This is a genomic window from Oscillatoria sp. CS-180 (assembly GCF_028330965.1).
Lineage (GTDB): Bacteria > Cyanobacteriota > Cyanobacteriia > Phormidesmidales > Phormidesmidaceae > Halomicronema.
Map to the genome: position 1 here is coordinate 1 of NZ_JAQMUB010000058.1, position 57671 is coordinate 57671.

Annotated in this window: 44 protein-coding genes and 1 pseudogene (1 of these 45 running past the window's edge); 22 read left to right on the top strand and 23 right to left on the bottom strand. The window is 50.2% G+C overall.

Translation table 11 applies throughout. From position 1 onward, the window contains the following. From PN498_RS28600 to PN498_RS13770, 6 genes are all read right to left on the bottom strand, one after another. Nucleotides 1–99: IS1/IS1595 family N-terminal zinc-binding domain-containing protein (locus PN498_RS28600; protein WP_442951422.1), on the bottom strand; the 99-nt coding region annotated here is incomplete at its 3' end. 218 nt (nucleotides 100–317) lie between these two features. Then, the gene (locus PN498_RS13750; protein ID WP_272063383.1) at nucleotides 318–1529 is read right to left on the bottom strand and encodes a DUF4336 domain-containing protein; all 1212 of its coding nucleotides are present in this window, start codon (nucleotides 1527–1529) and stop codon (nucleotides 318–320) included. Between the two features lie 256 nt (nucleotides 1530–1785). Beyond that, nucleotides 1786–2334 carry a universal stress protein gene (locus PN498_RS13755; RefSeq protein WP_272063384.1) on the bottom strand — a complete coding sequence of 183 codons (549 nt, stop codon included), beginning with the start codon at nucleotides 2332–2334 and terminating at the stop codon, nucleotides 1786–1788. 549 nt (nucleotides 2335–2883) lie between these two features. Continuing rightward, a complete protein-coding gene (gene tatC, locus PN498_RS13760) occupies nucleotides 2884–3660 on the bottom strand; it encodes a twin-arginine translocase subunit TatC (RefSeq protein WP_272063385.1) in 777 nt (258 codons plus the stop codon). Nucleotides 3661–3731: 71 nt separating this feature from the next. Next, complete coding sequence (locus PN498_RS13765; protein ID WP_272063386.1) at nucleotides 3732–4664, bottom strand: helix-turn-helix domain-containing protein; 933 nt, start codon at nucleotides 4662–4664, stop codon at nucleotides 3732–3734. Between the two features lie 83 nt (nucleotides 4665–4747). Then, entirely contained in the window at nucleotides 4748–6955 is a 2208-nt protein-coding gene (locus PN498_RS13770) for a transglycosylase SLT domain-containing protein (RefSeq protein ID WP_272063387.1), read from the bottom strand. A gap of 420 nt (nucleotides 6956–7375) precedes the next feature. On the opposite strand from PN498_RS13770, the gene PN498_RS13775 reads away from it, so the two are divergent. The 5 genes from PN498_RS13775 to PN498_RS13795 all read left to right on the top strand — a co-directional run bounded on the left by PN498_RS13775 (nucleotide 7376) and on the right by PN498_RS13795 (nucleotide 15854). Further along, nucleotides 7376–8851, top strand: coding sequence for a leucyl aminopeptidase (locus PN498_RS13775; RefSeq protein ID WP_272063388.1), 1476 nt, complete (start codon nucleotides 7376–7378; stop codon nucleotides 8849–8851). 249 nt (nucleotides 8852–9100) lie between these two features. Then, nucleotides 9101–13075: an NACHT and WD repeat domain-containing protein gene (locus tag PN498_RS13780; RefSeq protein ID WP_272063389.1), complete on the top strand. Its 3975-nt coding sequence runs from the start codon at nucleotides 9101–9103 to the stop codon at nucleotides 13073–13075. A gap of 154 nt (nucleotides 13076–13229) precedes the next feature. Beyond that, the gene (locus PN498_RS13785; protein WP_272063390.1) at nucleotides 13230–14099 is read left to right on the top strand and encodes a C39 family peptidase; all 870 of its coding nucleotides are present in this window, start codon (nucleotides 13230–13232) and stop codon (nucleotides 14097–14099) included. Nucleotides 14100–14162: 63 nt separating this feature from the next. Beyond that, complete coding sequence (locus tag PN498_RS13790; protein WP_272063391.1) at nucleotides 14163–15155, top strand: toll/interleukin-1 receptor domain-containing protein; 993 nt, start codon at nucleotides 14163–14165, stop codon at nucleotides 15153–15155. A 210-nt stretch (nucleotides 15156–15365) separates the two neighbouring features. Beyond that, on the top strand, nucleotides 15366–15854 hold the full coding sequence (locus PN498_RS13795) for an outer membrane protein (protein WP_272063392.1): 489 nt from the start codon (nucleotides 15366–15368) through the stop codon (nucleotides 15852–15854). A 166-nt stretch (nucleotides 15855–16020) separates the two neighbouring features. On the opposite strand, the gene PN498_RS13800 is transcribed toward PN498_RS13795, so the two are convergent. The 6 genes from PN498_RS13800 to rpsL form a co-directional block, all read right to left on the bottom strand. Continuing rightward, nucleotides 16021–16659, bottom strand: a complete 639-nt coding sequence (locus tag PN498_RS13800; RefSeq protein WP_272063393.1) for an LON peptidase substrate-binding domain-containing protein — start codon at nucleotides 16657–16659, stop codon at nucleotides 16021–16023. 174 nt (nucleotides 16660–16833) lie between these two features. Next, on the bottom strand, nucleotides 16834–17151 hold the full coding sequence (gene rpsJ, locus PN498_RS13805; protein ID WP_039724891.1) for a 30S ribosomal protein S10: 318 nt from the start codon (nucleotides 17149–17151) through the stop codon (nucleotides 16834–16836). Nucleotides 17152–17294: 143 nt separating this feature from the next. Next, on the bottom strand, nucleotides 17295–18524 hold the full coding sequence (gene tuf / locus PN498_RS13810) for an elongation factor Tu (RefSeq protein WP_272063394.1): 1230 nt from the start codon (nucleotides 18522–18524) through the stop codon (nucleotides 17295–17297). Between the two features lie 26 nt (nucleotides 18525–18550). Further along, on the bottom strand, nucleotides 18551–20626 hold the full coding sequence (fusA, locus tag PN498_RS13815) for an elongation factor G (protein ID WP_272063395.1): 2076 nt from the start codon (nucleotides 20624–20626) through the stop codon (nucleotides 18551–18553). A 95-nt stretch (nucleotides 20627–20721) separates the two neighbouring features. Beyond that, nucleotides 20722–21192, bottom strand: coding sequence for a 30S ribosomal protein S7 (rpsG, locus tag PN498_RS13820; protein ID WP_272063396.1), 471 nt, complete (start codon nucleotides 21190–21192; stop codon nucleotides 20722–20724). A 143-nt stretch (nucleotides 21193–21335) separates the two neighbouring features. Then, nucleotides 21336–21710, bottom strand: a complete 375-nt coding sequence (gene rpsL, locus PN498_RS13825; protein WP_272063397.1) for a 30S ribosomal protein S12 — start codon at nucleotides 21708–21710, stop codon at nucleotides 21336–21338. Between the two features lie 1060 nt (nucleotides 21711–22770). Between rpsL and PN498_RS13830 the strand changes: the two genes are divergently transcribed. Then, entirely contained in the window at nucleotides 22771–23058 is a 288-nt protein-coding gene (locus tag PN498_RS13830) for a hypothetical protein (protein ID WP_272063398.1), read from the top strand. 436 nt (nucleotides 23059–23494) lie between these two features. Then, the gene (locus PN498_RS13835) at nucleotides 23495–24682 is read left to right on the top strand and encodes a geranylgeranyl reductase family protein (RefSeq protein WP_334312254.1); all 1188 of its coding nucleotides are present in this window, start codon (nucleotides 23495–23497) and stop codon (nucleotides 24680–24682) included. Nucleotides 24683–24684: 2 nt separating this feature from the next. Here PN498_RS13835 and PN498_RS28605 read toward each other — a convergent pair. From PN498_RS28605 to PN498_RS13855, 5 genes and pseudogenes are all read right to left on the bottom strand, one after another. Then, nucleotides 24685–24879 (bottom strand): annotated as a pseudogene (locus PN498_RS28605) (DUF4351 domain-containing protein); the annotation flags it as partial. A 129-nt stretch (nucleotides 24880–25008) separates the two neighbouring features. Further along, nucleotides 25009–26352, bottom strand: coding sequence for a bifunctional folylpolyglutamate synthase/dihydrofolate synthase (locus tag PN498_RS13840; protein ID WP_272063399.1), 1344 nt, complete (start codon nucleotides 26350–26352; stop codon nucleotides 25009–25011). A 10-nt stretch (nucleotides 26353–26362) separates the two neighbouring features. Beyond that, nucleotides 26363–26701 carry a P-II family nitrogen regulator gene (locus PN498_RS13845; RefSeq protein WP_272063400.1) on the bottom strand — a complete coding sequence of 113 codons (339 nt, stop codon included), beginning with the start codon at nucleotides 26699–26701 and terminating at the stop codon, nucleotides 26363–26365. 126 nt (nucleotides 26702–26827) lie between these two features. Further along, nucleotides 26828–27553 carry a hypothetical protein gene (locus PN498_RS13850; protein ID WP_272063401.1) on the bottom strand — a complete coding sequence of 242 codons (726 nt, stop codon included), beginning with the start codon at nucleotides 27551–27553 and terminating at the stop codon, nucleotides 26828–26830. Nucleotides 27554–27750: 197 nt separating this feature from the next. Next, nucleotides 27751–30267, bottom strand: a complete 2517-nt coding sequence (locus PN498_RS13855) for a CapA family protein (RefSeq protein WP_272063402.1) — start codon at nucleotides 30265–30267, stop codon at nucleotides 27751–27753. 1512 nt (nucleotides 30268–31779) lie between these two features. Here PN498_RS13855 and PN498_RS13860 point away from each other — a divergent pair. The 3 genes from PN498_RS13860 (at nucleotide 31780) to PN498_RS13870 (ending at nucleotide 37760) form a co-directional block, all read left to right on the top strand. Then, nucleotides 31780–35040, top strand: coding sequence for a CAP domain-containing protein (locus PN498_RS13860; RefSeq protein ID WP_272063403.1), 3261 nt, complete (start codon nucleotides 31780–31782; stop codon nucleotides 35038–35040). A gap of 361 nt (nucleotides 35041–35401) precedes the next feature. Then, on the top strand, nucleotides 35402–36643 hold the full coding sequence (locus PN498_RS13865) for a hypothetical protein (RefSeq protein WP_272063404.1): 1242 nt from the start codon (nucleotides 35402–35404) through the stop codon (nucleotides 36641–36643). Nucleotides 36644–36797: 154 nt separating this feature from the next. Further along, nucleotides 36798–37760, top strand: coding sequence for a cobalamin-binding protein (locus PN498_RS13870; RefSeq protein ID WP_272063405.1), 963 nt, complete (start codon nucleotides 36798–36800; stop codon nucleotides 37758–37760). 61 nt (nucleotides 37761–37821) lie between these two features. On the opposite strand, the gene thiL is transcribed toward PN498_RS13870, so the two are convergent. Beyond that, nucleotides 37822–38820, bottom strand: coding sequence for a thiamine-phosphate kinase (thiL, locus tag PN498_RS13875; RefSeq protein WP_272063406.1), 999 nt, complete (start codon nucleotides 38818–38820; stop codon nucleotides 37822–37824). 76 nt (nucleotides 38821–38896) lie between these two features. After that, a complete protein-coding gene (locus PN498_RS13880) occupies nucleotides 38897–40036 on the bottom strand; it encodes a peptidylprolyl isomerase (protein WP_272063407.1) in 1140 nt (379 codons plus the stop codon). Between the two features lie 143 nt (nucleotides 40037–40179). Between PN498_RS13880 and efp the strand changes: the two genes are divergently transcribed. The 3 genes from efp (at nucleotide 40180) to PN498_RS13895 (ending at nucleotide 42109) form a co-directional block, all read left to right on the top strand. Next, nucleotides 40180–40737, top strand: a complete 558-nt coding sequence (efp, locus tag PN498_RS13885; RefSeq protein ID WP_272063408.1) for an elongation factor P — start codon at nucleotides 40180–40182, stop codon at nucleotides 40735–40737. A gap of 73 nt (nucleotides 40738–40810) precedes the next feature. Continuing rightward, entirely contained in the window at nucleotides 40811–41308 is a 498-nt protein-coding gene (accB, locus tag PN498_RS13890; RefSeq protein WP_272063409.1) for an acetyl-CoA carboxylase biotin carboxyl carrier protein, read from the top strand. Between the two features lie 75 nt (nucleotides 41309–41383). After that, on the top strand, nucleotides 41384–42109 hold the full coding sequence (locus PN498_RS13895; protein ID WP_272063410.1) for a CPBP family intramembrane glutamic endopeptidase: 726 nt from the start codon (nucleotides 41384–41386) through the stop codon (nucleotides 42107–42109). On the opposite strand, the gene PN498_RS13900 is transcribed toward PN498_RS13895, so the two are convergent. Beyond that, nucleotides 42074–43066, bottom strand: a complete 993-nt coding sequence (locus tag PN498_RS13900) for a ligase-associated DNA damage response exonuclease (protein WP_272063411.1) — start codon at nucleotides 43064–43066, stop codon at nucleotides 42074–42076. The genes PN498_RS13895 and PN498_RS13900 overlap by 36 nt on opposite strands. A gap of 18 nt (nucleotides 43067–43084) precedes the next feature. Next, a complete protein-coding gene (locus PN498_RS13905) occupies nucleotides 43085–43657 on the bottom strand; it encodes a DUF2854 domain-containing protein (RefSeq protein WP_272063412.1) in 573 nt (190 codons plus the stop codon). Nucleotides 43658–43996: 339 nt separating this feature from the next. Here PN498_RS13905 and PN498_RS13910 point away from each other — a divergent pair, with 339 nt between their 5' ends. After that, nucleotides 43997–44686: an HAD family hydrolase gene (locus PN498_RS13910; RefSeq protein WP_272063413.1), complete on the top strand. Its 690-nt coding sequence runs from the start codon at nucleotides 43997–43999 to the stop codon at nucleotides 44684–44686. A gap of 117 nt (nucleotides 44687–44803) precedes the next feature. Here PN498_RS13910 and pheS read toward each other — a convergent pair whose 3' ends face one another. Continuing rightward, the gene (gene pheS / locus PN498_RS13915; protein WP_272063414.1) at nucleotides 44804–45805 is read right to left on the bottom strand and encodes a phenylalanine--tRNA ligase subunit alpha; all 1002 of its coding nucleotides are present in this window, start codon (nucleotides 45803–45805) and stop codon (nucleotides 44804–44806) included. A 365-nt stretch (nucleotides 45806–46170) separates the two neighbouring features. Here pheS and surE point away from each other — a divergent pair, with 365 nt between their 5' ends. The 4 genes from surE (at nucleotide 46171) to PN498_RS13935 (ending at nucleotide 50306) form a co-directional block, all read left to right on the top strand. Beyond that, nucleotides 46171–47055 (top strand): 5'/3'-nucleotidase SurE, encoded by an 885-nt coding sequence (gene surE, locus PN498_RS13920; protein WP_272063415.1) that lies wholly within the window; start codon nucleotides 46171–46173, stop codon nucleotides 47053–47055. A gap of 227 nt (nucleotides 47056–47282) precedes the next feature. Further along, nucleotides 47283–48158, top strand: coding sequence for an MBL fold metallo-hydrolase (locus PN498_RS13925; RefSeq protein ID WP_272063416.1), 876 nt, complete (start codon nucleotides 47283–47285; stop codon nucleotides 48156–48158). 115 nt (nucleotides 48159–48273) lie between these two features. Next, on the top strand, nucleotides 48274–49335 hold the full coding sequence (locus PN498_RS13930; protein WP_272063417.1) for a bifunctional riboflavin kinase/FAD synthetase: 1062 nt from the start codon (nucleotides 48274–48276) through the stop codon (nucleotides 49333–49335). A 59-nt stretch (nucleotides 49336–49394) separates the two neighbouring features. Beyond that, a complete protein-coding gene (locus PN498_RS13935; protein WP_272063418.1) occupies nucleotides 49395–50306 on the top strand; it encodes an AAA family ATPase in 912 nt (303 codons plus the stop codon). A 59-nt stretch (nucleotides 50307–50365) separates the two neighbouring features. Here PN498_RS13935 and bchH read toward each other — a convergent pair whose 3' ends face one another. Continuing rightward, the gene (gene bchH / locus PN498_RS13940; RefSeq protein WP_272063419.1) at nucleotides 50366–54172 is read right to left on the bottom strand and encodes a magnesium chelatase subunit H; all 3807 of its coding nucleotides are present in this window, start codon (nucleotides 54170–54172) and stop codon (nucleotides 50366–50368) included. A 59-nt stretch (nucleotides 54173–54231) separates the two neighbouring features. Here bchH and PN498_RS13945 point away from each other — a divergent pair, with 59 nt between their 5' ends. The 4 genes from PN498_RS13945 to PN498_RS13960 form a co-directional block, all read left to right on the top strand. After that, entirely contained in the window at nucleotides 54232–54483 is a 252-nt protein-coding gene (locus PN498_RS13945) for a hypothetical protein (RefSeq protein WP_272063420.1), read from the top strand. Nucleotides 54484–54560: 77 nt separating this feature from the next. Then, nucleotides 54561–55241: a MotA/TolQ/ExbB proton channel family protein gene (locus PN498_RS13950; RefSeq protein WP_334312255.1), complete on the top strand. Its 681-nt coding sequence runs from the start codon at nucleotides 54561–54563 to the stop codon at nucleotides 55239–55241. 114 nt (nucleotides 55242–55355) lie between these two features. Beyond that, nucleotides 55356–56756 (top strand): magnesium transporter, encoded by a 1401-nt coding sequence (gene mgtE / locus PN498_RS13955; RefSeq protein WP_272063421.1) that lies wholly within the window; start codon nucleotides 55356–55358, stop codon nucleotides 56754–56756. Nucleotides 56757–57093: 337 nt separating this feature from the next. Next, nucleotides 57094–57671 carry the 5' portion of a DUF502 domain-containing protein gene (locus PN498_RS13960; RefSeq protein ID WP_272063422.1) on the top strand. The gene runs 151 nt beyond the window's last position, so the window shows 578 of its 729 coding nt (coding positions 1–578); its start codon is at nucleotides 57094–57096; the stop codon falls past the right edge of the window.

Consider the following 57671-nt stretch of genomic DNA (forward strand, 5'->3'; position numbering starts at 1 on the left):
GTTACGACAGCGATAGCGCTGTTTCCCTTCAGCACTTTTACCATTTTTGACCACATCCGTCGTGTGACAGTGCGGACAACAGACCGGTTCTAATACCATTGTGAGCGGACCTGATAGACACCATGATCATCTTGACTCATTGCACAGGTCTAGAACACTACCCCATTTCATCGCAGTTCACCCAAAAACTGAAAATTTTGAAGCCTAGCTCAAATTCAACATACTGTACGTTTCTCGAATCCGATATTGCCCGAGAGATAGATAGTCTCTGGAAGAAAATCTCTTGCCTCTTGCAGTGCTCTGGCCTTCGCCTTTGTCTAAAACGAAGCAGGAGGGGTAATGCCTCGCCGAACGAGGTCTGATTCTAGGGATTGCAAAAACTCAAATTCCTTTCCAGGAAGGGCATGATCGTGCCCTTCCTGCTCGGGCTGTATGAACCCAAACGCGGCTTGGAATTCAGCTGGACCCATTGAGATGGGCGCACTGAGATGGCAGGGAATTGCCCGTTCGAACTGCCACTGAGCTACCTGGTTGACCCATCTTTGGACTTCAGGGACATCTCGGTTAAAGATAAGCGTCTGTAACACCGGGGCAACAAACGGTCGTCCTTCGCCATGGAGTGCCTGAAACGATGCTTGCCAGTCCGTTTTCCACTGAAAAGGATAAAGCCCAAAATAAGCTTTGCGAGAATTGTCCGGCGCTTTTCTGGCGTCTTTGATAGCTTGACCTAGCGTAGGAACATGCAGCGAACTGGGACGAAAGAAGAAGGAAAACAGAGCAATGCGGTGCCAACCTCGACGACGTGCTTCAGGAGTATCCACTATTGGGTCCTCAACGCGATCGCGGGAATGGAATAGAAGCGGATAGGGATCTAGATTTAATACTGGTGGTGGATCGAAGGGGACCGAGACGATGGCATCTGTCAGCAGCAAGGTCCGACTATCGCGATGAAAGAGAGCCACTTCGACAAACGGCCCTAACCCTAATCTAATCGGACCCAAAATCGCACAATCAAATTGATCTGCGAAGGGGATAGAGCTACTTTGGGTCAAAATATGGGTTCGTTTTGGGGGCAGACCTAGCCAACTCAGAGGCAGGTTGATAGGGTAGCTCCACTGATTGGGGGCAACGTAGACCTCTGCCTGAGGGAATTTTCGAGCAAAGGGACCGACAAACACTTTGTGCTCGATACCCGTTGTCGTGGTCATCAGGATGTATCGCACAGGACCGTGTTGTACTTCCAGCGATCGCACTTGGCGAATACATTCAGGCGTCGGTGCGACGGGAGAGTAAACAAGCAGTCCAGTCGGTCGTAACTTAACAACCGTCATGCGAATCGGAACTACAACGTAAAAGATGCCTTGGTACTGATCAAACGTCCAGAGGGTATCTTTGACCACTTCCCTAACTAACGTCGGGCGCTGACCATAGGGATAAAGCGGCACGGCAGGCCAAAAGGGCCAGGCATAGGCGCGATCGCGTTTGTGAAAGCCATTGGTGCTGGAAGACGTAGATCCTTGACTGCCCATGTTGTCTAGTTGTAGTTTGCCCCTCTGAATTGTAAAGACTCCTGACAGTTGTTCGATCAGTCAGCCAGCAGAAAATACGAATACCAATTTTCAAAATCAGGACTTACGCAGTTGCATCCAGCAATGACAAATTCCCACACCGTGTGATGTGGGAACCGATGCAGGAGCATGACGTGTCTGTGGCTGCCGAGCTTTAGGTGATCAAAGACAAGTCCGTTTCATAGACTGCTTCACCCTATTGCTCTACATCTTGGAGCTAGTTAACAGCGTCGGCTGCTGTTTGGACCTCGCTTTGGGTGTCTTGAGCGGATGCTGGTGCCTCATCTATAAGGCCGTGGGCCACCAGGACCGAACACGTGGCGTGGTGCATGACATAGTTGCTGACGCTACCAAGGAAAAACTCACTTAAACCGGAGCGTCCTCGGCTACCCACAATCACCAAATCAGCATTCCAGGTCTGGGCAATGTCACAAATCACGCGGCCTGGATCACCAGCGACTTGCGTGAATTCGGTTTTGACCCCTTGGGTCATCGCGTCAGCCGCAAACTGACGCAGCTCAACAATCCCTTCCTGTTCATACGTTTCCCATCGCTTTTGATAAGTATCCCAAGCAGCGCTGTCAGAAATTGGATAGTAAGAGTGATAGGCCCTGACTGGTAACCCTGGACTGCCATCTTCATAGGCAGAGAGGACGCGAACAAGCATTAGGTCGGCTGACATGGCTTTGGCGACCGACATCGCTTTATCCATTAGTGGAGTTCGCAGAGAAGAGTGATCCAGCGCAACCAAAATTCTTTTATACATAACAGTCTCCTAGAATCGGGGCAGCTTGAAGTCGTGGTGACGCCTTGAATTGGAGGACACACTCTGAGCGTTCTGAAATGAAGGACTACGAGAAGATCCTAAGCAACTCCTACCTATGGGAAGGCATCCCTTACTCAAACCGGAAAGAATGGCCTATTGACTAGCCAGCTATCTTTCCTTACTTCGATCTTAGTGTGGCGATCGCGGGAATCTAAACTTCGCTTAATATGCGATCGCACACTGAGCAACAGCTGTAAACTTTCGCAATCTTGTTGGGTCAGGCGATAGGTAAATGATCTTCTCAGATCTTGCAATTGTCCCGATATTGCCTGGTCTGGCCCCCCTGCCCCCAAATTTGGGGGGTTCTGACATCGAAGTTCCCCAGAATTGGGGGACTTAGGGGGCAAATGTAGGATGCTGAAGTACTAGTGCAAGATCTTTGATCTTCCCATTCAGGACTGCATCAACCATAGAGTGCACTTGCTGTAGGATGCACAACACCCAATGGGAGACTTCAGCCATATGTAGCTCTGCGCCTTGGAAAATACATCAGCGCCCAGACAAGCGGACCAAACCAATGCCGCCAAAGTAGAGAGACAGCACCGCCCCTGCCAGCAAACTTTGAGTTACCGGATCCGTGGAAGGCGTGAGAACAGCCCCCAGAACCGCAGCACCTAATAAGATATAGCGCCACCCCTTCAGCATCGTATCGGAACTAACAATCCCCAATAGCGCTAGCAAGAACTGAATGACAGGAATTTGAAATGCCAGTCCTGTACTGAACAACAGCAGCAGCACAAATTCAAAGTACCGATCGATCGACCACAGTTGTTCAACCACATCCTCGCCGTAGCTAATGAAGAAGTTTAGCGCAGCGGGAATCAAAGCAATGTAGGCAAAAAACAGTCCCACAAAGAACAACACACTCGATCCCAAGACGATTGGCCCCATTAGACGCCGCTCTCGACGGGTCAGTCCTGGCAGCACAAACATGATGAGCTGATAAAGAATGAACGGGCTAGCAATTAGAATGCCACTGTAGCCCGCCACCTTGAGAGAAACAAAGAAGTATTCTCCGGGTGAGAGCTGAAGAAACTTAGCTCCTTGAGCAGGGACCTCAAGCAGCTGCACGATGCGATCGACAAACGCAAAGCAGCCAATGACCCCAACAACAACAGCAATGAGCGAATAAAAGATGCGTATCCGCAACTCTTCGAGATGGTCAAAAATAGACATCTCAACATCGTTAGGAAGCTCATCGAGAAAGTCTTCTCGATCCAGCTCCGACTTCGGCGGTAGCGTATTGGTGTTAGGAGAAGAGGCCATAGCTTCGTAAGAGCGACTCAAAAAGACAAACTGTCCTCACTATTGTAAAGGCATCGCCATTCATAGGATTTCTACTGGGTTTGCAACGCTTGTGGGTCAGTTTCTGGCGTCAGAGTCAGGCTGCTGACGGAACCCGGAGATCCCATAGGGACCTCTTCACTACCATTGAATGAGTACATCACGCTGCCAGAATTTCCAGCCGTCACGGAGAGTTCACTATCAGCAGTCCAAGATTCTTTGGCGCCAGCCGTCAGAATACCCTCGTAGACTTCCTCTCCATCAGCGGTGACCCGCATCCAGGCATCCTCTTCAATGTTGACCGCGAAGGTAATAGGAGAACCCGTCAACGGAGTGTTGGCGATCGCGCCCTCAGCTTCAGTCGTGCCCGCGACTGTTGTATCGCTAGCACCTGCCTCTACAGGAGCGGTGCCCTCAGCTGCCGATAGGTCTGACGACTCCTCTGGTTCAGCAGGCGTGACTGATTCTTCAGTCGTCTCAGGAGACGCTGCTTGCTGAGGTGTATTACGAGTGGTGAGCAAAGCAATAAGACCTGTGATCGCCCCCAGCGCCACAACGCCCAACAGCCAACCCCAGCTATTGCCTGTTTTACTTGCCCTCACAGGTGTGAAAGAGCTACCGTTATGGGTCGGCTCTGCTTTAGAAAGCACCTTCAAACCGTGGCGGTCCTGCTGCTTAACGATCCCCTCAACGGAACCGCTGTTGGCAAGTTCAGGATTAGGCAAAACGGAGACAGGCGTTGGCTCAAACTGCTGAGAAACTTCTCGACCGTTTAAGCCCAGATGCTCAGCATATCGGCGAATAAATCCTTGAACAAACACAGGCTCTGGCAGCGTTTCCCAGTCACCTGCTTCGATCGCTCTTACCAAAGCTGGACGAATGAAAATCTGGTTGGCAACTTCATCGACGGTCTTGCCCTTTTCCTTGCGAACGCTTTGGAGATAGGCACCGACATTGAGAAGCTGTTCCTGCTGAACTGAATTCACCGTGTTTACCTTGCCTCATTCAGGGAAACAGTTGAGAAGAGTCTATAGAAAACTCTTCATGGAGGTAATTGTAAAGGGAAATGTTATTTTAATGAATCACCGGAGCGCTGCAATATTTCAATGCGGCGAGCAATGTCTGGATTGTATAAGCGCAAGTAGTTCCAATATCCGCCAAATACGGAGCGAATATAGTCTTTCGTTTCGGGAAACGGAATCTTGTCGGCGAAATCATCTTCATCCGTGTAATTTCTGCGCGCAATCCAGTCTGCTACGTTTCCAGGTCCCGCATTATAGCTCGCAACAGCGTAGAGGGAATGATTGCCGTACTCTTCGTGGGTGTAGTCCAAATACCAAGTCCCCAGCTCAATATTGCTGTTAGGATCATCCAAATTGTAGGCAGCAATATCCGTTTGGGCTTGAATCCACTCGGCGGTGTCGGGCATCACCTGCATAAGGCCAGCCGCCCCAACTACAGAGCGAATCTGCGGCTGAAATCGAGATTCCTGACGAATTAATGCTGTCACCAGCAGTGGATTCAAGTCGCGTTTCGCAGACCAGTCAGCAATCAAATTAGCGTAAGGGAATGGATAAAGCGTCTGCCAATAAGCAGGGTGCTCTTGCAGGGTTTGATGAGTTGCTTTTTCTTGAGGCTCATCTCGCCAGCTCAAGCTAGACACCATGAAGATGCCGTCTAAGTTGTCGCCTACGCCGACTCTAAGCACGCCATCGGTAAATTGTTCCTCAACAGAGGGATCTTGGCGGTTGTCGAATTCGACTTGCCAGAGGGACCAAGCATCTTGGTCTTGGCCTAGCAGATAAAGCTCTTGTAGGGTTGTCGAACCAACGGGTAGAGGTTGACGCCGAGTAGGAAGGGTGATGTCGGGCTGTAGCGATCGCACGGTGCGAAAATCACCCACATCCCATCCCAATGAAGCAGCCGAACGCCAGGCAAAATAGGACTCTGGATAAGTCCGAATGACCTGCTCGAATCGCTGGGAGGCCTCTTTTGTTTGTCCTGCTCTAAGTGCCCATTTAGCTGACCAGAAACCAATTTCAGGTGCTAGTTCACTGTCGGCATTCTCCTCCAGAAGCTGATCGGCCCACTGTAAAGCACCGGACCAATTCCCGGCCTGTCCAGCATTACGGGCGTATTGCGATCGCAGCTCCGCAGCCTCTTCCGACTGACTGTACTGCGCCAAAATGGTCTTCCGAATCTGAACCGCAGTGTCCGGGCTGTTGAGCGTCTCCATGATCTTGGCCTTTTCGACCAATGCTTCTCCAGCTCGATCAGGAAAGCGCTGGATAACCTGATCTAATAGCGGGAGCGCTGTTTCTTCATCGACCAGAGCAGACAGCCTCATGAGACCTAGGCCGGTTTCGGGAGCTTCAGGAAACTGGGCATTCAGCGCATTGTAATAGGCGATCGCCGCTGCTCGTTGCTGCCCCAACTGTGATCCCCGCGCTGCTCGATACAGCGTTTGTGGACTCGCAGGTGCTTGACTGTAAGCCTTCCCAGCCGCTTTGTAAGATAGCCGTTCCCAGTAAGCAAAACCTACGTCCTGCCATTCCTCAGCTGTCAACTGTTCGCCATAGTTATCCACCAGCCGATCAACAAACGCTAGGCTATCGGAGCGATAAATGCCGTGCCGCGTAATCACCAGCAGCCAATCCTTCTTATTCGATGAAGGGGTCTCCTCAGAGAGCTTCTTCGCTGCGACCTCGACACTACGGGGATGATCGGGAAACCGCTGCAATAGTTGGTCCCAATATTCTGGCTGCTGCTGACCCAGCTGAAATAACGCCTCTGCGGCGGCTGGCTGATCGCCGTGCTCTTGCAAGACCGTTTCCCACGTTTCTTGGGCGATCGCTAACTCACCGATGCCTTTCTGCGCCTTGCCCAGCTTGATACGCGCATAGGCTTCTAGCTCAGGATATTCCTCGCTCAGTGCCTCAAGAATAGGAACTGCTTGCTCGTCTCGTCCTTGAGCGACGAGATCGCTGGCCAAGAGATAACGTGCGCGCAGCTGCTCAGCAGAAGGGGGTTGAGCCGCGATGACCGCCAGTGACTCTTCTCGTTGCTCTCGTGGCTGTAGAGCGAGTGCTAAGACCAGCGAATCTGGGTCAGCTTCTGAGAACGCCGACTGCTGTACATTAGCGGTTACTCCGCGACCATATTGACGTCCTGGCAACCAACCAGCTGCATCGGCTAGCGCTAAGGTTACCCCTAACCCCAAAGCCGTTACGCTGCCCAACCCAATCCAGGGCATCCACTCCTCTAATCGCTTCCGCATCGCCGCCTCCCCTTTTGATGCCGCCGCGCTTCCCTCTAGCAGTTCTAGCAGAAACTACCGAAAAAAGGGTGGGCGTTCCCAAAATATAGCTTTAGCCATCTAGGCTGGTGCACCCATATTATCCAGGTATTTAGCCCATAGTTCAGATGGCTCGCCGTCTTGCCCTAACAGAACTAACGACGGCTATAGTTCAGTAATCACGGAGTTCACTCAGCGACTTTTTCCACTTGTCTCATTTGATCCCTGACTAGTTGCTATTACTAGGCTGCTGAAGAAACGGCTAAAAAGACTGTCAAATCCCATGTTGGATAAAAGAAAACGGTAGCCTTAGACCTTTCTGCCCCCTTTGGCGAATTGCAGAACCTGTCAAGCTGTGATCAAATGTAGGAAAGGAAATTTTCTCAAAGTTGCTTGCACTATATGGACCTTCATCTTTCGACCCAGCCGCCACTTGATTGGACAGGAGATTGCTTTGCAGTAGGTGTCACTGAATCCGATTTGCCCCTGACTGGAACCTTAGCGGAGCTTAACGAAAAGCTCTCTGGACTGGTACAGGAATTGATTGATGAAGTTGAGTTTAAGGCAGCAGCCGATACCCATGCGACCATCCGTGTTGGTAACTCAGGCCCTTTCCGCAAGCTCATTTTGCTGGGGTTGGGTAAGCAAGAGGACTTGTCATTGGAAACGATGAGACGAGCGGGAGCCGCTGCTGCCCGTTTAAGCAAGAAGGAGAAGTGCAAAGTTTTAGGCATTTCTTTGCCTGTTTGGAATGACAATGCTGCGCTGACTACTCAGGCGATCGCAGAAGGAGCACTCCTTGCCCTCCATGAGGACAACCGCTTCAAGTCTGAAGCAGAGGATAAACAGTTCACGCTTGATCGTATCGAGATCATTGGCTTTCCTAACGAGGCCCCAGCCCTTGCTAGAGCACAGCAGGTTGCTGATGGTGTCATCCTGGCCCGTGAGTTAGTGGCTGCGCCTCCTAACGTCGTGACTCCCGCTAAGCTGGCCGAGACGGCTGAGGACATTGCTCAACAACATAGCATTGAGGTTGAAATTTTAGACAGAGAAGCCTGTATGGCACTCGGTATGGGGGCATTCTTGGGCGTCTCTCAAGCATCCGATCTGCCGCCCAAATTTATTCACTTAACCTATAGACCGTCAGAGACACCGCGTCGCAAGCTCGCCATTATTGGCAAAGGACTCACCTTCGATTCGGGCGGCCTTAACATCAAAGCAGGCGCGGGCAGCATGATCGAAATGATGAAGTTTGACATGGGTGGCGCAGCAGCAACATTGGGAGCCGCCAAAGCGATCGCGCAAATCAAGCCAGACGTTGAAGTTCACTTCATCAGTGCAGCAGCAGAAAACATGATCAGCGGCAATGCTCTGCATCCTGGCGACATCGTTACGGCCTCTAATGGCAAAACCATTGAAGTGAACAACACCGACGCAGAGGGCCGCTTAACACTGGCCGATGCTTTAGTCTTCGCTGAAAAGTTAGGTGTCGATGCCATGATTGATCTAGCAACGTTAACTGGAGCTAGCATCATCGCTTTAGGAGACTCTATCGCTGGATTGTGGAGTCCAGACGATACGTTAGCAAAGGAAATCGAAGCGGCTTCTGGCGTTGCGGGCGAAAAGCTTTGGCGGATGCCTCTCGAAGAAAAATACTTTGAAGGCATGAAATCTCTCGTTGCGGATATGAAAAATACAGGCCCTCGATTTGGCGGCGCAATCACCGCAGCGCTGTTCCTCAAGCAATTCGTCAAAGAAACCGCCTGGGCACACCTAGACATGGCGGGTCCCGTTTGGAACGATCGCGAAAACGCCTATAACAGTCCTGGTGCAACAGGTTACGGCGTTCGTACCCTTGTTCAATGGGTACTGTCCTAAGCGCCTTTCAGGGGGTGACCAAAACATCCCCCATACCTCCTTCCATTTCAAAAAATTCGTACCGTAACCCGCTGCGCATTTTATATTCAGTGCCTTCAGTCGCACCGGATGCATCCTCGTGGATGCATGATGATGAGGTTTCATCAACAAAAAATTCTTGGACGTCGTTTTGCCGTTAATCTATTACCAATTGCGGAATTAACGCCTGCTTGCTTGTTGCATGCTTCATAGTCATCTACTTATAGGTCTATGCATCTCTTCGAGCGTGAGCGTCAGGAACTTGTCCGAACTCTCAGTAACTTACCTGCCGTCCAATTCGACGAAGTTGTCTTCGTGATGGAACTGCCTGGCGGTGTTTTGCCCCCTTCGTCAGCACCTCAAGGACAGCGCGCGGTCTCTTTACTGGAATGGGCTGAAAAAACTGGGCCAGGATTGGACTCTCTGCGCAGTGTTCTCAATGAAGTTTTAGGCCGAGAGCTACCCTCCCAAGAGGCGATTTGCCCGTATAAAGGACTCGCCTATTTCGACTGCAACGACGAAGACTACAAGTTCTTTTATGGCCGCGAGGAACTGGTTCGAAGGCTGTTAGATCGAGTTGCTAAGTCCAATTTTTTGGCGATCGCCGGAGCCTCTGGTAGCGGCAAGTCATCTGTCCTGCGAGCCGGCCTACTTCAGCGGCTTAAAGATGAAAAATCAAACGAGATTCGGATTTTAGTTCCGGGAGAACATCCCCTCAGCAGCTTGGCGCTTGCCTTTGTTAACAAGACGGCTGGACGGGTTAGACAAGCCAGAGAACAGCGAGACGCCGAGGCTCTACTGCAAGATGGCGCCAAAGGACTGCGGTATTTAATCCAAAACTCCAGGGCACAGCGAGTTGTGCTGGTGGTTGATCAATTCGAAGAAGCTTTTACTCTATGTCATGACCCCATAGAGCGGCAGCAGTTTTTTGAAACGCTGCTGGGGGCCGTGGAGAGTATGCCCTCGCAGCTCTGCCTGATCTTGGCGATGCGATCAGATTTTCTCGGCAAGTGTCTGGAACAGGACTATGGTGGTTTGGCCCAAAAGGTGCAAGATCATCTAGAGTCCGTCCGGGTGATGAATCCTCACGAGCTAAAGCTGGCGATCTCTGAACCTGCGCGGAGAGCCGGTCTGACTTTAGAGCCAGGATTAGTAGAAAGGCTGCTGGAGGACGTGGAGCAATCACCGGGGGGCCTTCCTCTGCTGCAATATACGCTGACGGAACTGTGGAAGCGGCGCGAAGGCAACCAACTCAAGATATCGACCTACCGAGAACTTGGGGGAGTGACTGGGACACTCAAACAGCGGGCCGACAAGATATTGGAGTCCTTATCACTCAAAGAACAGGAGACCGCTAAACACATTTTCCTAAACCTGACCCAGTTGGGCGAAGGGGCTGACGATACACGCCGTCGCGTGACTCAAGATAGTCTGGTCTCTTCTCAGCATCCCCAAAAGCAAGTCGCGACAGTCGTCAAAGCTTTAGCCGATGCTAATCTGCTTGTTACCGATGAACGGGGAGCATCTAATCAACGGGGCAAAGGTGTTGCTACCCTTGATGTTGCCCACGAAGCGCTGATCCGCAACTGGCCTCAGCTGAAGCAATGGCTGAACGATAGTCGAGATTGGCTGCGGCAACAGCGCAAGATTGAAACGGACGCTCAGGAATGGGTGCTGCACAAGAAGCCAAGTAGTTTTCTTTTGAAAGGCCCTAAACTAGCGGCGGCTGAAAGCTTTTTCAAGGATCCTGCCAAACGAGCGGCGCTATCCAGCGATGCTGAGGCCTTTGTGAAAAAGAGTGTGCGATCGCACCGCAACTGGACCTTAATCCGAAAAACTGCTTTCAGTGCCGCCATCTTGATCTCTGCGGGGCTATTGGGGACTTTTGCGATCGCCAACCAATCGAGCCGCAGTCGCGTCTTGGCAGAAAATGCTGGAACGTTGCTTAGCCTGCGTGAAATCGATGCTTTGAACGAAGCGCTGACGGCTGCCAACATTCAAGAAAGAGTCGGATTCATCACTCGATTACCGAGACAAATTCCAGGGATTGCCCCCCTGATTGACAATCATTTCAGAGTCAACGGAGCCTTACACAACACCGTTTACGGCATTCGTCAGAAAAACATTCTGAGAGGGCACGAAAGCATTGTTTTGGCTGCTAGTGTCAGCCATGACCAGACGTTGATTGCGTCTGCTGATGCGAGCGGCGTCATCAGGCTCTGGGATTTTGACGGAGCGCTGTTAGGAATGGTCGATACGTACCCACTCGGAGTGCATATGCAAGACATTACCAGCGTTGCGTTTGACTCTGAAGACCAGCAATTGGTTTCCGCTAGCTCCGATGGAACGATCGCTCTTTGGGATCTGCAAAGGGAGGGAGAAACCGTTGAGCTAGAGCATGAAACCACTATTGCAGGCCATAGCGATCGCGTCAGCAGAGTGGAATTTGAGCCTGGTGACGAAGGCATTATCTCTGCTAGCCACGACGGCACCATTCGATTCTGGACGCTAGAGGGCGAACCACAGACCTTAGACGGCAATCCCAAAATCATTCAGGCCGAGCAAGGCGCTATTCATGACCTTGATGTCAGAACAAGCGACGATGCTGAATCAGGCGCTTTCTTACTCGCATCAGCCGGTGAGATAGGTACTGTCAAGCTGTGGAGGCCAACTGGAGAATTCCATAAAGGGTTCAAAGTTGATAGCTGCAATGATATGTCGTGCAGTGTATACGGTGTCGGCTTCAGCCACAACGGCGATTATTTAGCGACTGCGAGCGCCAACGGACGAGTTCATCTCTGGACCTTGGACGGAAACTACATCGAGATGCTGGGTAAATATGGTGAGGAAGTGACGGAACTGACCTTTGCGCCCAAAGTCGATGCGGAAGATGAGGCGATAAAAGACGCGGATACCCTAGCCGCAGTGGATCGAGACGGTGCTATTAGGCTTTGGTTTCGAGGGCGAGACGGTCAATTCACGCCTAATGAAGATCTTTCCCTGCCGGGACACGATCTTGGTGTGAATCAGATCAGCTTCAGCGCAGATGGTCAAACAGTGGTAACCGCTAGCGATGACCAAACTGTCCAGCTTTGGCAAGGCACTCGCGACACCCTTAATCCTGTTATGAACCCGTGGCACGGTAATGTCATTGCTGTTAGCAGCAGCTTGCATCCCAGTGGTGAAAAGCTGGTCATGGCTGGAGATTCAAGCGATGAAAACGCCGGACAGGTCCGCTTGTTACAGCTCGATTTAGAGGCAGGCAGTTGGCAAGAGGTCGTCAAGAGACCTCATCTGTTGAAACCCAAAGGGGCTGCAACAGAATCTAGCAGTGACGACATCGCCCCAGCTTGCGATGACGATCGCAGTCTGAGTCAAAGCGACGAAACGGAAGCCGTACCCGTTCATGACATTAACTTTAGCCATGATGGGGAGGTGATTGCATCAACTGGCGTGGATGGCACGATTAAGCTGTGGACAGCAGACCTAGACTGTATCGCAGTCCTCGCAGAGCACGAAAGTCGAGTTGCTGCCGTCAGCTTTGCTCCAGATGGGACATTGGCGTCTGCCGACCAGGGCAGTCGAATTGTGGTTTGGGAACCCGGCGGACAAAACCCTCAAGATCTGGAAGTGGAAGGCTATGTTGTTTTCTACTCGATCGCCTTCAATCCTGATGGCACCCTACTCGCAGCCAGTGGTCATGACAAAATCATTCGGCTGTGGCAAAAGACTGATGCAGGCTGGCAGGCACTCGCACCCCTTGAAGGACACGTATCCAACGTTTACACCATTGCCTTTAGTCCTGACGGCAAGCTCCTAATCTCTGGTAGCCGAGGTGGTGCAGTCAAAATTTGGAAAATTAACGGTACTACAGGTAAACTCCTCGAAACGGTTTATGACCATGCAGACAGTATCAACGACATTAGCTTTAGTCCTAATGAGCAGGTTTTTGCAACCGCTGGAAGAGATGGAAAAGTCGTTGTCTGGAGTCGTGACGGGAATAAGCTTTATGACATTCGCGGACATTATCATTCCGTCGATAGCGTCCAATTTAGCGCCGATGGTTCTTACCTGGTTTCCAGCAGTCGGGACGGTTATACACTCATTCGAAATTTTGACTTGAAGACTCTGACGAGTCGAGGCTGTGGCCTGTTGGAGAATTATTTGCGATCGCCCTCCTCAGCCGAACAACAGGCCTGCAAATAGGCAGGCAAAGTCACTATTTTTTGCGTTCTATCCGCATTCCTGACTCGATGAATTGAAGTTGAAATTACCGAACCCGTTAGACCCTTTTGCCTAACAACTATAGGCAAGCCTGACAGATTCTTTAACCCCAATCAGAGTGTAAAGGATATCAATCATGCCAACCGTTACAGCCAATGCAACGACTGTTCTGAAAGCTAAGAATATTCATTCCACCGAACTTCAAGACTCTGAAAAGATCGTAGTACCCGAAGGGCAGGAGTTCTTCGTTACCCACTTTGGTCCAGATCAAAACAATCACATGTCGATGCGGTTAGCGAGTCCTCTATTAGCTGCTGATCGTTCCACTAAGCTGCAAGAAGTGTTCGGCTACATTCCCCACTTTGAATTTACGGGTAGTCCTAATCGGTTTACAAATACACATGACACTAATAAGCTCATTAAGCTTGACGTTCCCTATTTCTTTCAGCGCGATAACGACTGGCATACCACTCACGGTGGAGGGTGGCGTCACTGTAATTTAACCTGCCATGCCATGCTCGTTGATTTTCTTCTGAAAGGCGAACTGACTCGATTAGCAGAACAAAAGGGCATTCGAGAGCCAGAGGGCGTGTATGCCGATGTGTTGGCGAAGTATGGCAACACGACTGACCATCACCCTCATCCCCAGGCTTTAAAAGACTTTGGAATTGAGGCTTATTTTTCTTATTCTCTGTCCAACAAAGACTTAATGCGATCGCTCCAGGCTGGTATTCCTGTGGTCATCGGTGTGGACTACAAAGACTCCGGTCATTTCTGCTGCGTTGTTGGGCATGATCCCGATCAGAAAGGCTACATCGTTCACGACCCTAACGGTGTTCGCTACGGCGCATCAGATATGTACGACACTAGTGTTAAAGGTGCCTTTGATTTCTACAGCTACTCGCTGATGAAACAAATCTTTTGGGTTGAAGGAGCTGAGAGAGGTTGGGGAACCATCGTCACTTCTGTTAAAGGACGTCCAACAGGGTTACCTCAAGGTTTATAGTTATAGCTTTAGCCATCTAGGTTTGTGCACCCAAATAGCATCTGGGCACTTAGCGCATGCCAGATGGCTTGCCGTTTTGTCCTAACGGAACTGGCGACGGCTATAAGCGATCGCGCGTCCTCCTTTGCCCTTTTCCTATCTCTTCCTATGACCGAGATTGTCCTCGATCCTAAAACGCGACTGGCCTTAATCCGGAGTTTGGCGAGCCTGCCGCCGTCTCAATTTGAAGAGCTGTTGTTTGCCCTTGACCTACCGCAAGGAATTCTCTCATCATCTCAGGCGTCTCAGGGAACGCGGGCTAAAGAGCTGCTCGACTGGGCCAAAGGACCAACTGGAACAGGATTATCATCGGTCTTGCAGATCTTGGATGACTACGTTCCTTTAGCCAATTTGGGGATTGCTGTGGCAGGCAAAGCTGTAGCGTCTCAGGCTGGTTCTGTTTCTCAAAGGGCTTCTTCTAATAGGGAATCTGGGGTGACCAACCCTGTTTCAGCTTCCGCTAAAGCGGTGTTTATCTCCTATGCATGGGGCGGCGAAAGTGAGGCGATCACGAATCAAATTGACGCAGTCTTTCAGACAAAAGCAATTACGCTGATTCGTGACAAACGCGACCTAGGTTTTAAGGGACGTATTAAAGCGTTTATGGAAGACATTGGTCAGGGCCGAGCGGTGATTGTGGTGATCAGCGATAAGTACCTCAGATCTGAGAACTGCATGTTCGAATTAGTGGAAATTGCGGCCAATGGGGACTTCTACGATCGCATCTTTCCGATTGTTCTCGCAGACGCTCAAATCTATAAGCCGCTCAAGCGTATTCAGTACGTCCAGCATTGGGAAAAAGAAATTGCTGAGTTAGACGAAGCCATGAAAACAGTCAGTGCTGCTAATCTTCAGGGCTTTCGCGAGGCGATCGATCTCTACACTCGCATCCGCAACACCATCGCTACCCTGACAGAAACTCTGAAGGACATGAATACCCTGACGCCAGAAATGCATGTGGATTCTGAATTTGCCGATTTGTTTGCCGCGATCGAGCAACGCCTTAACCGCGATTGAACTCTACTGTGAATGTTTTTCTGAACCAGGATTCTGAACCGGGCTTCATACAATTGACCCAACTTAAGAAGTGAACGGCCAATAATTGACACTGCGACAAGTGTCACAGTAAATTGGCACACGAAAAGTCATCCAGCGCTACAACAGTGTCATAGCGAAAGGAAATTCTCCTCAAGCTAAACAACACTTTCTCAAGGTTTGGAAAATTCCATGAAAGCACAATTCTTTTCTATCGCTGCATTGGGTTTGCTTGGCTCTATCGTCCTCACATCTTCTGCTCAGGCTCAATCGGTACCCACTGAACCCACTGATTACAACTATGTAGGGCTTGGCGTAGGAGTTGGTGATGTTGGTGACAGTGACTTTGGCTTAGCCGTTAACGGTAAGGTAACTGTGGGCAACAACGTTTCCGTCCGTCCCAGCGTGCTCACCGATTTTGACTTCTCTGATGGAGGGACGGCTTTTCAGATTCCGCTGACCTACGACTTCAACCCCGTCACGGCTAACGGTAAGCTGCTGCCTTACGCTGGAGGCGGTGTCGCCTTCACCGTAGGAGATGATAGCGATGTTGGTCCCCTGTTGACTGCTGGTGTTGACTATCGGGTTACTGAAGAAGTGACACTCAATGGAGCAGTGAACTGGGCAATCTATGACGACAGCCAAGTCAACGGCGTTGTCGGCGTTGGCTACACGTTCTAGCAATCCATCAAAAGCTCAGGGTTCTTGTTTGGTTCAGCGATCAGCAGGCTGATTGGTCAGAACCCTGGGTGACGGTGTAGCTTTAGTCAGCCTAGTCAGGACCGTTAAGCGATAAAACCAAGCAGGCCAAGGGATTTTTGCCCTTGGCCTGCTGCCTTTAGAGTAGCTATTCCAATACGTCTTTGAGAGCTGTACGAGCTGCGAGGTGATTTCGGGTTGTCATCAAGATCTCAGCTTCACGCTCAAGTCGATTGCCCGTACTCACCATCTCTAATAAAGCTTGTTGTTCATCAGCAGCGTCGTAGAGATTACTTGCAATCCAGTAGGAGAGTTCTCTAGGGAGGGTTGGAATATTGTTGGGCAGTTCAACTTCCCGACTGGTTAGCTTGGCTGACAGCTGAACAACATCCCGTAGGAGTTGGTCGACTTCACCGACAAGAGAGGACAAATCCTGCTCGGAAGGTTGATCGTCAATCCATTCAACCAAGCCTACTCGATAAGGCTTCTCTCGCACATAATCTAGAACTCGAAAACGCTGCTTGCCAATAGTCAGCATTTTCATCCGATCGTCTGGCAGCCTTTGGGAATGCAATATCTCCGCAGAACAGCCAATGCGAGCAGGTTTCTCAGTATCAGGATCAAACATTAATACTCCAAAACTGCGATCGCCCTGGAGTATGGTGTTCATCATGATTCTGTAGCGAAATTCAAAAATATGAAGCGGTAAGTGAGCACCTGGAAATAAAACCAGCTCAGGTAGAGGAAACAGAGGAAGTTCTCTAACAGCCAATGAAGAAGAAGGCATTTATCTGTACGTGCCAAATCCGTAATTACAAGAGAGACGAGAACGTCAACGCTCTCAACCTCTGGTTATTTTTATTCTATCGCATCAATTTTTTAACACGTAGATGAAACCAGCGGCGCTATGAGGTTAAGAGCTACTTTTCAGGCGACGATCAATACCTTCAAGCAACAGCTTCTATAGCTTCACCTCAATATCTACCCCAGCGGGTAAGTCAAGCTTCATCAAAGCGTCGATCGTCTTAGAAGAGGGTTGATAGATATCAATAATGCGGCGGTGAGTTCTGGTTTCAAAGTGCTCGCGAGAATCCTTGTTGACGTGAGGAGAGCGGAGAACACAATAAATTTTTCGCTTAGTCGGAAGCGGAATTGGGCCGATCGCTGTAGCGTTGGTGCGATTGGCCGTATCGACAATCTTTTCACAAGAAGTGTCAAGCAGTCTACGGTCAAATGCTTTTAAGCGGATACGAATTTTTTGCTGCTGAATAGTCGCCATCCCAAAGTTACCTAATCTAAATTTTCAAGGTTCTGTGCAAATCAGTAGAAGAATCCAAGAGCGTCCAGGTCCTTCTTCCAAAGACTTAAAGAGGAGAGCTTCAGCCGCAGGAAACTCTCCTCAAGTTGAATCAGCGAGGTTACTTATTCAACGATTTTAGAAACGACACCCGCACCAACGGTACGACCGCCTTCACGAATCGCGAAACGCATTCCGTTCTCAATCGCGATCGGGTTGATAAGCTTAACCGTCATCTTAATGCGATCGCCTGGCATCACCATTTCCACTTTGCTGCCATCATCAGCAGTGTACTCAGCAATCTCGCCAGTCACATCCGTAGTTCGGATGTAGAACTGAGGCTTATAACCTGCAAAGAAAGGAGTATGACGACCGCCTTCTTCCTTCTTGAGAATATAAACTTCACCCTCGAACTGAGTGTGAGGCGTGATGGTACCAGGCTTAACTAGCACCATGCCACGCTCGATATCTTCCTTCTGAATACCCCGGAGTAGCACACCAACGTTGTCGCCAGCTTGCCCTTCGTCTAGGGTTTTCTGGAACATTTCGACACCTGTGACCGTGGTGCTGCGAGTGTCTCTGATGCCGACGATTTCAACTGTCTCACCAACTTTGACGATGCCGCGCTCAATACGACCCGTAGCCACTGTTCCGCGACCCGTAATTGAGAAGACGTCCTCCACAGCCATCAAGAAGGGCTTATCAACGTCCCGCTCTGGAGTAGGAATATACTCGTCAACGGTACCCATCAGGTTCAGGATCTTGTCAACCCACTCATCATCACCTTTGGTGATAGAAGGCTTAGCCGTCAAAGCTTCTACAGCCTTCAGCGCAGAACCAATTGTGATGGGAATATCGTCACCAGGGAAGTCATAGTCGCTAAGCAGTTCACGAACCTCTAGTTCGACTAGCTCAAGCAATTCTTCGTCATCCACCTGGTCTTGCTTGTTCAAGAACACGACCAACGCGGGAACACCCACCTGCCTTGCCAAGAGAATGTGCTCTCGGGTTTGAGGCATGGGACCATCTGCGGCAGAGCATACCAGGATGGCACCATCCATCTGAGCAGCACCCGTGATCATGTTCTTCACGTAGTCTGCGTGACCAGGGCAATCCACGTGAGCATAGTGACGGTTATCCGTCTCGTACTCTACGTGAGCCGTATTGATAGTAATCCCACGAGCTTTTTCTTCGGGAGCAGCGTCAATGTCCTCGTAGTTACGAGCTTTAGCGCCACCCGCCGCCGCAAGAGCCATAGTGATTGCTGCTGTCAACGTGGTCTTACCATGATCGACGTGACCGATGGTACCAATGTTGACGTGAGGTTTGTTTCTTTCAAACTTCTCTCGTGCCATTTACGTTACGTGTCCCTAAACTAAACCTACGCGTTCCCATTGTTTTTAGCGATGATGGCTTCTGCCACACTCCGAGGAACCTCTTCATAGTGGCTAAATTCCATCGAAAAAATGCCACGACCCTGGGTTTTGGACCGGATATCCGTGGCATACCCAAACATCTCGGCCAAGGGTACCTTAGCAGCAACCTTGGTGATGCCGTCTTCAGATCCCATACCCTCGATCTGACCTCGCCGAGAATTGAGGTCTCCAATCACGTCCCCTAAGAAATCTTCAGGGGCTTCGACCTCAACTTTCATTGTAGGTTCGAGGAGCACAGGAGAAGCCTTTAAGACCCCCTCACGCATAGCCATTGATCCTGCGATCTTAAAAGCCATTTCTGAGGAGTCAACGTCGTGGTAAGAGCCGTCTACCAGAGTGACCTTAAGGTCGATGACAGGATACCCGGCTAGAATACCAGATTCACAAGCCTCTTTCATACCCTGTTCCGCAGGAGCAATAAACTCCTTCGGAATAGTGCCTCCCACAATTTTAGACACAAATTCGAATCCGCTTCCACTTTCAGCCGGTTCGACCTCGATGACGACGTGACCGTACTGCCCTTTGCCGCCACTCTGGCGAATGAACTTGCCTTCCACATTAGATGTTTGGCGAACGGTTTCTCGGTAAGCCACTTGAGGCGTGCCAATATTCGCTTCAACTTTGAATTCTCGCAGCATCCGGTCCACCAGGATGTCTAAATGTAGCTCACCCATACCAGCAATGACCGTCTGATTGGTTTCCGAATCGATGCTGACGCGGAATGTTGGATCTTCTTCGGATAAGGATTGCAGTGCTTTGGAAAGCTTCTCCATATCCTGTTTGGTTTTCGGCTCAACCGCAACTGAAATGACAGGTTCTGGGATGTAAAGCGATTCTAGAATGATGGGTTCATCCGGAGTACAGATGGTATCACCCGTGATGGTATCCCTGAGACCCAGAACTGCTCCCAAGTCACCCGCACGCAACTCATCCACTTCAATTCGTTCGTCTGCCTTGAGGACGATAAGACGTGAAATGCGCTCCTTTTTGTCCTTAGTGGCATTCAAGACGTAGCTGCCTTTTTTAAGCACGCCTGAATAGACCCGAATGAACGTTAATCGTCCATAAGGATCAGCCATGATCTTAAAGGCTAGCGCTGCAAATGGCTCATCGTCGTTGGCCCGCCTCTTGGCCTCTGAACCATCAGGCAGCAGCCCTTGAATCGGCGGTACGTCGATGGGGGCCGGCAAATAGTCAACCACTGCATCCAACAGAAGCTGAACGCCTTTATTTTTGAAGGCTGAGCCACACAGCATGGGTACCATTGTTCCTGAAAGCACGGCTTGCCGAATAGCAGAGACGATTTCCGCTTCAGTCAGCTCTTCGCCTTCCAGATATTTCTCCATCAGGGCATCGCTAGTATCAGCGATCGCCTCAAGCAGTTCAGTGCGATATTCCTGCGCTGTTTCCAAAACTTCTTCAGGAACCTCGGTATCTTCCATATCGACGCCAAGGTCGTCGTTGTAGATGCGGGCTCGCATGCGAACCAGGTCAACAACTCCTCTAAAGTGATCTTCTGCACCAATCGGAATCTGAATTGGAATCGCAGGTGCTTTAAGGCGATCGCGAATTTGCTCGTGAACCTTAAAAAAGTTGGCTCCAGTGCGATCCATCTTGTTGACGAAAGCAATACGAGGCACCGTGTAGCGATTGGCCTGACGCCACACCGTTTCAGACTGAGGTTGAACTCCCTCAACCGATGAGAACACCGCAATCACTCCGTCCAAAACCCGCATAGAGCGCTCCACCTCAATGGTGAAGTCAACGTGTCCAGGGGTGTCGATAATATTGATGCGGTGATCGCGCCAGCTAGTACTGATCGCCGCTGCCGTGATGGTGATGCCGCGCTCTCGCTCTTGCTCCATCCAGTCGGTAACCGCAGTACCTTCATGGACTTCACCAATCTTATGAACCACCCCTGAGTAGAACAGCATCCGTTCAGTCGTGGTGGTCTTTCCTGCGTCAATATGAGCAGCAATACCAATATTTCTTATGGACTCTAAGGGATTCGTACGTGCCACGGTGGTCTCCTTGGCAATCACCAAGACTAGCTGATGCCTAGTCTATCGTTTTGGACATTAAACGTCTCAAGCCACTAGCGCTCAAGGTTAATAGCCTAATAACGATAGTGAGCAAAGGCTTTGTTGGCTTCAGCCATTCGATGGGTTTCTTCGCGCTTACGCACAGCGCTGCCTGTCTCGTTAGCGGCGTCCATCAGCTCATTCGCTAACTTCATCGCCATCGTCTTGCCGCCGCGACTGCGCGAGAATTGAGTAATCCATCGCAGGGCTAGCGCTGTTCCCCGATCCTGCCGAACTTCCATCGGCACTTGGTAGGTTGCGCCCCCAACCCGTCGAGCTTTCACTTCGACCAAAGGCGTCACATTGCGAACAGCCTCCTCAAAAACTTCGAGGGGTTCGCCATTGGTTCGCTCTTCAATAATCTTGAAAGCGTCATAGACGATGTGATTAGCAACCGACTTTTTACCGTCTAGCATGATACGGCGAATCATCATGCTGACTAGGCGACTGTTGTAAACAGAATCGGGCGGAACGGTACGCTTCTGTGCGGAAGTACGACGAGACATAATAATCCTTCAGGTGCTCTGTGGTTGGGCCAGAAAAAAATCAAAGTGGAGTCTGGAGCAGATTTTTAAGTCAGGCAAGCCCCGTACCTGAAAAGCATTTGCTCTTTCGATTGAAAGCCGGTGTCAGCTCAACGACTCTGACACTATTCCTTAGGCTTTTTAGCGCCATATTTAGAGCGCCCTTGTTTCCGGTCCTTAACACCAGCGGTGTCAAGCGTTCCACGAATGATGTGATAGCGCACACCAGGAAGGTCTTTGACACGACCTCCTCGGATCATGACAACGGAGTGCTCCTGCAAGTTGTGACCAATGCCAGGAATATATGCAGTCACCTCAAACCCCGACGTTAAGCGTACCCTTGCAACCTTACGCAAAGCAGAGTTTGGCTTCTTAGGGGTGGTCGTGTAAACGCGAGTACAAACCCCACGCCGCTGAGGACAACTCTTGAGCGCTGGAGACTTAGTTTTCTCTTTTAACTTTGTACGTTCACTTCGAACTAGCTGCTGAATAGTTGGCATTTGGTCGACAAATTAATGGTAGTGAATTGTGCTTTCTATTGATGTCACAAGCTCTAATAGTACCGAAGAATTCCATAAAGTGTCAACGACAACAATTTTCTCACTGCCATAGTGCTGGTGAGTCAGTTTGGCGCAGATTAGTCAAGCCTTAGTGGACCCCCAAGAGAGCTATCGCATCTTTAGCCACTCCGAATCACAACATTGCCAAATCTGATGTTTTTCCTTCCACCCAATACATATGGACATTCCTGAATAGATATTACTGATGGCACTGCACCTGCTAGGTCACGGAGGAATTAGGGTGTTGCTGAATTTCGGGATGAACTGGTCAGGTAGTCAACTTGGCGAATTAGCTTGTGGCATGACTCCCTTAACCTCCCACCTTGAGGGACTTCCAAGCAATGCTCCTCGGTTGAAAGGGACAATCTTCCTTTTAATAAGCAGATTGATAAGCAATGTTGAAATCTAGTTTGAAGCTCTGACTATCTCAAGAGGTTTGAAAAGAGTCTCAGCCTACACAATAAGAAAAGATTAGTTGGCAATGAACAACGGGACTAGATGGCAGTAGGGTCAAAGCAATTGGAATAGAGGGTCTTCTATGGTCTAAATTCATATTTCGCGCCTTTTCTAGCGACAAGTTTAAAAAACACGTGGTTACGGTGAATTCGCAAAGCTATATTTTTTATCTGAGCATATTAAAATCAGAATGAGAGATATCTATCAGTCCTGCAAAGGCATTTCACGGCGCTCTTTTGCAAAGCTAGCTCATCTCTGTTGAGACTAAGGCACAGCATCAACTGAGACAGATTGCCTTGGAATAGGTTCTCTGTTCTTGCTTCATGGGCCTAACTCAAGGCTCAAATTTCATCTGGCTGGGCGTTAAAACTATCACGTTATTGTCTCTTGACTTGTAACGGGACGGTTTTTTAGTAGTTGCGCTATCTATCTAAGAATGCCTTCTCAGGTGGACAATACTATCCAAAGAAATCTGTTGTTTAACAGGTAGATTGTCCTATCAAAATTAGGGAGAAATTTGTTTGCATTAGGAGGATTTTACGCAGTGGCGAACTACTACCCTTGGAAGATCGATAGCCTGAAGAATTTTCTTGAGCTTGAAATGTGCTGTGGAAGAGATTTGAAGGAGATAGCCAACCGGTTAAGTATCTCATCGAGTGTGCTCAAAGGATGGCTAACACCACCTTACTCAATAACGTTGACCATTACATTCGAGCAAATTCGGGCGATCGCTCATTATCGTGGTTGGTCAATTGACAAGACATTAGAATGGCTGGAAATTGGACCAGCTCACCTAAAAGAGATACTGGAGCGTCAGAGCCACAAGACCTAGAAGCTATCCAGCCAGGTGATCTGTGCCAGACAGATTAGGTATTGGTACACTGATGACAAACGAGTAGCCTTTGAATAGATTGCAGATTCTTCAGAGCCTACTCAGTTTTTCAGCATTTCAAAAAGACGTATATTAATCGAACGCTAGAGCTTGAGGATGTCAGACTTGTGACAATTGTCTGTATGTTGATGCAACAGTGTAAGCTATCGTGCCTTTGGGTATAAGTCTGGATGTTCATCTTAAGTTGACTTTAACTATTGACCAGAGCTGGCAAAACTCTTTACAAGACAGGAAAACGTTAGATTTCAAAGTTGTCTTCAGCGCTTTCCAATTTATATCTTGCTAAACCAAGCTTGCTAGGGTCGCGACGCAAGGCTAGATAGAGGAATAGTCCAGGATCTTTCTTCACGGAGAGATTTAGATGGAAAAATGGTGATTGGAATATTGTGAATTAGCGCGATCGCACCCTCACTCAACTATGACCCTTTATGACTGCATCATTGTCGGAGCTGGCCCCAGTGGAGGAGCGGCGGCTTATCACCTTGCTAAGGCAGGGCGCTCAGTTCTGATTGTTGAGCGAGAAACATTGCCTCGCTACAAGCCGTGTGGAGGTGGAGTTTCTCCCCAAGTTGCTGAGTGGTTTGACTTCGACTTTTCGCCGGCAATTTCCGTACGAGTGAATCGGATTCGCTGCACGTGGAAAATGGCAGACCCCGTTGATGCAGAGGTGCCCAAAGATGAGGCCTTGTGGATGGTGCGTCGTGATGAATTTGACTATTTTTTGGTGCAGCAGGCTCAGCGTCAGGGAGCAGAGTTGTGGGATGGAACAAAGGCAAAGGGCATTGTGTTTACGGGCGATCGCTGGCGAGTTGAAACTTCGCATCAGCCCGTCGAAGGTCAATATCTTATCGCTGCAGATGGTGGACGAGGCGTGATGGCGAGGTGGCTGGGTTTTAAGCAGCGACGCCATCTGTTAGCCGCTGCGGTTGAAATCGAACCCCGTCTCACCATGCCAGATAATCCGCTTCTGTATCTAGAAATGGGAATGGTGCAGCACGGCTACTTATGGAATTTTCCAAAAGCAGACGGGTATTCCATTGGGGGTGGCGTTATGCGGGTTGGAGAGCAGCGGCGTCAGGATTTACGACCTCCTATTGCTGACTATGCCACTCATTTTGATATTGAGATGGCGCAGCAAAAAGCACACGGACATCCTATTCTTGCTTGGGATGGCGACCAACCCCTACATACGCAAAATGCGCTACTTGCGGGAGAAGCTGCGTGTGTAGTCGATCCGTTCACAGCCGAGGGTATTCGTCCAGCTCTATTTAGTGGAGTTAAAGCTGCCGCTGCCATTGACCAGGCACTCGCCGGAGACGTCGATGCATTAGAAGGGTATACCCAAGTGATGCAGGTTGAATGGGGACAAGATATGCGTTGGGCCAAGCGTCTCGCTAAGGTCTTTTATAAAGCGCCAAAGCTGGCTTATCGCATTGGTGTCAAGCGCCCCAACGCGGCTCCAACCATCGTGAAGCTATTCAACGGCAAGGCTGGCTATGCGGAAGTTGCCCAGCGAGCTATCAACCGTCTAAGTGGCGGTCTTTTAAAGGGTGTATCTCGATAGCATTAGGGATCTGTGGGCATTTGATGCTGTTCCAACCATGCCATTAAATCTGCTATCTCTGCAAAATCAAATAGTGCTTCTCCTAAGCTCTCCAAGGCTTCTCGTGAGAGCTGTTTTATCTATTCCTCTACAGTCGCAGGTGGTTCTCCCAACTTACGAGTGAGTTGTCGTTGGATCAACAATCTAGCTTCTTCTTCCCGACCCTTTTCCCGGCCCTATTCCCGGCCTTCCTGGTAAACACGAGTTTCTCTAACATCAGTTGTTCCAAGCATGGCAGCAATCTCCTCGCGCGAAAGACTGGGAAAGTGTGCATAACAATCGCGCCTTTACCCCTCGTCAACCGTCTGTGTATGAAAGAAATGCCCAACCAAATAGAGAGACCCACAAAGGACCTTGAGAGGTGTCCTATCTAATGTTGCCACCTGCAGAGCCGTGTCCAAATTCTCGTAAGTTGTGCAAGCCGCTAGTTCAGGACACACTCTCAAGGCAATCTCTCGGAGTGCTATGGGTGTCATTGAGGAGTGATCAGGAACGGGCACAAGGTGTAGACGATCGCCCGGTTTCAGCAGTGCCTCGAAGACATCAGCGTGATCTTTCGTCGTCAACATGCCCATTAGCCAAGTTGTGGGTCCCTGAAGCGGCACTGATAGACCCCACTGGTCCAAAGACTGATGCAGAGCTACCGATAAATTGGGTTGAGCGATCGCATCAACATAATCCCGCAGCACTGTTGCCGCAGCAGGATTGTGGGCACCGTCCACTAGCCACACAAATTGATTCTTGTCAGGAGCGTGCCAACGTAACCACTGTAGGCGGCCCCGCCATCGTGCTCGGGCAATGCCGTCGATCATGGCCTGATCTGAAACCTGCCAGCCCTGTTCACGCAGAGAATGGACCGCAGCAATCGCAATAGCAGAGTTCGTCAACTGATGGCGGCCTGGCAAAGGCAGACTGTATCGAATCGTAGAGTGTTGGGGCGAGTTCGATGAATAGATAGCAAAGCCCTCTCGACTAAGTTCAGCAGGTTGAGGGCGAATGATCGGACAGTCAAGGGCGATCGCTCGCGCTAATACAACTGCTTCAGCCTCATCGGGTAATGGCCCAATCACAGCAGGTCGATGAGATTTCAAGATACCAGCTTTTTCCCTCGCAATATCGGCAAGAGTAGGTCCTAGGCGTTGCCAATGTTCGCGGCTGAGAGAGACGATTGCTGTCACCAACGGCTGATCGACGACATTCGTGGCATCTAACCGTCCACCGAGACCCACTTCAATAACGGCAATATCAACCGACTGTTGAGCAAAATATAGCCAAGCAGCAGCCGTAAAAACTTCAAACTGGGTGGGCGTTTCATCATGGGCCGCAATTGCTGATTCGACCTGCGCCAAAGTTCGATCAAGATCAGCAGGGGCGATCGCCTGGTTATTGATGCAAATCCGTTCACACCAACTCACTAAGTGCGGCGATGTATATCGTCCCACTCGATACCCAGCTTCAGTCAGAATAGAGGCAACGTAGGCACAAACAGACCCTTTGCCATTTGTCCCAGCAACATGGACAACGGGTACCTGAAGCTGAGGATTCTCTAATGCTGCTAGTAGGCTTTGAATACGCTCTAGCCCCAGATGGATCCCAAATCGTCCATATTGCTCAAGACGTTGGGCAATCACAGCCTCTTCATCAGACGGCTTCAGTGTTTTTCTCTCCTGTACGAATTCGAATGATGTTATCAACAGGCGTTACAAAGATCTTACCGTCACCAATTTCTCCCGTCCGAGCAGCGGCAATAATTTTCTCAGTCACCATATCTACCTGATCATCATCTACCACAATTTCCAGCTTCAACTTTTGTAAAAACTCAACGGTATATTCAGAACCGCGATAGCGCTCAGTCTGTCCCTTTTGGCGACCAAACCCCCGTACCTCAGAGACGGTCATGCCAACGATGCCAGCATTGACCAACGCAATCTTTACCTCATCAAGCTTAAAGGGGCGAATGATTGCTTCGATTTTTTTCATAGATCGATTACCTCTACATATTCACTGCAACGCAGTGCAGCCCTATGTCTATCGGGGCTGTATGCACAATACTGTAACGTGAAGCACATTTGTAGACATATTTGTTTATGTCCTTGATATGCTGTGCTAGCGGTTTAACAACGGACGCATAATCAAGAACCCAGCACCAAATGCAGAAACGACAACCAATAGGATAGTGGTGGCTAGCCATAGATTTCCTAAGTCAGCCCGAGAAGCAACTTTACTCAGAGGACGTGTCCCTTCATGCTGTTCGGTGAATAGTCGATGTGGATTGAGTTCTGGCTCCGGTCCGTTGGGGCGATCGCGCTTTTTGGTCTTCGGATGGGGAACGATCGCGCTATTTGGCGAAACAGATAAGGGTGTCTCGGCAGCAGCAGAAGAGGGAGTTGCTTCCTGAGGTGGAGCAGGCCGAACAGCCGTCTCTTTGACCTTCGTAACTTTGGCCGGCGCTTGAGACCGAGATGTGACCTCTGAATGATCCGGAGATCCAAACAAGTCTGACTGAGTAGATGGCTCTTGCACACGGACGGTGGTTGCCTTATGGTGAGGCGCTGTTGTCGTCTCCTTAGGAGAAACCCCCGCAAAATGGCCTAGCTGCTCTGCTGCCTGCACGAATCGGTGAATTTCAGTTCGTAGCAGTTTGTTTTGTCTGAGCAGCTGCTGATTTTGTTGGGTCAGAGCGTCTACAGTTGCTTGAGTTGTTTTAAGCTCCGTTGCCAGCTCTCGATAGATGGAAATAGGTACCGAGGGAGAATATCCCGAAGGTGTCGAAACGTTTCCGACATCAGAAGCAGAATACAGTTGAGAATCAGAATTAAAGGGAGCGTTCATAGCATCTTTTCCGAAAACGCGATACACCAACCAGTGCCACAGTAAGACCAAGCCAAATCGCATCTAAAAGAGACGATTTAGAATATGAGGGATTCTAGTACATAAGATTCCGTCCAAAGGGTATCGCAAAATCGAGTAAAAGCAACGTTTTTGGGGCAGTATTTCTATCAAGAAATGTATTCGTCCTGCCGTGTTTACTAATCGTTTGTTGATGGGACAACTTCAGTTTTGATCTCGATGGTGATCATTTCTTCTGCTGGCTTTAGTGTGTTGAGTGGTTCAAACACTTGACTTTCAGGCATCCCTGCTTGCGGTCGGGGTTGGGTCGGGGCGATCGCTGCCGACTGCATTGTTGTGTCAGGAGAAAGGTTTGGTAAATGACTCATGGGGCCTACCAGTGGCTCGCTATGGGGAGAAATAGACTCGTTGGGCTGTATGACTTCCAACTCAACTTCAATCGGCTCAGCAGGGGCAGACATCGGTTTGGCCTCTTCTACAGGTTCGGTAGCCGATTCAGTGGCCGGAGAAACGGTTTTCTCAGCTTCCGCTTCTTTGGAGGGGGTGCCGTGAGGCAGTAGAGATTCCGGTTCGTAGAGTGTATTAGGACTCTCTTTCGGTCCCCAATTGTTTAACAGGTCATCCGGATAGGTCTCCAATTCAAGATCATCTGGTGAACCGTCTTGCAGATCCATTGGCGACTCATGGGATGCTTCCGGATCGGCTGTCTCCAAGGTCTCTGGATTGAGTACTTCGTCATCTTGAGGCGAAATCAAGGGCTCAGGGATTACGTCAGCAGGTGGCTCTTCTACAGGAGCCACCACCTCAGCATCGTCAGTAGGCTCCTGCTGCAATTCCGCTTCGTGCTCTTGGCTGTCAGTAAATGAATCGGAGTCCCCTGAATGGGGAGTCTCACCGGGGATGACAGGCTGCGTCTCTAGCACAACCGAGGCTGGCATAGGTTGCTGGAATTCTTGGGAAGCGACTTGAATTTTGTTGAGGATGCGATCAGCTTCAGCACCGTTTACTTTCTGGGGCTGGCCGTTTTTGACCTTGACTGGAATTAAGTCCACTTTCATCTGGCGATCGCGCAGAGAAACTTGCAAGATAGCCGTTTCAGGAGTTGTTTCTGGCGTTGATTGACCAAAAACGAAATCGCCTAGAGAGTAAGCGATCGGTCGTCCTTTGTAGATCTCAGCTCCCTGGAGTTGATTAGGATGATGGCCGACTACCATATCCGCACCCTGATCGATCGCTAATCGGGCTAAATTCGTTTGCGATTCTGCCGGAGTCTCCGGGGGCTCCTCCGTCCAGCGATAGTTCACCACCAGCCAATCCACTTCATCCCGAATGGCCTGAATATCTTGAATAATGTCCTGCATCTCTGCCGCATTCACGCCGCCAACGGAGTCATAGGCCGCTATCGCAAAGTTGCGGTCATAGCTCAAATAGGCAATTCGCTGTCCCTTGACATCGATGATTTCAGGACGACGAGCTTCCCGTTCACTGCGGCCTGCTCCTACTCGGAAAATACCATTGCGGTCCAGGCTCTCCAGAGTCTCTGCTAGCCCATGTTCACCAAAGGATAAGGATTCTTCGCCTGTCAGATTGACGACGTCTACTCCCCCAGACTTGAGCAAATTCACCGCCTCTGGACGTTGCCGCTCCAAGAATTCCTCTTCTAGGGAAGTCGCGGCAACTGAGAGAGAAGCTTGTAGGTTCACCATGGCCAAGTCAGCCTGCTGATAGGCTGGAATCCCTGAAAGCAACTGCTCATCATGCTCTAGCTCGGCGTAAGGCAGTCCGTCTAAGTCAACATCGCCGCTAAACAATAGGGTTACTGTGGGTTCTTCTGGACTGAGCAACCGTTCGTGCTTAAGCACGCCAACAGGTTCGAGAGCTGCGTTAATAACGTTGGGGCGATCGCGCTCAAGTTCGCTCTTGAAAGAGACAGACGTCACCTCTTCAACTGGAGAGGCGGCAAGACTATCGTCAGTCATGGCCGTTGTTTGATCTGCGGTCACGGTTTGCGGAGATGTTTGAAACTCAGGGAGCTGAGGCTCTCGGGCTTCTGACTTGGGCGACGAGGTATCGGGATGCGATCGCGCGTCGTGCAGCAGGTCGGAACGACTTTGCGTTTGAAATGGCAATGATGGTTCTGGTCTGGAAGACATTACCACTTCAACCATGCAGCCAAAGACAAAGGCAGCCACTGCTGATCCAGTCAGCATGAATGCTCTGAGGGTTTTTAGTTGTTCAGTGAAAAACAAATGAGCATTGAAACCTGCCAGCATAGGTGTGGTCTGCGATCGCGTTGCAATCCGTGGTGGAATAACTGAGATTGAGGATTCCTGACCGCGTTCTCGGCTGATACGCTGCTTGATGGCCGGCGTCATCACCCGAACGCGCTGTTCCCAAAGTAGCTTGCTGTCCCCAATCGAACGAGCAGTCAGATGAATTCCTTCAATCAAAGGCGAGTTGAGCTGCCACATGAGATGGCAAATGTATTGTGTCAATCTTTTCTGCTGAGGAACCCGCTCAAATTCAACATCGACACGAATGCAGCCGGGGCGTTTGCCTGGACTCACTCGAACATAGATGCCTTGAGGAATAAGAGGCTCATTTAACCACAGGGCGATCGCTCGAAATTGACCAGCAGCAGCTAATGCCTTAGTGGACAGTCGTTCTGGCGATAAGTGAGCGGCTACATTGACCATTTTTTGTCTCGGTGTCCCAGGAAACTCGATAGTGCTCTTTAAGGTGTTAAAGATGCTCTCTTAAACGATAGACCCTATCCCCTTGAGAAGCATCTCGGTAGAAGCGCTCATGATAATAGCAACGAATTTAGCGAAAAAGCCTCATTTGTCAACAATTTAAGGTGGATTTTTGGGGTAATTGTGTTTTCAATAGAAATAGCCCTGAGTTCACACGAGTTTGACGCTTGCGATCGTGCCAACAGAATCCCTATAAGACGATCCCTTTCTGGCCATCGGAAAGCCCAAAAAACAGAGGAAACACGCTGGATAATTGTTGCGGAATCGCCGTCATAGAGGATGGTCTAGAGTATTCATGGCTGAAGAATCGCTCTTTCACGCTTAACCAATTTGGTGCCCCAGCAATCTAGTTGTATCCTCGGGAAGCTACCAATTTCTTTGTTCAATCGACACAAAATCACTTAGGTGGTTCTGGCATTTTGCTTACGACACATCTCACACTATATTTTCAACAGATTGATACAGCAAAAAAATATGGCCTGGTGTGTCCTTACCAAACCTTCTACACTGTTTCAAACCTTCTAATGCTATTCAGAGAGCCTGCTGTATCCTTCTCGCATCTGCTGCATGTGGTTTCAGGGTATTTACCGATAGAACTATGCCAAGATGAGTTCAGGTCAATTTCTTGTCAGCCAATCTAATGCATAAGCGCAGAGCCTAACGCTTTGAATACTCTTTGAGTGAGAAACTCTTGTCTAGCAATAAGCAGTGTTTGCCATTAAAGGTCTCAAGAAAGTGAGTGTCTGCAGGACGTTTTCGACACCACGCTGCTGTTTTTAGAACAATGAGTCAATAGCATTTTTCCATCAGGATTAGGTTTGCTCCTTAGTTAACGGGGGAAATCAATCGCCTGCGCTTTTTAATCCCTTAAATCCAGCTGTTTGAGAAAGAGCTACTTGCAAAATTTACCCATCTTGTCAGGACTCAAAGGCTGTCTCATGTTCCGAACTCTGGCAAAAGGCAGAAACCAATACCGAAAAGTTAACAGGTGTCTCATGAGATATCGCGATCTGAGTTGACTGACAGTATTTCAGGATGTGATGCACGGAACTGACCACGGCTATAGCGCGACACAGCATTAGAACTAATAGGACTGATTCCTCAGCCATGACTCAGACCCAGCCAACTGCGAAAATCGTGTTGCTGAATTTTATAGTCCTGTGCAGCTCGGTAAGTCCATCTCAATGCCTTAAGGAAGCAGGGAATGGAGAACCGGGAATGAGGTGTGCTTGATTCAAACGCACGCCGTTATTAGGGATGAAGTCAGGCAACTCGGCATGGTTCCCCTAAATCTCCCATTATTGCGGGTTTCCAAGCAATGACTCTTCTGAAAAGGAGAGTTAATCATGCTGCTGAGAACCTACGTCAAAAAAATTGTTAGGCCGAGTGAATGTGAGTAGCTCCGCCGATTTTGGTGCGTCTCAAGACAACGCCAATAGCAGAGGATATAACGACATGGATAGTCAAAATTCATTGCCAACTACTCTATCCGCTGAGCCCATCAGAATCGAAGCTGAAGCGATGGATCTTGTTGGCTACACAACAGAAACTGTATCGGGCTCTGGTGCATCTGGTGGTAAGCATATTTCGTTGAAGTCAGGAAATCAATCAGCGGGTACTGCTTCTGGCACATTTGATGGCGAAGCGGGCACCTATCAGATCACTGTGGGGTATTACGACGAGAACGACGGCATCTCTTCAGGAAGCCTAAAAATTGGCGGAAAGACAGAATCTTTTGACTTCGATCGCGATCTTCCTAACAACTGGGCCAAACCACAGTCCTTCACGACTCGTGTCACCCATGAAGCGATCGCTCTCAAACCTGGCGATCGCTTCACGTTGTCGGGGGCCAAAGACCGAGGAGAGTTCGCCCGTTTCGACTACGTTGAGTTCACGCCTACTGCAGTAGACGACGGTTCAACATCACCTCAACCGCCCGCGTCTGAACCGTTGATGACGTTTGCCCTGGTGGATGCGAAAAGCAACAAAATTGTCAAAGGCTACGAGGATTTGGCCGCAAATGATGCCATTAATCTGGATGGTATCGACTTCAGTCAGTACAGTATCGTCGCGCAGCTCAATCCCAATCATCCTGACGCTGCCTCAGTTCAGAGTGTCAAATTTGAGTCTCCCTATGGCGATCGCATCGAAAATATTGAGCCTTATGCGCTATTTGGCGATACCGATGGCGACTACTGGGGCAAGGCGCTCAAAGCCGGTGATTATACGCTGAAGGCTACAGCCTATACCCAAGACAAAGGCAAAGGAACGGCGATTTCGTCTACCGATCTTAGCTATTCCATAGTCAAGGGAACGACGCCCCCAGATCCTGATCCCAATCCTGATCCAGGGGATCCTTTCAAGGATTCTTTCATGAATCAGTTTGATCACGTCATTTCCCACTTCGATGGTAATAACAACGATCGCGACGACATTGCAGCTCTGCCAATGGCGGCGGCAATTACCTACGCAGCAGGCTTTCAAGACAAATCAACGTTCTTCTACAGCAACAACTTGGGTGAACCCAGTTTGCCAATGCGGGAAGAGATGATGCAAGAGAGCGCTGCCTTCGCAGAAAAACTGGGGATTCAAACTTACGACTACCAGGAAGATGCTGACAACGCCACAGCGGAGCTCGTCAAAATTCTCAATTCTGGGAAAAAGGTGTTGGCGATCGAGGGGGGTCCAATGGAAGCCATCTATCGGGCACTGGACCAGGTCGATGCTGATAAGCACGAGAACATCACTCTGCTATCTCATTCCAGCTGGAACGAAAATCGCAATATTGCTAACAAGCCTGGTGTTGAAGATGTTCGCACTTGGGACGACCTTAAAAATGATTTTCCTGACGTTACGTTAGTCGAAATCCGCGACCAGAATGGTTCTGGTGACAAGGGCTTCAATAGTTCCAAATGGACTTGGTTAGACAACACATCAGATCCCCTTTTGCAGGAAGTGCGGGACTTGATGAAGAATGCCGCCAACAAGGTTAATGACCCGTCAGATTCGGGTATGCACTTCTACGCCCTCACCGGAAACGAAAGTGCTGATCCTTTAGATGCCAAAGCATTCTTTGAGGAATATCCTCTTGATTTAGGGACACTGCCTGATCCAGTCCCAACGCCGGATCCGGTTGATCCAACACCAGACCCAGTTGATCCGACTCCTGACCCCGGCGACCCTGCGCCTGATGGCAAAGTCTTCATGGCGGAAAAAGGACAGCTCATTTTAGAAGCCGAGTCTGCCGCTTTGACGGGTGATTGGACATCGACCACCGTTGAGGGCGAAAAGTCTGTTCTGTGGGATGCCGACAAGAGTAGCTATGGCAAGGTGCCTACAGGCCAAACCCTGAGCTATCAGTTTGAAACTGATGAAGCCGGCAGCTACAGCATTGCTCTCCATTCAGGGCGCGTTAAAGATGTAATGAACGATAGCGATCGCTACGAAAAGGGCAGTAGTGGCAAAGAGCGGACAGATACGGGCAACGATGCTTACGTCGCCATCATTAACGCCGAGACAGGGGAAGTCGTGCAAAAGCCGACAAAACTCTTTACCGGGTTAGGAAACTCAGACCAAGATCTGAAGTGGGGCACAACGTTTGATGCCAATCATAAGAAATCTTCGGCTCAAGTTGGCCTAGAAGCCGACACTCAATATCGACTAGAAATTACGGGGCGCTCTGACGGATACGTACTGGATCGGATTACCCTCAGCAACGATGGTGCTCTCAAGGATACTCAGGCATCGCAGTCGCCCATCAAAGGTGAGAAGACAGAGCCGCAGCCACAGCCTAAACCACCGACAAATCCCGAAACTCCGGATTCCACACCGGATGTTCCTACGCCCACACCGGACGCTCCGGAGCCGGAAACAGACCCTACGCAAAATTCTGCCTTTGAACAGGAAGTTGTCAGACTAACCAATGAGTTTCGCCAGCAGAATGGGCTGGATCGGCTTGTTGTGGACACTGATTTGGCTGATACTGCTGACCTCCACAGCGAGAATATGGCCCGTCAGGATTTCTTTAGTCATACCGGAAAGGACGGCTCGGAACCTTGGGATAGAGCAAAAGGGGAAGGGTATGAATCGGGGTTTGTCGGTGAAAACATTGCGGCTGGCACCCTCTACAGCACTCCTGAAGATGTTGTGCAAGGATGGATTGACAGTCCTGGACATCGGGCGAATATGCTCAATCCCGACTTCAATGAAATTGGGGTTGGTTACTACTTCTTAGAGAACGATACAGGAAGCGTCAACTACAACCACTACTGGACTCAGGTGTTTGGCAAAGGCACTATCGAGGAACCCGCAGCTGGTTCTGGTACAGATTCGTCGTCCAATTCAGATATCGCTAGTGCAACACCTAAGTCGGTTTCTGGCGATGGGGCTAGCGCTATTTCCAATGCTGATCCGCTCATGGGAGACGCGACCCAACTAGTCGGTGATCCTGATGTAGACGATTGGCTCACCAACTACGCTGGCGCTGAGGACATCTCTGCGGATGCCGATATCTTGACGGGGGCAGGCGGCGACTTCATTCCACTGGATTCTGGTGATTTTGCAGCAGTGGATGCGATCGCGGCTACCCCAATGGGCATCAACACGCCCGCAGAAGAAACAACCGAAGCCGATCCCTTTGGCGATGCCATGCCAATGGGCAATCCGGCTCTGACAGTAGAACTAGATCCGTCAAAAACATCTGTTCTAGCTGGATAAACGATTTGCCAAAGCTGGTGCTGGTCGGTGCCGCATCACTAGATATCAGGAAGTTTTCAACCGATATCTAGCGATGCGGCTTTTTGTCTTTGGCAACTCAAAGGTGACATACATCTTTTGATAGCTGTCGTCAATTTCGTTAGGACAAGACAGCGAGTCATAAGTCCAAACCTTCAGAACTTCAATTTTGAAGGTTTGATTTTATTGCTCTAAAAAACCTGGTTGAAAATTTTATACTTCTACATGGCTGCAACCCTATGCTTAAATTTGAATGGTATTTTCCATATATCAAGGGATTTAGTCTTTGAGGATTTTTCTGGCCCGTACTGTAAATGCATCTATACAGGTGTAGAAATTTACGATGAGTTTTGACATTTTTAGCGAAAGCTTTTATTTAGCTAATAATCCAGACGTCGCAGCTGCTGTAGCTGCTGGTGCCTTTCAATCTGGCCTTGCTCATTTTCAGCAATTTGGACTCACGACTGGCCGAACTCAGATCTCCCCCTTTTTTAACGAACAGCTTTATCTGCAAACCTACCCTGACGTCGCAGCTGCTGTGGCCAGCGGGGTCTTGAGTTCTGGTTTGCAGCACTTCATCACGCAAGGTGAAAGTGAGGGGCGAGGATTACTGCAAGAGATCTATAACGAACAGGCTTATCTCACCATTTATCCTGATGTGGCTACTGTGGTTAACGCAGGCATCTTTTTGTCTGGTTATGACCATTTCCGCCGCTTTGGGATTTTCGAAGGTCGTTTAGATGCAGCCTTCAACGAAACGTTCTATCTGCTCAAAAATCCAGATGTTGCTAATGCCGTCGCACTAGGGGCTTTCAGTTCTGGATTAGAACACTTTTTGAATTTTGGGCGCAATGAGGGACGCATCGCTGCTGCACCCTTTAACGAAGGGATCTATCTGCGCTTTTATCCAGATGTTGCCAATCTTGTGGCTCAGGGGGTGATCACGTCGGGACTTGAGCATTTCATTAATGTTGGTCAATCAGAAGGTCGCCAAGGAGGACACTTTAACGAAGGTCTGTATTTGCTCTTTAACCCGGACGTTGCTGTCGCTGTTGCCGGGGGGGCATTTGAGTCAGGTTTGCAGCATTTTCTTTCCAATGGTCAGTTTGAAGAATCTCGTATTGCCTTCTTTTCAGGCACCAATGGTAACGACATCGTACAAAGCTATGGCACAGGGTTGATTAGCGTAACGGGCACTCAGTTTACGCTCGATTCTGTTGCTGCCGGCGTTCCCATCAATGAAGGCGTCGGTGAAATCGATATCCTGATCGGTACTCCTAATAGCCTCGACTCTTATGTTCTCGGGACCGTTGATGTCGCTACGAATGAAATTACGCAGTTCTACATCGGTGGAGGCAACAATGATTATGCGCTTATCCGAGGCTTTGATCCGATGTCAGATATCGTTACGTTGGGTGGGCAACCTGATCAATTCATCCAGACACCTGTTGCCAATGGTATTCATATTTCTACTTCTGCAGGTGACTTAGTCGGCATCGTTGAAGGTATTGCATCCCCCCTGCAAAGCCGCGTAATCAATGCATCCAGCTTCTTTTTGGCATCTGATCAAAGCATGTTTGTATAAGCCTCTTGATGTTTGGGGACCTAGAACGAGGCAAGACTTATCACGTTCCTCTGAATGGCATTATTCGAGGGATCATCACTCTCTAACAGGCCCTTTTCTTCAAATTAAGAGAAGGGCTTTATAGTTATCAGTAAGTCGAGTCAGGTGCTGTCCTATGCTGCCTCTGAAAATCGTGTCACTGTTACCTAGTGCGACTGAAATTATTCATCTTCTAGACTTAACTGAGTATCAGGTAGGGCGTAGTCATGAATGTGACTATCCCGACGGTATTGGCGTGCTTCCAGCCTGTACGGCACCTAAATTTAACCCCGAGGGTACCAGTGCCGAAATTCACGATCGCGTCACTACTCTCTTACAGTCAGCGCTCAGTGTCTATCAGGTTAAAACTGATATTTTACAGACCCTGAAACCAACACACATTTTGACTCAGGCTCAATGTGAAGTGTGTGCCGTCAGTCTTGCTGATGTTGAGGTGGCTGTAGAGTCCATTACCGGAATATCGCCCCAAATTCTATCGCTTCAGCCCAACTCGCTAGAGCAGGTTTGGGGAGATATTCGGCGGATTGCCCAGGAATTACTAGGCTCGGTTGAGCCAGCGGAGGCCGCGATCGCTCCCCTCAAAAACCGTGTCGAAACTTGCCGCACGCTGACTCAAGACGCGCTCCATAAACCTTCTGTTGTCTGCATTGAATGGCCTGAACCGCTCATGGCGGCGGGCAATTGGGTGCCAGAACTGGTCAGGCTTGCTGGCGGCATGCCCATGCTCAGTAAAGAAGGACAGCATTCGCCGTGGATTACCTGGAACGATTTAGTCAAAGCTGATCCAGAGGTCATCATTTTGATGCCCTGCGGCTATGACATTGAACAGACTATTCAAGAAAGCCGCCCGCTACTCGATCACTCTTTTTGGCCGTTGCTGAGAGCGGTCAAAACAGGGCGTGTCTATGCCGTGGACGGCAATCAGTATTTCAATCGTCCCGGTCCGCGTTTAGCAGATTCCGTGGAAATTTTGGCCGAAATGTTGCACCCCGATATTGTGCCGTCCCGCTATCAGAATCAGGCTTGGCAGACCGTAGTTGAAATGCGTCAGCCATCCAGATTGATGTACCGCGTTTAAGTGCTTAACGGGTTTAATTTTGAGTCGAGTCTCACCCTATCCGAGACCTTGGGTAGATTTGCTAGAAATGCCGAAAGCAGCTCTCCCAGGTGAGCGCCAAACCTGTGGTCTCCTCCGGAGAATCCAGAAGCAAAATTTCGAGATCGGCGACGACTGTGCCGATAATAATTGCGCTACTGCCCATAGACGCTATCAGGGCATGAGCAAGTTTTGACGGCAAACACAGAACCAGCTCAAAATCCTCGCCGCCATAGAGGCACCAGTCCAAAGCAGTTTGTTCTCCTACCCAATCAGCAAGAGCTGGTGGCAGGGGCAAGCGCGATCGCACTAATCTAGCCCCCACTCCGCTTGCCTGACAAAGGTACAGTACGGCATTCGCTAATCCATCGCTGCTGTCCATTCCCGCAATAGTCTCAAAATCACTGTCTGGCAAAGTATTCATCTGATGCCCCCAGTCCAGCCGAGGAATGGGGCGTTGATGAGCTTGAATGAAAGACTGTTTTGTTTGGTTGGGGACCTGCTGTCCTTTTTGGGGATGGAGTAGCAATTCCAACCCGGCACGAGATGCCCCATGCTCTCCAGTCGCGACAATGACGTGGCCTGGCTGAGCGCGATCTCGTCGAATCACTCGCCTTGGTGCCACCTGCCCAATGGCTGTAATCGCCAGCATGACTTGACTCGATTGAACAACGTCTCCTCCCAAAATCTCACCGCCGTAGGCGCTTAGACAAGCACTCATGCCCTGATAAACCCGCTCAATCCAGTCAACAGCTATTGTTCTGGGAACACTCAGTCCTACGGTGACACCAATTGGCATGGCTCCCATTGCAGCTAGGTCTGATAGATTAGCTGCGATCGCCCGCCAGCCCACATCCTCTGGGGCCGTAGTGCGATCGCTGAAATGCACACCCTCTACCAGCAAATCAGTCGTGACCACATGGGCGGTATCCGCTTCAGGCAAAACCGCAGCATCGTTGTCTAAGGATCCTTTGGCACAAAAATGCTGGAGTCGCTTCAGCAACCCCAGCTCGCCAATGTCAGCCACAGTTGGCTGATCCATAGGATTGACTCCTTTGCTTGGGTGAGGGAAAAGGGAAATGGGTGAAGTAGCCTCAATCGCTGACCTGAATGCACCACTAGGTCATCTGCGGCTCAACCAGGTTTTCGAGACCGTCAACGACTTCTGCTGATAGGATGCGATCGCCCTGTCCTAGGTTCTGTAGCACTTCTTTACCATCAACTACGCTGCCAAAAACGGTGTAGCGACCGTCCAACAGATTGAGACCTGCGGGCGTGAGTTCAGGCTCAAATAAGAAGAAGAAGAATTGCGAAGAACCACCGTTAACGTCACTTTCGGGACGAGCCATGCCCATCACCCCATAGGCTGAAAAGGGCAGAACAGGATCTTCTAGATATCGTCCTAATTCTTCAAGGGTGGCTCCATAAATAGGTGCATCATCGCCCTTCACTAAGATTTCCAGTGGGACTGCCCGATATTCTCCAGTATCTGGATCGACAAAACCTACTTCAGGACCATCAGGATCGCCCGTTTGGAGAACATAGTTATCTTCAGCGCGAATAAATGGCATCCCATCATAGAATCCACGCTGAACCAAATCGACAAAGTTACCGCCAGTCACAGGCGCAGTGTAGCCGTCAATAACCGCCGTAATATCTCCTTTAGTGGTCTCAAAAGCGATAGTGGCGCGGCCTTTTAGCTGAGGTAGATCGCGATACTCTTCGGGCACTTCATAGGGAAATTCGGTGACCATCATCTCTTCGATCGCGCCAATCTTGCTCAGCAGTTCTGCGCGTTTGATCCAGATCGATTCGCGATCGCGCTCATCAGCCGCCGCCAACATCGGTTCAAGACCTGCGCGAATGTCGTCTAAATATTCGGAAGCCAGGGCCTGCCGGTCTTCAGGAATATCCTCCAGAATGGCTTGACGGCGGCGACCTAAGAGACGGTTGATTTTAGTGATGTCTCGCTTTATGGGGCTCCAACGCTTGCTCCGCAGCCACTCAGATAACCCTTCCAACTGCTCTTGAACAGCGCGAATATCTTGATTGTCAATCGGCAGCGAATATCGCAAGAGCGCTCGCCCGTCTGTAATGGCATTACCCGGTGGAAGGTAGGCTACAAGCGGAGTGGGGAGTGGCGCTGCTTGCACACTACCTGCTGTGCTGCTTCCCAGTGCGGATTCAGTCGTTATGAATCCTGTCAGGAGGCAAAAGCTCAAGGTAAGACAAGTCAGCCATCGGTTAAGTAGTTGCATAGGGAGTACTAGCAAAAGGTCACATCAAGCAGACGACTTCGATCTTGCCATAGCATGGTTCATCTCCAGAAGCATTCTGGAAAGTTGGCAACTGAGCGGTAAAATGAGATGCCGATATTCAAGATCTACAAGTAGCCAGCGTTATGATTTCCAGCAATGACTTTCGTACAGGCGTCAGCATCGAATTGGATGGGTCAGTTTGGCGAGTCGTCGAATTTCTGCACGTGAAGCCAGGCAAAGGTTCTGCTTTCGTCCGCACAAAGTTAAAGAACGTTCAGACGGGCAACACCGTTGAAAAAACGTTTCGAGCTGGTGAGACCGTTCCTCAGGCTAATCTCGAAAAGAAGGTGATGCAGCATACCTATCGAGAAGGTGAAGACCTCGTGTTTATGGATATGGAAACCTTCGAAGAGGTTCGCATGAGCGAGGAGCAAGTTGGCGATCGCGTCAAATACCTTAAAGAGGAAATGGAAGTCAACGTTGTTCGCTGGAACGAGCAAATCCTTGAGGTTGAGCTACCGAATTCGGTTGTCCTAGAAATTACTGAAACTGATCCCGGGGTTAAAGGCGATACCGCAACGGGTGGAACCAAACCTGCGATCTTAGAGACGGGTGCTCAGGTTATGGTGCCGTTGTTCATCTCTATCGGCGAGAAGATCAAGATTGATACTCGTAACGATTCTTACTTGGGACGAGAGTAAAAGCATTGTTCTTATGTTCGAAGATGCTTGTAGGGGTGGACACGCTCCATCGTGTTGGTAGGGAGTGCAATTGGTGGAACTGAACTTCAACGAACTGCGTGAGCTGGTGACGACGCTGAGCCAGACGGATATTTCGGAATTAACGCTGAAGAGTGGTGACTTTGAGTTGACCTTGCGTAAGCAGGGCGCTTTAGTTGTTTCCAGCCCGTCAGCAGATACTGTTTCAGTCACGCCTGTGCCTGTCAGCGCTCAATCTGGTGAAATACCTCAGCCCATTGTTGTTAGCCCCCCTGCGGCTCCTCCCACTCCACCTCCTTCCGTAGACTCGAATCTAGTCGAGATCACGTCGCCTATGGTTGGCACGTTTTATCGCGCACCTGCGCCTGAGGAACCCCCCTTCGTTGATGTGGGCGATCGCATTCAGTCGGGTCAAACGGTGTGCATCATTGAAGCGATGAAGCTGATGAATGAGCTTGAGGCAGAAGTTACCGGAGAAATCGTCGAAATTCTCGTCGAAAATTCTCAACCTGTGGAATTTGGGCAACCCCTAATGCGGGTAAAGCCTAACTGACAAAAATAAGGTCATCGTTAACCTCGTGTAGCCTGGATACAGGTTTATCTTGCCTGCAACAGTGGGGACAGCTAGATGACGAGAAATACTGTCAGGCTCAAAGCGGCTACTGCGCTGCTAGTGCTAACAACAGCAGCCAGCGTCGGTATTTTGACAAGGACTTATCTCCAAGGGCAAGGCGGGCAAGTCGTCTTTGTTGCGACTCGTGTATGGATTTTGATGTTGCCACTGTTGTGGCATTGGCGTGTTGATCGAGAACGTATCTCGTTGGCACTCCCGTCACAAACGGAATTGATTTCAGGCACTCTGCTCGGCTTAGTCATGTTTGCGGTGATTCTCGGCAGCTATTTTGGGATCGGACAAACCATCATTGATCCTGAAATAGTCCGAGCTAGAGTACAAGCGATCGGTCTGCTGCGACCGTCTTTTTATTTAGGGTTTGCCGTCTATTTCACTTTTGTGAATGCTCTGGTTGAAGAGTATGTATGGCGGTGGTTTGCCTATCGTCAATGCGAAAGGCTGGTTTCTGGCTGGAAGGCTGTTGTGTTAGCCGCAGCGTGCTTCACACTGCACCATATTTTTGCCCTGGCTGGATTTACAGGCAGCGGATGGATCACAGCAATAGGGTCTTTCGGCGTATTTCTAGCAGGTGCAGTGTGGTCTTGGTGTTATCTCGCCTATCATTCGTTGTGGGCAGTGTACATTAGCCACTTGCTCGCGGATTTAGCGATCGCCTTGGTAGGGTGGCACTTACTATATCTTAGTCTAAATGTCTCCTTCACCTTCAAACAGGGTTTCTAAAGGTTGAGCGTCAATGCGGCACACTTCCGTCAAGTAACGAGAAAGCACATCATTTTGTCCGTGGGTGACATAGACTTTGCTAGCTCCTGTTTCTTGAACAGTCCGAATTAGGCTAGGCCAGTCTGCATGGTCAGATAGAACAAAACCGCGTTCATAGCCTCGGCGTCTACGGGCACCACGAACAGCCATCCATCCTGAGGCAAAGGCCGTTTGAGGTGATTTGAAGCGCTTCATCCAGGTAGAGCGATGTCCTGAGGGGGGAGACAGCACGAGATCGCCTGTGTACTTATGACTTTTGGGCATCTCCGATGTTGTAACTGTGGGCAGCATCGGAATATTTTGATCCCGATAGATCTGGTTCAGGGCTGCGATCGCCCCGTGCACATACACCGTCTGGTCAGTAAACTTCGTCAGCTCGCTCAACACCCGCTGGGCCTTACCGAAGGAATAGCAAAAGAGAATGGAGGGGCGATCGCGATCGGCCTGCCACCAGTCGTAAATTTGATGCGCCGTCTCTTCTCCGGTATCCCATTTATAGATAGGCAGTCCGAAAGTGGCTTCAGTAATAAAGACATCGCAAGAGACAACCTCAAACGGTTCACACGTTGGGTCAGCACAGCGTTTGTAGTCTCCAGAAACAACCCAAACGTCATCCTTGTGTTCTACCCGTACCTGAGCCGATCCCAAAACGTGACCTGCTGGATGGAGGGATACCCAGGTGTCGCCATACTTCAGCTTTTCGCCATACTGCACTCCTTGGAGATCAATTTTTTCACCCAGACGCTTTCGCAAAATCCCTTCAGAGCTAGCCATGGCCACATACTGCTGCGACCCCGACCGAGCATGATCAGCATGGGCATGGGTAATGATTGCCGTCTCTACAGGACGCCACGGATCAATGTAGAAATTGCCTGCTTCGCAGTAAAGGCCTTCAGGACGAACGGTAATGAGAGACATAGTACGGCAAGTGTAGAGCTATGAAGCCACTTCAGCAGGCTTCGGGGTGTTAACAGTAATGAGCGCTAGGTCAACTTTGTTTTCGCTCGGTTCCTGAATATTGGCACGGATATCAGGACCAAAAAACTTCTCAATCTTTTCCCGTTTTTCCTGCCACTTTTCTAATGGCATCAGAGGCGACTCAAACTCAAGTAGGAGGGCATAGGCACCCTCGATCGCTTCTTCACGAACGGCCACCAATTCAGGACGTTCCTCATCAGAGGGAGCTAATCCCAAGCGCTCTAGGACTTCATCTAAGTGAGCCTCTTGTCCATAGCGATACCGAGTCACATCGCTGAGAACCTGCTTCTGAGTGGGTGTGGCCTGCTGTTCGCGTAACGAGGCCACTTCAGGAGACGTTTCTTGGGAATACTGGGTTGGCTCTAGCTCGGCTGCTCGTAAGGCCAAACCTCCTAATAAGACAGGGATACCGTAGAAAAAGCCCGCTAGGTTGAGCGTGGCATTGTCCTGAAAATAGGCCACAAACCCGATGATCGTCAGCACCCCGCCGACAACCAATAGAACATTCCCTAGGGACATTTTTCGCAACATAATGATTTATTTACATTCACTTTGTAAATTGTATCGCTCTAGCTCGGTCAAAACGGCCTATATCCCAATCGAAAGTTGCTGACTCAGTCTCTGTGATGACCGTCAGGGTAGATGATCGGAATCCAACCATGATGCTGATGTTTATGAAGATTCTCTCAGCACAAAAACATCTGATTCAGGCTTCGAAGCCGTGTAGAAATTCTGTGAATTGCTTTATTGTCCCGCTAACCTCTTAACGGTTGAGTGTCAGAATACATGTAGGCTCCTCTTAACATTTCTTTGCTGATTCAACTGAAATTGTGTTTATTGCCTATTCCTTTCCTGAGGATATTGCCTGATATGTTACGCATTCTTACGGATTTTGATGGTCCCATCATGGACGTGTCAGAGCGATATTACCAGGTATATCAGTACTGTCTTGAAGAGGCCAAAGAACCCCAGCAATCCGTTAATCGGCTTTCCAAACAAGATTTTTGGCGTCTCAAGCGATCGCAGGTACCCGAACGCCAAATCGGACTCATCTCCGGTCTTCATGATGATCAGGCGAGACAATTTGCCTTGTTGCGGCGAGAAACTGTTCACAGTCGCTCTTATCTTAAGTACGACCTGCCGATAGAAGGCGCATCTGAGGCCTTGAGGAAGATCCAGGCCCTCGACGGTCATTTAGTCGTGGTCACTATGCGCCGAGAGTACGCTCTCGATTTTGCGCTCTCCCAATATGATTTAGAGCATTTCTTTCCGCTGAATGTGCGCTATTGTCTGCCAGATGACTACCTCAAAGACCAAGACATTGTTGAAAAAACTCGACTGGTTAAAAAGGCACTGGCTGAACTGCCTCCTGCTTGCGAAACCTGGATGGTGGGCGATACAGAGGCCGATATTGCAGCGGCCCGTGCCCATGATTTACCCGTCGTAGCGGTACTTAGCGGGATCCGCGATCGCGATCGTCTCACAACCTACAGTCCAGACTACATTGTTGCCAATTTGCAAGAGGCAGTGGTGACCATTTCAAATCGCCAAGCTGGCTAAGCGCGAGCGACTCACGCAGGCACGCGAAAGCAGCCTATGAAACAAGTACACCCTGTTCCCCACTCCCTATTGAGACCTACCCTGCTGATAAACCTTGTCGCTGCCTAACCACTGAAATTAGAACTGCTTGAGGAACCGCAAATCGCTGCTATACAGCCGTCGGATGTCATCAATTTCATGCTGCACCATGGCGAGGCGCTCGACTCCCAGACCCGCCGCAAAGCCCGTGTAGACTTCGGGGTCATAGCCTACCGCTTCCAGCACATTGGGATCGATCATGCCGCAGCCCAACACCTCTAGCCAACGCCCATTCCATTCCACATCGACCTCAGCCGAGGGTTCTGTGAAGGGAAAGAAGCTGGGGCGAAAACGAATGGGAATATCGCCAAACAAAGCGTCGATGAAAGCGCGGATGGTTCCCCGTAAGTCAGTGAACGTGATTCCTTTATCGATTGCGAAGAACTCTATTTGGTGAAAGACCGCCGCATGGGTGGCATCCACCGTATCGCGACGATAGCAGCGCCCTGTGGCTAGCACACGGCAGGGAGGCTCATGCTCCTTCATATAGCGAATTTGAATGTTGGACGTATGCGTCCGCATCAAGTCACCATTCGGCAGGTAAAGGGTGTCCTGCATGTCCCGTGCCGGATGGTCTGGTAGGAAGTTAAGAGCCTCGAAGTTGTAATAATCCGACTCGATTTCGGGACCACTGGCAACCGTATAACCTAAACCCACAAAGATCTCGGTGATTTGGTCGATGATACTGTTGATGGGGTGAACGCGCCCCTGAGACTTGAACACGCCCGGCATCGTGACGTCCAGAGTCTCTGCTTCAAGCATGGCTTGAATTTCAGCATCCTGTAAAGCAGCCTTACGCGCTTCCAAGGCGATCTGAAGCGCATCTTTAACTTGGTTGGCAAGTGCTCCAATGCGAGGTCGATCTGCCGGCGGCAGCTTTCCCATACCGCCTAATACTTTAGAGACTTTGCCTTTTTTCCCGAGGTAGTCTAGTCTAATTTTTTCGAGATTGTCTAGATTTTCGACTTGGGCGATCGCCTCTTTTCCTGCATCTTGCAGCGCTTGGAGGTCGGTTTCCAGACTCAACGGAGGTTGGGACATGCTCAGGATCAATGCTTGTTTAATAACGACTAAAGGGGAAACCCTTGGTTGATGAAAGCGTCCTCTTCTAGAGTCTCGTCTTATCAGAGCTGTAATGACATTATTCATTCACAGTGCATCAGAAGAGGCTACCGGACGAAACGCTCTTAATGTGGAATACTCCTAATCTAGTCCATGAGGTGGGCGATCGCTCAATGGATTTTCCGTTTAGCATGAAGAACCTTCCGAATTAGCAATTCCATTCCCTTGTCTTTGTGGAAAACACTGCGGAGAACACTTCTGATGATCAAAAAATTGTTGTCACTAGCTTGGGCACGGTATCACGCACAAGGCTTTGTTCAGAGACTGTCAGATAACTAGTTTTGATGAAACTACTCATTAGTAATGACGACGGCATTTTTGCTAACGGAATTCGTAGCCTGGCGAACACGATGGCGGAGGCGGGCCATGAGGTTTGGGTGGTTTGTCCTGACCGAGAACGGTCGGCAACGGGACATGGACTGACACTTCATAAACCGATTCGGGCTGAACAAGTAGAGGGCGTCTTTCATGCTGATGTTCAGGCTTGGGCCTGCTCAGGAACACCTTCTGATTGCGTTAAGTTAGCGCTGGGAGCGATTTTGGAGAATCCTCCCGATATGGTGTTATCTGGCATCAATCAAGGGGCAAACTTAGGCACCGATGTGCTCTACTCTGGTACGGTGTCGGCAGCCATGGAAGGGATCATTGAAGGGATTCCAGCGATCGCCTTCAGCCTGACCAACTATGCCTGCAAGAACTTTGTGCCGGCTGCCCAGTTTGCTAAAAATTTGGTGAACGTTTTGAGGCAGCATCCAATCGCAGCTCCCCCACTGCTGAATGTCAACATCCCAGCCGTTGAGGCACATCAGATTAAAGGTAGTGTGATTGCCCGTCAGGGTGTGCGGAGGTATGTTGACCTATTTGAAAAGCGCAGCGATCCTCGTGGCAAAACCTACTATTGGCTCGCTGGTGAAGTGTTGGAAGCGGTTGAACACGAAGAGGACAGCTATCAGCTTCTGACGGAGCAATTGCAGCGTCTATCTGACTTTTCTTGCCTTGAAGGAACCCCCATTGACGTTGAAGCAATTCAACAAAATTTGATTACGATCACACCATTGCATTACAACTTGACATCTCCTTTGGGTATCTGCCAGCTGCAAGCCTGGCAAACTCAGTTTGACAAACAGTTACTCCATCCTGATTCTCCGACCAATGTAGCGAAGTCATAAGCAGTTATTTAAAACGATCAAGACTAAAATATGACGGCATCAGCTTCTTAAAAACGTTGTTTCGTACAGAGTTTGTGAAGATTAGCCACAAAGTGACCAGACCGATTTGACTTCAGGCAACACTTTGTAAAGGGCGAAATCAAAAGATTTTTAATACCATTGAGTAATGTTCGTTGTACACATCAGGCCAATCCGTAGCGACTTGCAAACTTTGAATCAACACACTCATGTCTGATATAGAGAACCAATTTTTGATTCGCTTCTGGGGTGTAAGAGGCAGCATTGCGTGTCCCGGACCACAAACGGTGCGCTATGGCGGCAACACCTCCTGCATCGAGATGCGGGTTGGCGGCAAGCTGTTAATCTTCGATGGCGGTACTGGACTTAGAGAGCTGGGTCTCAAGCTACTGTCAGAAATGCCTCTAGACGGGACCATGTTTTTCACCCATTCTCACTGGGATCATATTCAAGGGTTTCCCTTCTTTGTGCCCGCCTTTGTTCCAGGCAATCGCTTTCATATCTATGGCGCGATCGCCCCTGACGGTTCAACAATTGAGCAGCGCCTCAACAATCAAATGCTGCATCCCAACTTTCCAGTCCCACTGCAAATCATGGGAGCCGATCTTAAGTTTTGCGATGTTGAAGTGGGCGAAACGGTTGAGGTAGAGGACGTTAAGGTCGAAAATACCCTGCTGAACCATCCTGGAGAGGCGATCGGCTATCGGGTCACTTGGAACGGCAGAACAGCTGCCTACGTGACGGATACCGAGCATTTTGCAGATCGACTCGACGAAAATGTTTTGTGGCTGGCGCGGAATGCTGACGTCATGATTTACGATGCCACTTACACCAACCAGGAATACTACAACGAGAAATCTAGCAAAGTAGGTTGGGGCCATTCGACTTGGCAAGAAGCCGTCAAGGTTGCCAAAGCAGCTAATGTCAGGCAGCTTGTTATCTTCCACCATGATCCGCTCCACAACGATGACTTTATGGACGAGATTGCTCAAGACACCTCAGAGCAATTTTCTAATAGTGTCGTCGCCAAAGAAGGCATGGTTATTGATCTGATGACAGCTCCTGAGCCGGCAATATTTGCTTAGGCTGCTTTCGCTGTTCAGCGTTTGTTTTCCCAAGCGCTCTCAACGCTTCCAAGCTTTGACCCTGGGTTGATGAAGATTGGCTAGCGTCCGGGCCGAATTGTGTCAAAATGTAAATGTGTGGATTACGTCTTCACTACAAACGGCTCAAACCCCAACGGACATTGCTTTGGGGAACTTTGACGGTGTTCATCGAGGACACCAGACTGTCATTCGCCCGATTCTCCCAGAGTCTTCAAATTGTCCTACGGCTGCCGGTGAATTCCCTGCCGGTACGACTTTGAATTCAGATTTATGGGGCTATAGCGATCGCTGTCCGCAATTGCTAGGTGACTGCGACTTTCAGTCAGCGGTGCCGCCAGCCATCACATCTGACGCACCAGGACCGATACCGACAGTCGTGACGTTCTATCCTCATCCGCAAGAGTTTTTTTCAGGTCAATCGCGGCCTTGGCTAACACCGCTAGAGGAAAAGGCCGTATTCATGAAGCGGTTGGGTGTACGTCAGCTTGTACTGCTGCCCTTCAACAGTGAGCTGTCTGGCTTGCAACCCGAAGCATTTGTTGAAAAAGTTTTGCTCGATCACTTACAGGCTAAGCACATTAGCGTCGGGGCAGATTTTCGGTTTGGTCATCAGCGACGGGGAGACGTTGATCTCTTGCAGAAGCTGGCGACGCGAAGAGGAACGCAAGTGACTATTGTTGGTCTTGCTCAAGCCGATGGCGATCGCATTAGCAGTTCTCGAATTCGTCAAGCCTTGTGTGCTGGCGATATCTATCAAGTTCGACATCTCATGGGGCGTCCTTATCAGCTCACCGGAAAAGTCGTTAAAGGTCAGCAGTTGGGACGGCAACTGGGTTTTCCAACAGCTAACTTACGAGTTCCCCCCGAAAAGTTCTTGCCCCGAACCGGTGTCTACAGCGTGTTAGTGTTTGGGGTGCCAGATCATCCAGCTGAGCAAGGACTGCCTGGCGTCATGAATTTGGGTGTGCGTCCAACAGTAGACGGGCAGAATCAATCCATTGAAGTTCACTTGCTCAACTGGCAAGGAAACCTATACGACCACACCCTGACCGTAACGCTGAAAGGATTTCTCAGACCCGAGCAGCGCTTTGATTCTTTGGAACATCTCAAAGCCCAGATTCAGGCGGATTGTGAAGCCGCGTTAGCTGTGCTGTAGGTAGGCAAAATTCTCAATGTGAAGGCATTATAGGGCCATACAGCGATAAAGGAAGAACAATGGGCGATCGCGTTCGGCAGCTAGTTGAAAACCTGAGCAAGACGATTGTGGGGAAGGAAGATGCCATTCAACTGGTTCTGGTTGCCCTTTTTTCGGGGGGTCATGCTCTGCTGGAGGATGTTCCAGGCGTTGGCAAGACCCTGCTCGCTAAGTCTCTGGCACGATGCATTGACGGAACGTTTCAACGAGTGCAATGTACTCCTGACTTGCTCCCTGCCGATATCACCGGTACGAATATCTGGAATCCAAGCAGCGGCGAATTTCAGTTTTTGCCGGGGCCTATTTTTGCCCATGTGCTGCTGACTGATGAAATTAACCGGGCGACACCAAGAACTCAATCGGCCTTACTTGAGGTTATGGAAGAACATCAGATGACCCTTGATGGTGTTTCTCGTCCTGTGCCAATGCCGTTCTTCGTCATTGCGACTCAGAATCCTGTGGAATATCAGGGGACTTTTCCCCTGCCAGAAGCGCAAATGGATCGCTTTGCCTTGTCGTTCACACTGGGCTATCCCTCTGAAGCAGAAGAGACCAGAATGTTGGATCGTTTGGCGACACCGACGCGACCGCAAGACTTGCAGCCGTGTATCACCCCCGATGAGGTAGCAGCCATTCAGTCACAGTGTGCTCAAGTGCGAGTAGAAGACTCGGTAAAACAGTATTTGCTGGCGCTGGTGCGGGCGACTCGCGAGCATCCTGATATCACTTTGGGGGTGAGTCCTAGAGGCAGTGTGGCCTTCTATCGAGCGATTCAGGCATTGGCCTTTTTGAGCGATCGCGATTACGTTCTGCCAGATGATGTTAAACGTCTTGCGCCGTATGTTCTAGCCCATCGTTTGATTCCAGCTGGTGGGCATCAGGCTGCGATTTTGATTCAGAACTTGCTGGATGGTGTTCCTATCCCTGCTTAGGACCTATGGGTTGGAGGGGATTGTTAGCGTGAATAACCCCCAACGTGTAGACCCTGGGGTTAAGGCTGGACGCCTTCTAGGGTTACATCGGCTTCGTCATAGAGGTTTTGGAGTTTCTCTAGGGTTTCTTCATCGGGACTCCAGAAACCGCGTCCGTGAGCTTCAATCAAACGACCGACAATGTTGCGAAAGGCTTCAGGATTAGCCTGTCGCAATTGGTCTGCCATAACCGGATCAAAGGCGTAGGTGTCTGCTGCTTGGTCGTAGACCCACTGATCTTTGAAGCGAGCCGTTCCAGCCCAGCCGAGAATGGCTGTCATTCGTTGAGAAATTTCGTAAGCTCCGCCGGATCCTTGAGCAGCCATCGCCTCGGCCCATTTAGGATTGAGTAATTTAGTCCGATACTCCATCCGCAGTAGTTCGTCGAGCTTGCGAGGGGTCGTATCTTTGGAGAAGCTTTCGACAAAACTGGCTGTCACGGACTGGCCTCGTGTCTGTTCTGCGGCTTGCTTGAGTGCCCCCGTATTAGCGTAGTATTCCTGGATATCGGTAAGGCCATATTCTACCGAGTCAATTTGCTGCACGATGCGATCAGTGGTGTTCAGCAGCGTATTGAGGACTTCGGGCCGAGCTTGGCCTTTGTCACCGCGCCCGTAGCTGTATGCATTGCGATCGCGCCACGTTTGGCCCAATTCGTCGGCCTCCTCCCAGTTGGAATCAATAATGCGATCATTGACCAGAGAGCCGTAGTCTCCAGCTGGGTTGGAAAACAGCCGAGCAGCAACATTGTCTACTCCCTGAGCCTGAAGCGCCAATGCATGCTTGCGAATGAAATTATCCTCTACAGGCTCGTCTGCTGTTGCTGCCCGCTGAAAGAGATCATCAAGCAGCTCAATAATGTTGATAAAACTGTCGCGGAAAATGCCCGAGAGATTGCCCAGGATGTCAATGCGGGGATGACCGACCTGTTCCAAAGGCTGCAATTCATAGCGAACAATCCGTCCGGTCCCTTCTTTGACAGGTTCTGCACCCACTAACTCCAGCAGAATGCCTAAGGACTCACCCTTGGTTTTGATGGCATCCAGCCCCCACAACATCACGGCGACTGTTTCTGGGTAGCTGCCATGCTCCGTCTGCTGTTGGGCGATGAGTTTGCGACCAATCTCGCGACCTCGCAGATAAGCGGCTGGCGACGGCATGCGATAAGGGTCCAACGCATGAATATTGCGTCCCGTTGGCAACACCCCAATACCATCCCGCAGCAGATCTCCACCCGGTGCAGGCGGAATATACTCACCGTTGAGTCCCCGCAGCAGGTTTGTCATTTCGTCAGAGGTTTGACGCAGGCGATCGCAAATCTCTAGAGCCTCCAGGATGCGCGACTCGATCTGTGCCCATTCAGCGACCTCCTTCTCATCGCGATAGAACCGCTGTAGTAACCCTCCAACGATCGCTTGGCGGTCTTCGGTCGGGTTTGCGGTTGCCAAGGCCCCAATCGCGGCCTCCTTCAGATCCTCGCCAAAATAGGCCGATAGATAGCTCTGCAACTGTTCGGCACTGGGCATCTGGCCTAACACATGCAGGCCGCTGGAAAACAGCCGCGCTTCCAAGACTTGCAGGTATTCATACAGATCTGTTAGATAGCGCGTTAGCGCTTCGGGACTAAACAGCCGCGCATTTTCTGGCGTGAATTCAATGCCAGACTTCTGAGCTTCTGCAAACGGACAGTCAGCGTCTAGGCCAGAGTCGGCGATCGCTTTGAGGATAGCGTCCCGCAGCACCGTATTTTTGCGCGGGTCTTCGCGGTACTCCGCGATCAAATCCCGCAGGTTCAACAGCTCCTTGTACAGTCCGGCCCGCCCATAGGGTGGAACATTGTGGGATACCAGTACCCCATAGCCGCGTCGCTTAGCCAAGATGGATTCGGAGGGATTGTTGGCGGCATAGATGTAGAGATGGGGGCGATCGCCTAGCAATATGTCGGGCCAGCAGTAGCCCGTATTCCCCAAAGGCGACCCCGGCAGCCACTCCACCGTGCCGTGCATCCCAAAATGCAATACCGCATCGGCCTGAAACTCTCGTTTCAACCATTCATAGAAAGCAACGTACTGAGGATGAGGCGTTAGATCTCGCTCGAACATCAGCCGCATGGGATCACCGGCAATTCCCAGCGGCGGCTGTACCCCCAGCCATACGTTGCCCAGATGAACGCCCCCTACCAGAAATTCGTCACCCCAAGTTTTGATGCCTGTTTTGGTCAGGTCTCCCCACTGTCGCTCCATGCGATGGCGCTGGAGGTAAGTCAGCCAGTCAGCCAGCTGACGTTCAGAAATCGCAATTGGGATTTCTCCTGATGCAGACTGTGACGGTAACGGGACCGCCTCATCTGCCGCTTTAACCCATTCGATCAACGTTTCTCCGTCTTCCGGCAGTTCGCCAACGGTATAACCTGCCTGCTGCAAAGCCTTCAGCACAGTTAGCAGAGAATTAGGCACATTGAGCAATGCCGCCGTCCCTGTCGCGCCATAACCTGGGGGAAACCCATAAAGCACGATCGCAATCTTGCGTTCACTTAGGGGCTTGCGGCGCAGCTCCACCCAGCTTCGCACTCGCTGAGTCAATCGCTGCACTCGTTCGGGAACGAGATAAATTTTGTCTCCAACCAGTCCGCCGAGGGGCACTGGGTCAATCGCTCCGTCTAACTCCGGTAAGGCATAGAGCACAACGCTTTGCAAGCCACCGATGCCTTTACGAGTCCACGATGCAATGTCTTGGATCAGTAGAGGGGCTGACACGAAGTACGGTACGTTTTTAGCGCTGAGAATTTGCTTGGCAACCTCGACCTGACGCCCAGCTTCCATTGAGCCTGCCGGACCCCCGACTAGAGGAAAGCCAATCGTGGACACGATCGCGTCGACCTTTGCTGCATCGCTTGAGAGCGAGGGCGTTTCGTGATGACCCTGCGATCGCAGTCTCTGTTCGTGATCGGTGGTGAACCAATCTCGGACAGCGACATGGCCCTCAACGCCGTTAATGAAGACAGGCAGCGGCACTAAGCCCGCCTGCTCGAATTGCTGAATCAGCTGCGGGATATAAGGCTGCTGGGTAATGACGTGCTTGCGGTAGAGCAAAATGCCCACAACAGGTGAGGAATCTGAGAGTGGTGGGGTAGCTCGTTTTGCAGTAGGGCGATCGCTAAAGTACCAGTCTAGATACGCTCGGGGCGTCAAAAAATAGCTCTCATTGTCAGGATGCACCAGCCCCATATTGGGCGTTTCAATAGCTGGAGCAATATCACCGACCGTTAATCCCAGGTAATGCTTTCCTAAATAGTGCAGCATTGAGGCGACGTTCTCTGGCCCACCGGCATTCCAGTAGCCGTAGAGAATAAGCCAGTTGCGGAGATCTTGAAGCTTCCGTACGGGCAAATACTTCAGCAGCTTCGGTCCGATTTTCAGAAAACTGATATAGCCGGCTAAGCGATCTTCCTCTTTGCCGCTACCGAATTTACTGAGGATGAACTTAACTGGCTTCGGCATCCCCTTGGGTTTCTCGCCAAAGGAAAACTGTCCCAACTGAGTGAGCGACATCAACTCTAAAGCAGACTCAAATGCCAGTCGAACTGGAATGGCTGCGGCTCGTTCCCGCAGCCAGAGGACTTGGTCGTAGTCAAAAATCAAGCTGGCAAAAAGGGCATCTGCACCTGCGAGTGCGGCGGCGATCTCATCCGGTTTGTCGCTGAGATCGCGATCGCAAAACACCTGCACCTCCAGTTCAGGGCAGTTCAACCGAGCCATCTCAGTGGCTTGTCGGTATAGTTCGGTGTTGAATGCTTCGAACCCAGCAATCAAAACGATGCGTGCCATGATATTAACTGGATGTGAGGACCTACGTTGATCCTAGACCTCGGGGAGAAGAACGTGCAATGTGGAATCGAGTAATCAATGGATTGAATTGGCTCTTGGTTGCCAATTTGTTTTTCGTGCTGGCTAGCTTTGGCTGGTTCGCCACCGCTGTCATCGGTCGTGGCCTCAACGTCAACCTTGGACTGGATATTTGGTACAGCCTGTGGATGCCGATATTTCAACCGGCAATTGGCATTCTGATGGCAGGGGCGATCGCGATCGGCGTTCTCCGATGGGTGTCCAACAAGCTAGCTGCCCTACGCGAAAGCTGACTTTCTCGCTTTCCCCCTCCTCTCAACTAATCATAGGGATGCGGCTATGATAGGGAGCGGTTTACCGAGGTTGCCACATGGGTGCAATGGGAAATGTGACAGGAAGTCTGGTAACACTGCTGCTGTTGGCAACGTCCTTGGTGGGGATGACCCTGATCTTTGAGCGACTTTGGTTTTGGAATCGCATTTCTAAGCGTCAAAAAAAGCTTGTCCGCGCCGTTCTGGATAGTTATGAGCAACAGCCTCAAGCTGCCTTATCCAAACTTAAGAAGAACTCAGATCTCCCCATAGCTCGCATCTTTTTGGCGGCTCTGACCACACCCGATGCGACGCCTGAAGACTTTCGAATTGCTCTAGAAAGTTCGGCGCAGGGCGAATTGCCCTTATTTCAAAGGTTTTCGGCTGCGTTGAATACCATCGTGGGCATTGCTCCTTTGCTGGGACTGTTGGGCACGATTTTGGGGCTAATGAAATCGCTCTCGGCACTGGATATAGGTGCAGGCAATAGCGATCGCACGCTGGATGTCATCTCGGGTATCGGCGAAGCCTTGATCACAACCGCGTTGGGCTTAATCATTGCCATTGCGACTCTGATCTTCGCGAACGTTTTTCAGGGACTGTATCGACAGCAACGGGCGTTTATTCAAGAAACGGGGGGACAGCTGGAGCTGCTGTATCGCAGGCAGCATCGGCAAACAACTCGGCGACCCTATGACCCAACTCGCACGACCTTTCAGCAACCCTATTCCAAAAGCTGATCCAACAACTGAAGTCGGGGCATTCTAGGTCCATTCCTATACCTTTCGACTCTCGACAGAGGGAGGCGTTAACATCAGCCATTACAATGCATTAAGACTATTCGGAGTAAATCTTTGACAGAGCAAATCGTACAGCCTGCGTCCATTGCCCCTCCGTTCTCACGGCAAGAGCTGCGAGAACTGGTGCGATCGCAGCTGCAAATGCTCTTAGAACAACAAAATTTTCAGGGAGTTAAAGCTCTGCTTGTCCCTGTACAGCCTGCGGATATTGCGGAGGCCATCGAGGGATTACCGGACACCATGCAGGCGCTCGCGTTTCGTCTACTGTCGAAAGATGAGGCGATCGAAGTTTATGAAAACTTAGATTCCAGCGTTCAGCAAACGCTAATCGAAGACTTCAAGCGCCAGGATGTGCTGGACATTGTGGACAAAATGTCGCCAGACGATCGCGCTCGTCTCTTCGATGAACTGCCGGCCAAAGTTGTCCGCCGACTCCTTAGTCAAATGAGTTCCCAAGAAAGACAGGCAACTGCACTGTTGCTCGGTTACGAAGCGGATACAGCTGGGCGCATTATGACGCCCGAATATATTGCCCTGAAAGAAACCTGGAGTATTTCAAGAGCACTCGAACATATTCGTAATCGAGCAGACATTAGCGAAACCGTTTATTACTTGTACGTCACCGACTCAGCGCGTCGTTTGACAGGCATTTTGTCGCTGCGGCACCTTGTTATGGGTCAGCCTGAGCAAACGATTGGCGACATCATGACCCGTGAAGTAGTCTCAGTGCAGACCGATACAGACCAGGAGGAAGTTGCCCAACTCATTCAGCGCTATGACTTTCTGGCGGTGCCGATTGTCGATACTGAGCAGCGGCTGGTGGGCATTGTCACGGTTGATGACGTCATCGACATTCTGGAAGAAGAAGCGACTGAAGATATTTATGCGTTGGGAGGGGTTCAGTCCGGGGGCGACAACTACTTTCAGACCAACCTGCTGACTGTTGCCCGTAAACGGGTGGTTTGGCTTTCAGTGCTGCTGTTGACGAACACCGTGACGACGTGGGTGATCCGCAGTCAGGAGGCCATTTTGGAACAGGTGGTTGTTCTGGCGGCCTTTATCCCGTTATTAATCGGCACGGGCGGTAATGTAGGTGCGCAGTCCTCAACGGTCGTGATTCGCGGCATTAACACCCAAGAAATTGGCAACAAGAGTGCGTTTTCTGTCATTCGGCGGGAGGCGATCGCAGGTGCTTTTCTCGGCATTATGCTGGGCGTCGTCGTGACAGGGTGGGCTTTCCTGTTGCAAGGAAGCTTGTCCGTGTCAGTGGTGGTTGGGATCAGCTTAGTGGCGATCGCGATTTTGGCTTCTACTGCCGGAGCCGCACTCCCTTTTTTGTTTAGCGCGATCGGTTTTGACCCAGCACTCATGTCAGCCCCCTTCATCACAACGGTTGTGGATGTTCTCGGCGTGCTAATTTACCTCAATCTGGCCCGCTATATTCTGCAACTTTGAAATCGAAGTGTGGGCACCACTCCACTTTTAGTACTGTTAATTGCTGCCCCGGGATCACAATCCCTGCTTGGGGATCACGACTGGGGATCAAAAAACTAACGGGGTGTGTAGTCCCGTCTCCACATCTTTTCGCATGTCAAGTAGAATACAAAATATCGCTAGAACTGTAGGGAATCATCAATCACCCGGGCACATTGAGACCTATCAATTCGCCATTCTGTAAACAAATGTTTACAATGTCGGGTGAGGCGTACGAGTGAAAGTCCATGGGCTGTTTTGTAGCTCGTACTTCTATGATGGTTAGCATCGTTCTGCGAATTATAGATCTGGGTTGCCTGTGCTTCAGAAACTTCGACAGGATTTAAAGAACGACCTCATTGCGGGTTTGTTGGTGGTGATCCCTTTGGCTACGACCATTTGGCTCTCTACTACAGTCGCGATTTGGGTGATTCGGTTTTTGACCCGATTTCCTAAGCAGCTCAATCCTTTTACGGGGCTGCCGCCTCTGCTAGGTGACATAATTAATCTAGCGGTTGGGTTTGCAGTGCCCCTGCTGAGTATTCTGCTCATTGGGCTGATGGCTCGTAACATTGCTGGCCGTTGGCTATTGGATCTGGGTGAACGGATTGTGCAGTCAATCCCTTTAGCAGGCTCAGTGTATAAAACGCTCCAGCAGCTGCTTCAGACTGTTTTTCAAGATTCGAAAAGTCGTTTTCGGCGGGTCATTCTAGTGGAATATCCGCGTCGAGGACTGTGGGCGGTTGCTTTTGTAACAGGGACGGTTGTTACCTCTGAACCGAAGGCTTCTACTGCTTCGATGCTCAGCGTCTTTATTCCAACAACGCCTAATCCTACGAGCGGTTGGTATGCGGTTGTGCCTGAAACCGACGTTATCAATCTCTCGATTTCGATTGA

Excerpts from the sequence above, each read along its gene's own strand:
- PN498_RS13780 (WP_272063389.1), top strand. The coding sequence starts at position 9,101 with ATGCATCTCTTCGAGCGTGAGCGTCAGGAACTTGTCCGAACTCTCAGT.
- PN498_RS13850 (WP_272063401.1), bottom strand. The coding sequence starts at position 27,553 with ATGAACGCTCCCTTTAATTCTGATTCTCAACTGTATTCTGCTTCTGAT.
- PN498_RS13855 (WP_272063402.1), bottom strand. The coding sequence starts at position 30,267 with ATGGTCAATGTAGCCGCTCACTTATCGCCAGAACGACTGTCCACTAAG.
- PN498_RS13900 (WP_272063411.1), bottom strand. The coding sequence starts at position 43,066 with ATGTCTCTCATTACCGTTCGTCCTGAAGGCCTTTACTGCGAAGCAGGC.
- efp (WP_272063408.1), top strand. The coding sequence starts at position 40,180 with ATGATTTCCAGCAATGACTTTCGTACAGGCGTCAGCATCGAATTGGAT.
- PN498_RS13860 (WP_272063403.1), top strand. The coding sequence starts at position 31,780 with ATGGATAGTCAAAATTCATTGCCAACTACTCTATCCGCTGAGCCCATC.
- PN498_RS13905 (WP_272063412.1), bottom strand. The coding sequence starts at position 43,657 with ATGTTGCGAAAAATGTCCCTAGGGAATGTTCTATTGGTTGTCGGCGGG.
- PN498_RS13945 (WP_272063420.1), top strand. The coding sequence starts at position 54,232 with ATGTGGAATCGAGTAATCAATGGATTGAATTGGCTCTTGGTTGCCAAT.
- pheS (WP_272063414.1), bottom strand. The coding sequence starts at position 45,805 with ATGTCCCAACCTCCGTTGAGTCTGGAAACCGACCTCCAAGCGCTGCAA.
- PN498_RS13755 (WP_272063384.1), bottom strand. The coding sequence starts at position 2,334 with ATGTATAAAAGAATTTTGGTTGCGCTGGATCACTCTTCTCTGCGAACT.
- tatC (WP_272063385.1), bottom strand. The coding sequence starts at position 3,660 with ATGGCCTCTTCTCCTAACACCAATACGCTACCGCCGAAGTCGGAGCTG.
- PN498_RS13870 (WP_272063405.1), top strand. The coding sequence starts at position 36,798 with ATGCTGCCTCTGAAAATCGTGTCACTGTTACCTAGTGCGACTGAAATT.
- PN498_RS13925 (WP_272063416.1), top strand. The coding sequence starts at position 47,283 with ATGTCTGATATAGAGAACCAATTTTTGATTCGCTTCTGGGGTGTAAGA.
- rpsG (WP_272063396.1), bottom strand. The coding sequence starts at position 21,192 with ATGTCTCGTCGTACTTCCGCACAGAAGCGTACCGTTCCGCCCGATTCT.
- PN498_RS13880 (WP_272063407.1), bottom strand. The coding sequence starts at position 40,036 with ATGCAACTACTTAACCGATGGCTGACTTGTCTTACCTTGAGCTTTTGC.
- PN498_RS13785 (WP_272063390.1), top strand. The coding sequence starts at position 13,230 with ATGCCAACCGTTACAGCCAATGCAACGACTGTTCTGAAAGCTAAGAAT.
- PN498_RS13845 (WP_272063400.1), bottom strand. The coding sequence starts at position 26,701 with ATGAAAAAAATCGAAGCAATCATTCGCCCCTTTAAGCTTGATGAGGTA.
- PN498_RS13950 (WP_334312255.1), top strand. The coding sequence starts at position 54,561 with ATGGGTGCAATGGGAAATGTGACAGGAAGTCTGGTAACACTGCTGCTG.
- PN498_RS13895 (WP_272063410.1), top strand. The coding sequence starts at position 41,384 with ATGACGAGAAATACTGTCAGGCTCAAAGCGGCTACTGCGCTGCTAGTG.
- PN498_RS13935 (WP_272063418.1), top strand. The coding sequence starts at position 49,395 with ATGGGCGATCGCGTTCGGCAGCTAGTTGAAAACCTGAGCAAGACGATT.
- surE (WP_272063415.1), top strand. The coding sequence starts at position 46,171 with ATGAAACTACTCATTAGTAATGACGACGGCATTTTTGCTAACGGAATT.
- bchH (WP_272063419.1), bottom strand. The coding sequence starts at position 54,172 with ATGGCACGCATCGTTTTGATTGCTGGGTTCGAAGCATTCAACACCGAA.
- PN498_RS13910 (WP_272063413.1), top strand. The coding sequence starts at position 43,997 with ATGTTACGCATTCTTACGGATTTTGATGGTCCCATCATGGACGTGTCA.
- PN498_RS13800 (WP_272063393.1), bottom strand. The coding sequence starts at position 16,659 with ATGCCTTCTTCTTCATTGGCTGTTAGAGAACTTCCTCTGTTTCCTCTA.
- thiL (WP_272063406.1), bottom strand. The coding sequence starts at position 38,820 with ATGGATCAGCCAACTGTGGCTGACATTGGCGAGCTGGGGTTGCTGAAG.
- rpsJ (WP_039724891.1), bottom strand. The coding sequence starts at position 17,151 with ATGGCGACTATTCAGCAGCAAAAAATTCGTATCCGCTTAAAAGCATTT.
- PN498_RS13865 (WP_272063404.1), top strand. The coding sequence starts at position 35,402 with ATGAGTTTTGACATTTTTAGCGAAAGCTTTTATTTAGCTAATAATCCA.
- PN498_RS13795 (WP_272063392.1), top strand. The coding sequence starts at position 15,366 with ATGAAAGCACAATTCTTTTCTATCGCTGCATTGGGTTTGCTTGGCTCT.
- tuf (WP_272063394.1), bottom strand. The coding sequence starts at position 18,524 with ATGGCACGAGAGAAGTTTGAAAGAAACAAACCTCACGTCAACATTGGT.
- PN498_RS13770 (WP_272063387.1), bottom strand. The coding sequence starts at position 6,955 with ATGCGGAAGCGATTAGAGGAGTGGATGCCCTGGATTGGGTTGGGCAGC.
- PN498_RS13775 (WP_272063388.1), top strand. The coding sequence starts at position 7,376 with ATGGACCTTCATCTTTCGACCCAGCCGCCACTTGATTGGACAGGAGAT.
- rpsL (WP_272063397.1), bottom strand. The coding sequence starts at position 21,710 with ATGCCAACTATTCAGCAGCTAGTTCGAAGTGAACGTACAAAGTTAAAA.
- PN498_RS13790 (WP_272063391.1), top strand. The coding sequence starts at position 14,163 with ATGGCTTGCCGTTTTGTCCTAACGGAACTGGCGACGGCTATAAGCGAT.
- PN498_RS13750 (WP_272063383.1), bottom strand. The coding sequence starts at position 1,529 with ATGGGCAGTCAAGGATCTACGTCTTCCAGCACCAATGGCTTTCACAAA.